Consider the following 57671-nt stretch of genomic DNA (forward strand, 5'->3'; position numbering starts at 1 on the left):
ACGAGACTTTCAGTATGGATGCTGTCTATCCGTACATTAAAACGTGACTGTTATCAAACATTGAACACGGCATTTATTTTACTCTGCGTAAAAATTATGAGGGTGCTAAGACACCCAACACCGGGAAGAATGTTATCCCCACCTTCAATGCCATATCAAAAATAAAAGTACTAGCACTATATACTCAGGAGCACTCTCAATTATGTTTAAAAACGCATTTGCAAACCTGCAAAAAGTAGGTAAGTCGCTCATGCTGCCGGTATCTGTACTGCCTATTGCAGGTATTCTGCTGGGCGTCGGATCGGCCAATTTTAGCTGGTTACCTGCGGTTGTCTCTAGTGTCATGGCACAAGCCGGTGATTCGGTATTTGCCAATATGCCACTGATTTTTGCTATTGGTGTCGCGCTGGGCTTCACCAATAACGACGGTGTTTCAGCACTGGCTTCAGTGGTTGCCTATGGCATCATGGTCAAAACCATGGCCGTTGTGGCACCATTGGTTCTGCATTTGCCAGCGACAGAAATCGCTGCCAAGCATTTGGCCGATACTGGGGTTCTGGGGGGGATTATTGCAGGCGCCATTGCGGCGTATATGTTTAATCGTTTCTACCGCATTCAGTTGCCGGAGTATCTGGGGTTCTTCGCTGGTAAACGGTTTGTACCGATTATTTCCGGACTGGCTGCCATTATCACAGGTCTGGTTCTGTCTTTCATTTGGCCACCAGTGGGAAGCGTTATCCAGACTTTCTCTCAGTGGGCGGCTTATCAGAACCCGGTAGTAGCCTTCTTTATCTACGGTCTTGTCGAACGTAGCCTGGTACCGTTTGGTTTACACCATATCTGGAACGTACCTTTCCAGATGCAGATTGGTGAGTTCACCAATGCGGCGGGTCAGGTATTTCATGGCGATATTCCTCGTTACATGGCGGGTGACCCGACTGCTGGCAAACTGTCTGGCGGTTTCCTGTTTAAAATGTACGGTCTGCCAGCTGCGGCTATTGCCATTTGGCATACAGCCAAACCGGAAAACCGCGCTAAAGTCGGTGGGATTATGATCTCAGCGGCATTGACCTCTTTCCTGACAGGGATCACTGAGCCGATTGAGTTCTCTTTCCTATTTGTGGCGCCAATTCTTTATGTAATTCACGCTATTCTGGCAGGTCTGGCATTCCCGATCTGTATCCTGCTGGGTATGCGAGATGGCACCAGTTTCTCCCATGGTCTGATCGACTTCATCGTATTAAGTGGCCACGGTAGCAGACTGTGGTTGTTCCCGATTGTGGGCCTTGGTTATGCGCTCGTTTATTACACTATTTTCCGTGTGCTGATTGTTAAACTGGACTTGAAAACACCTGGTCGTGAAGATTCCACTATCGAGCAGCTCTCACAGAACAGCACCGAAATGGCGGCTTCGTTGGTATCGGCATTCGGTGGTAAAGAAAACATCACTAATCTGGACGCTTGTATTACTCGTTTGCGTGTCAGCGTAAGCGATGTTGCCAAGGTGGATCAGGCTAGTCTGAAACAATTGGGTGCGGCCGGTGTTGTGGTTGCCGGCTCTGGTGTCCAGGCTATATTTGGTACCAAGTCTGATAACCTTAAAACCGATATGGATGACTATATCCGCAATCACTAAGCAGGTAGTGGGTTGCTATTGAAAGGAGGGTGCGAAAGCGCCCTCAGACCGTTGACAAACTTAGATATAGCGTCAGAACGGTGATAATGAGGAAGAGGAGTAAAGCATCCGCGCCAGGGATGGCGCGGCTTGAGCTTACAGGGAGGGACTTGCAGCGCCTTTACGATCTTCTCATTATCGCCGCTATATAGACGTTGTCATCAAACTCAGGGCGCGAAAGCGCCCTTTTTCATGCGTAAAAAACAGTCTGGACATGAAACCGATAATCGGTTCCCTCTCAGAGGATTTCAGCAGTAGGATAAAAGAACAACCGGTAGCAACATGATTAACCATACTTTGAAGGGAAGAGTGATGCAGATTTCAGCCGCCCAGTTAATACAGATTTCGCGTGAATTGTTACGAAAGGCAGGATGTGAGGAAGATGAAGCGTTATGTGTGTCCGATCATCTGGTGGCCGCCAACCTGAAAGGGCACGATAGCCATGGCGTCGGCATGTTACCGGACTATGTCAGCTTTATTGCCCAGGGCTTGATGCACCCGAATACACCTGCGCGTTTATTACGTGATGCTGGTGCTGTGCTACAGTTTGCCGGTGATCGTGGCTTCGGTCAGCGTACCGGAAAAGAGGCGATGCAAGCTGCTATTGAGCGAGTAAAAACAACCGGTGTCTGCCTGATGACATTATCATCGACTTGCCATCTTGGCCGAATTGGAACGTATGGAGAAATGGCGGCCGAGGCTGGCATGATAGCCATCCACTTTGTTAACGTTAATGACCTGCCGCCGTTGGTTGCACCTTTTGGTGGCAGCGAAGCGCGTTTCGGAACCAATCCGATTTGTATCGCTTTCCCTGGCACTCACGAGCACCCAGCGTTTATTCTTGATTTTGCTACCAGCATGGTCGCGTTGGGGAAAACACGGGTGGCTTATCTGGCTGGCAAAACATTTGATGACGATGTCATGCTGGACCAGAAAGGGCATCCGACCAACGATCCCCGTGTTATGTGGGAGGGCGAAAGTACCGGCGCGCTGAGGCCGATTGCCCTGCATAAAGGCGGTGGACTGATACTGGCGGCAGAGTTGCTGGCCGGTATTTTGTCTGGTGGGGGAACGGTTCAGCCAAACAACCAACGCCAGGGAGCGATTGTGAACAACATGACGACCATTGTGATCGATCCTTCTCAGTTGGTTGCCATGGAGTGGCTGCAACGGGAATATGATGACATGCTGGAGTATGTCCGTTCCTCAAAAGCCACGGATCCGAATACACCAATATTGATTGCGGGTGAGCCGGAGATACAGACACGGCAACAGCGTACCGCGGTCGGTGTAACGGTTTCAGATCAGGAATGGCAGAGAATTGTCGCTGCCGGGCATCAACTGGGAATGTCCGCTACAGCATTTTCTGTATAACCATAGGGCTAGTTTGCTTAAAGCGACAAAGAAAGTTGAAAATAACCAGATTCAACACGCATACTGCCAGCACACTGCTAACCAGTGCCGATTTTTAAAGGATATATATCATGGCTGAAGAAACTATTTTTAGTAAAATTATCCGCCGGGAGATTCCTGCCGATGTGGTCTACCAGGATGAATTGGTTACTGCTTTCCGTGACATCGCACCACGTACACCTACCCATATTCTGATTGTTCCGAATGTGTTGATTCCAACCGTTAACGACACCACCGCCGAGCATGAAGCCGCTTTAGGTCGCATGATTACGGTTGCCGGAAAAATTGCGCAGCAGGAAGGGATTGCTGATGATGGTTACCGCTTGATTATTAATTGCAATCGTCATGGCGGACAGGAAGTTTATCACGTACATATGCATCTTCTTGGCGGATGTGCGCTGGGGCCTTTGCTGGCTATTTAATTTATGCCTGTTATGTGCAGATCCATTGATACCCTGTCCGGTAACGGTGTCATTTTTCTGACAACATGCAGAACATTTTTCAATGCACAGTAGCTGAGATGTGAGACAGGCACGTTTTCAGCGCTTTCGGTACGGCGTGTTACGAGGATAAATATGAAAAAATATCTAGGACTATTGCTGTTGGCGTTGGTACTGGCTGGGTGTTCCAGCCGTCCACCCGAGTCTGGACAACCGCCTGCCAGCATTGAGCCGGTACAACCGGAAAAACCAACATTGCCGCCACAAAGTGAGCCCCTGCCTGTACCGCCTAAACTTCAGACATTTGACTGGGACGCGAGCATAACACCACTGATTGATCAGATGCTCAAGACGAGCGGCATCAACAAGGGCAGTATTCTGTTGGTGGATAACATGAAAAATAACACCAACGGTGCGCTGCAAACAGTCAACGCCACCACGTCTATTTATCATGCACTGGCAGCCAACACGGTGTTTACGGTGGTGTCACGGGAACAATTAGCCGTTGCCCGACAAACGTTGGGAATTTCTGCGGAAGATAGCCTGGGATCACGGACCAAAGCCATTGGTCTGGCGCGTTACATCGGCGCACAATATGCACTGTACAGCGATGTCAGTGGAGATGTGAATTCGCCCAATCTGGATATGCAACTGATGCTGGTACGAACCGGTGAAATCGTCTGGTCCGGCAGTGGCACGATACACCAGTAAAAATGAGTTGGTGGCACTCATCCGTCAGGTTATCCCGACGGTGGTAACCACCGGTTTTCATTTGGTGCCGATCAGCGGGCTGAGTTCGGAAAACTGGCGGATTTGCACGTCGCAAGGTGATTGGCTGGCGCGTCCCCAGTTATTGGCGGGATTACAGATTGGTACTGATCGTCAGCGTGAGTTTGTGGTATTGCGTCAGATGGCGGCGCATGGATTGTCGCCCCGACCGCTATGTTGGCAGAAAGGATGGCTGATTATTGAGTGGTTATCCGGCCATATCGCCACACAGGAGACATTCATTGATGCAGTTAATGATGGCAGTCTGGCTGTCAGTCTGGCGCGTTTGCATCAGCAACCTGGCTATGGTTTTCTGCTTGATCTGAAAACACGGTTTGCCCGCCACTGGCAGTTGATGGACCCTGGTCGTCGTTCGCCGGCATTATTAAAACGACATCAGATGTTTCAACATCGTCGCCTTCCTGAAGGTGGTATCTTCGCACCTCTGCATCTCGATATACATGCTGGCAATCTGCTGCAAAAACAGGATCAGTGGTGGTTTATTGACTGGGAGTATGCCGCTGATGGTGATATTGCGCTGGAAGTGGCTGGGCTATTTCGCGCCAATGATCTGAACGAGGCATCACAACAACGTTTTCTGGACGCGTATTGTCATCAGTGGCCGGGATTATGGCCTGATGTGCTCGGGCATCGGGTTTACCAGTGGTTACCCTGGGTCGACTTCATGATACTGATGTGGTACGAAGTGCGCTGGCAACAAACACACCAGAAATCATTTTTGCAGGCTGCTGACGCGATGCGGCTGAGATTGGGAATAACACCTTGAAACGGCAGGAGCCGTGACCTATACCATACCGAGCAGATAAATAAAGGGGTTTTTGTGGGGCCGTTAATGTTAGATGTTGCCAGCTATGAGCTGGATGCTGAAGATCGTGAAGTTTTACAACATCCGTTGGTCGGTGGCGTGATTCTATTCAGCCGAAATTTTCATGATGTCGCACAGTTGCGAGAACTGGTGCGGCAAATCCGCCAGGTTTCTGGGACGCGGCGAGTGATAGCGGTGGATCAGGAAGGTGGCCGGGTGCAACGGTTTCGTGAAGGTTTCACCACGTTGCCAGCAGCACAGGCATTTGCGGCACTCAACGATCTGTCCCGTGCCCAGCAGTTGGCGGAAGAGGCAGGGTGGTTGATGGCGGCGGAACTGGTGTCAATGGATATCGATATCAGTTTTGCCCCGGTATTGGACGTGGGTCATCAGTGTACCGCGATTGGCGAGCGTTCATTCCATGACCAACCGGAAATTGCATTGGCCGTGGCGGGTCGATTTATTGATGGTATGCACAGCGCGGGAATGAAAGTTACGGGTAAGCATTTCCCCGGACATGGTGCTGTTATTGCTGATTCGCATAAGGAAACCCCTCGAGACGACCGTCCGCTAGATCAAATTCGTACGCGCGACATGTGGATGTTTCGTGAGTTGATTTCACGTCAGCAGTTAGATGCCGTCATGCCTGCCCATGTAATTTATACTCATGCTGATCCGCATCCTGCCAGTGGTTCTCCTTACTGGTTAAAACAGGTACTCCGTCAGGAGCTGGGTTTTGGCGGCGTCATATTTTCTGATGATCTCTCAATGGAAGGTGCGGCTGTGTTGGGAAGTTATACGGCGCGTGCGCAGGCGGCGCTGGATGCCGGGTGTGATATGATTCTGGTGTGTAACCAACGTAAGGGCGCCGTTAGTGTACTGGATAATTTGTCTCCGGTTATGGCGGCAGGAATAAGCAATCTTTATCATCGGGGAACCTTTACCCGTCAGCAATTGCTAGACTCACCGCGTTGGAAACAGGCCAATCAAGCGTTGATTGCGTTGAATGAACAATGGCAGACGTACAAGACGGATAAGCTATAAACACCTATTCTATTAGGTAATAACCTGGTGTGTCAGTAAATGCAGTGGTGAGGATACAGATGATTATCTACTTACACGGTTTTGATTCAAGCAGTCCCGGCAACCATGAAAAAGTTCTGCAGTTGCAGTTCATTGACGACGATGTTCGTCTGGTTAGCTACAGCACATTACACCCCCGTCATGATATGCAACACCTACTGAAAGAAGTGGACAAACTGTTGCAGTTTAGTACTGATGATCGTCCACTTATCTGTGGTGTCGGGCTGGGGGGGTTTTGGGCAGAGCGCATTGGTTTTCTGTGTGATATTCGACAGGCTATCTTCAATCCTAATCTGTTTCCACAGGAAAACATGCTAGGGAAAATTGATCGTCCCGAAGAGTATGTGGATATAGCCACCAAATGCGTGGATAACTTTCGTGAAAAAAATCGTGATCGTTGTCTGGTAATGTTGTCCCGTCATGATGAAGTTCTTGATAGCCAGCATACTGCCCAAGTGCTGGATAACTACTACGAAATTATTTGGGATGAAACTGAAACCCATAAATTCAAGAATATCTCACCGCATTTGCAGAGAATGAAAGCGTTTAAAACGCTGGGATAATTCCTTTCAAATTTCTTTTTTCTTTACCTCATCAGGCTCAGCATGATACGGGCCTGATGCCCTTTTCTAAATGAACAAACCCACTCTAAATTATTGAACAATAGGTTAAAATAGCGGCTTCGTGGCCTATGTAACTAAAATAAATTGATATATATCAATTTTGGTGTGACCAAATAACCACGCATGCTATTCTGATGAAAATCACTCGATTTAATTTAAACATAACACTATGTAATATAATGTTATTCTCTATTTAACTTATTATTAACTATTGGTTCATTATTTTCTCAGGGGGTTATTTTGACATCAATGCCAATCAAAAAAATCGTGATTGTCGGCGGCGGTGCGGGCGGACTGGAACTGGCAACCAGTTTGGGTCATAAACTAGGACGCAAGGGCAACGCTGAAATCACGTTGATTGATCGCAACCATAGCCATCTCTGGAAGCCGTTATTGCATGAAGTCGCTACCGGTTCACTGGATGATAATATGGATGCGTTGAGCTATCTGGCGCATGCTCGCCATCACCATTTCCGATTTCAGTTGGGTACGTTGACGGATATTAATCGTGAAAAAAAAGTGGTTCAACTGGCGGAAATCCGTAACGAACAGAGTGAACTGCTGGTAGTGGAGCGTACCTTGCCATATGACATTCTGGTGATGGCGTTGGGTAGCATATCGAATGATTTCGGTACTTCTGGCGTTAAAGATCACTGCATTTTCCTGGATAACCCCAGACAAGCACACCGTTTTCACAATGAAATGCTGAATCTGTTCCTGAAATTTACAGCCCACCATGGCGAGAAGGATCGGGTGAATATCGCTATTGTTGGTGGTGGCGCTACTGGGGTTGAGCTGTCTGCTGAACTGTACAATGCGGTTAAACAACTACATAGTTACGGATTTGACGGATTAGATAATCAAGCGCTGAACGTGACGCTGGTAGAAGCGGGTGAACGTATTCTGCCGGCGCTGCCAGCACGAATCTCTGCCGCCGCGCATCAGGAGTTAACCAATATTGGTGTCCGGGTATTGACCAAAACCATGGTGACCAGTGCGCAATCGGACGGATTGAATACCCGGGATGGTGAATTTATCAATGCCGATCTGATGGTTTGGGCGGCGGGCATTAAAGCACCCGACGCGATAAAGGACATTGCGGGTTTGGAAACCAACCGTATCAACCAGTTGGTGGTTGGGCCAACGTTACAGACAACCCGTGATCCTGATATTTTTGCCCTTGGTGACTGCGCTTCCTGTCCGCAGCCAACTGGAGGCGTTGTGCCACCGCGTGCTCAGGCCGCGCACCAGATGGCGTCACACTGCTATAGCAATATTCTTGCGCTACTGAATGGTCAGTCACTGAAACCTTATATATACAAGGATCACGGCTCACTGGTTTCGCTGTCTAAATTCAGCACGGTTGGTAGTCTGATGGGCAACCTGATGCGAGGATCGGTGATGATTGAAGGCCGAATCGCCCGTATCGTTTATATTTCCTTGTATCGTATGCATCAGATAGCACTACATGGATATATTAAAACGGGATTGATGATGTTGGTAGGTGGTATCAACCGAGTGATCCGTCCGCGTCTGAAGCTGCATTGATCGTTTGTCCCTCCTGGTCTGCATTCGCAGGCCAGCTACATTATTGATACTCTTCTCTGGGCAGCAGAATATCCCGTCTTTTTGCGCACTCTCGTTAAGAAAATTCCCAATTGGGTTTTTATTGTCACCAATCTACTATTTTTAGTTAACAAATCCTATTGTGAGCGAGAAAGACATTGTGCAAACTCTCGCATGTTTACTGGCGGCGGCGGTGTATATGTCACTATCTCTGAAGGATGGTTATTTAGATGTAATCTCTGCGCTGCCGTGTAATGCATGTCGGGGCAGATGATGAACAATGTATAGTCATAGAGTCAGGAGGTTTCCTGTGAACAAATCAATGTTAGCGGGTATAAGTATCGGGATGGTTGCGGCATTGGGGCTGGCTGCAGCTGCCAGTTTGGATGTCTTTTCGTCCAAACCTCAGTTTGCGCAAGTGTTGACAGCAATCCCAATTAAAGAAACGGTGAAAACACCACGTAAGGAGTGCCGTAATGTGACGGTCACACATCGTCAACCGGTGCAGGATGAAAATCGTCTTGCCGGTTCGTTACTGGGGGCAGTTGCGGGTGGTGTACTTGGACATCAGATCGGTGGTGGTCGTGGTCAGGATGTGGCAACAGTTGCGGGTGCGCTGGCTGGTGGTTATGCCGGGAATCAAGTTCAGGGGAAAATGCAGAACAGCGATACCTATGTGACCTCCCAACAGCGTTGTAATACGGTCTATGATAAATCGCAGAAAGTGCTGGGCTATGACGTGACCTATAAAATTGGTGATCGGCAAGGCAAAGTCCGAATGGATCGCGATCCTGGCACCCAAATCCCACTGGACCGCAATGGTCAGTTAGTGCTTAATCCGCAGGTTTAAATTTGAGTATCAGATAAACAAAAACGGCGTTTTTACCGTAATGATTGTCGGTTATGAAACCCGGCTACAGAGGAAAACAACCACGTTAGGTATCTCTCTGGGAACCCAACGTGGTCTCTCTTCTTAAAACAGGGTTAAGTGAGCAGCATTAGGGTGTTGGTGGCTATTATTATAGCCAACGCTTTTTTCCATTTGGTATGTCTATTCAGTCATAAAGATTATCTGCCTGTACCGGGGCATGCATTTTACTCGGGCGAATGCGTTTAACCGAATCACGGATCACCAGCGTGCCATTCAATAGCAGATTACCCATTACTCTGTCCGGCTGCATAAGCTGGAGTTGTAGTAATCTGACGGCTTCTTTACCTAATTCGTCTCGCGGTACCTGCACCGACGTCAGGGGAATATCATGAATCGCTGCCAGATTAGCGCTATCCATACTCATGACGGAAACCTGCTGTGGTACTCGTAACTGGGCTTTATGCAATGCATTTACTACACCTGCCGCCATAAAATCACCGCCGACCAATATGGCTGTCGGCATCTGTTCTGGCGAACAACCGGCTAAAAATTCAGTGACTTTCTGTTCTGCTTCGGTCGTGCTAAATCCTTGAGTAGTCAAGAGACATCGCGCTTCGTCAAAGGATAAATTATGGCTTTGGTAGGCATCACGGATACCTGCCAGACGAAGCTCCATGGTGTAACGCCGCAGACATAAAAGAGTAAGTACCTCGCGGTGCCCTTGTTCAAATAAGTAGTTAGCTGAGAATTCGCCAATCAATTGATGTGCTGGCGAAACACCCGGTAGCTTCATTTTGCGATCAATACAGTTGATCAGAATGCAGGGTTTACCCAGGTCGGTTGCCAGCGCATGAACATACGGATCATCAATACCCACCAACATGGCGGCTTCTGTTTCAGGATCACGCATTTTTTCCAGAAACAGTGCCACATCACAATCATTCTCTTCCAGACCACAATAGCGCAGGCGCACATCATGCAATGACAGCGCCTCGATGATGCTTTGAATAACGTTGTGATAAAAAATGTCAGACCGCACATTGAATGCCCGGGATGGCGCGAAAATCATCAAACTCTTCAGCAATAAACGCCCCACGACCAAATCATCCAGTACGCCCTGCTGTCGGGCTGAATGAAGTATGCGTTCTCTGGCAGTGTTGCTGGTATTGGTTTTTCCCGACAACACACGAGAGACTGTACTGATCGAAAACCCCGTTTGTGCCGCGATTTCGCGTATTTTCAGGTTTCTTTTCATTTTGTGATCTCACTACATTTATCAAATGAAAAAATTTTCATGACAGATAAATAGCTTTCATACGGGTGTTTTCTGCCAGAAAGATGTTTCTCTGAACATAACATGAAAATAATTGCAAAAATTCGGGTATTCCCAGGTTTTCAATTCTTCTATCTTGACTCCGATAAATCAATTCAGTGCTGATCACTGGGTTCATTAACTATAAATGTTTTAAAAAACAAAAAGATAAACATATAACTCTGCACAGCTTGATGACTGGTGGGTTTGGCATATAGCAGAACGCTGTCAGTCAGTGCGGTCCTACAAGGAGATCATCATGAGTCTCGACATTAATCAGTCTTCATCAGTAATAAAAGAAAAACGTAAATTGAAAAATTTGCGCTGGTGGATGCTTGTCCTGTTCCTGCTTGGTGTAACGGTCAACTACATTACTCGCAACTCTCTGGGTATTCTGGCCCCGGAACTGAAAACCAGCCTCAATATCAGTACCGAACAATATTCATGGATTGTCGGCGCTTTCCAACTGGCCTATACCATTTTCCAGCCATTATGCGGTTGGTTGATAGATGTGATTGGCCTGAAAGTGGGCTTTATGGTCTGCGCCATTGTCTGGGCAATGATGAGCCTATTGCACGCAGGCGTCAGTGGCTGGTTACAGCTTGCTGTCCTGCGTTTCTTTATGGGCGGAGCGGAGGCAGCCGCTACTCCGGCCAATGCCAAAACCATTGGCGAATGGTTCCCCAAAAAAGAGCGCCCAATTGCGGCCGGTTGGGCCGGGGTCGGGTTTTCCATTGGTGCGATGTTGGCACCGCCGATTATTGTTCTGGCTCACGTGTCTTTTGGCTGGCAAGGTGCATTTTTGTTTTCCGGCCTGTTGGCAATGGTGTGGGTGGTACTCTGGGGGTTGTTTTACCATAGCCCGGAAACGCATCCCAATTTGAGTCGTGAAGAGCTGGCAATTATCAAGCAGGATAATGAACCGGCTCCGGTCAGGCAGCCTTTTTTCACTGCGCTGGCGACGGTGGCAAAGAATAAGCGTTTTTATGGTATCGCTATTCCAGCATTCATGGCAGAGCCGGCGTGGGCTGTGTTGAGCTTCTGGGTTCCACTGTATCTGGCCAAAGATCAGGGAATGGATTTGAAGCATATTGCCATGTTTGCCTGGTTGCCTTTTCTGGCGGCTGATTTTGGTAGTGTAATCAGTGGTTATCTGACCCGGTTATATGCCCGGTTGTTCGGTTGTTCCCGGATTAACTCCGTCGTCGCCAGCTCAGTAACCGGTGCCTTTCTGATGATATCGTTGGCGTTGGTCAGCATAACTAAAGACCCTTACGTCGCTATCATGTTGATTTCGATTGGTGGATTTGGTCATCAGGTGATCTCGTGCATGCTCAGTGCGCTGGTGGTGGAATCGTTTGACAAAGGGCAGATGGCCACTGTCAACGGTATGCGCGGGTCTTTCGCCTGGATTGCCAGCTTTCTATTCTCACTGTTGATCGGTGTGACTGCGGACAAGATTGGTTTTAACCCTTTGTTTATCGCCATGGGCTTTTTCGATCTGTTCGGTGCAGTGTTCCTGATCGCATTTATCGCTGAGCGTCGCTCACGAGTACATTAAATCTGCTATCGCCATAATGAAAAAGAGTTACGCATGAAAACACTAAAAAACTGGGTATTCCATCAGCAAACCGCTGATCGGATTGAGTTACTGGTTGATGATAGGCATATTTTCCAACTTTATGTTCTTGAACCCGGCCTATGTCGGGTATTAATTAAACAGGATGGAAAGTTACACCTGAACCGTACCTGGAGTATTGCGCCGCAGCAGGATGTGCCGTGGCAGGGGCGGTCGCGTGAAAGTACGGATGGATTTAGTCTGCCAGGATTCTCCTTGCGGCAACAGGATGGTGAATTGCAACTCAGTACTGATCGCCTGCGAATAACGATTCATCAGCCTTTGGGGCTGGAGTGGGAATATTGCGATTCGCAGGGCGAATGGCAGCCATTAGCCGCCGATCGGCCGACCGGTGCGTATCTGCTGAATCAACATGGTGATGGCGTTGAGCATTATCAACGCCGTTTCCCTGAAGATCATTACTATGGTTTGGGAGAGAAAAGCGGCGATCTCAATCGGACGGGCCGTCGGTTTGAATTCCGTAATCTGGATGCAATGGGATATAACGCGGCAACGACGGATCCGCTCTATAAACATCTTCCCTTTACCATTACTCACCGTAGAAACGTCAGCTTTGGTGTTTTTTATGACAATCTCAGCACGACATGGCTCGATTTGGGCAATGAAATCGACAATTACCATCAGCCATACCGACGCTATCAGGCGCAAGCCGGCGATCTGGATTACTATCTGTTTCTCGGCCCCCAAATTCTGGCGGTGACCAAAGCATTTGTCCGGCTGACCGGGAAAACCCTGTTCGGACCTAAATGGAGTCTGGGATACAGTGGCTCAACGATGCACTATACCGATGCGCCTGATGCGCAGCAGCAGCTAATGAAGTTTATCGCGCTGTGTCAACAACACGATATTCCCTGTGATTCGTTTCAACTCTCTTCCGGATATACTTCGATCGGTAGCAAGCGCTATGTTTTTCACTGGAACCGGGACAAAGTGCCGAGCCCGCAGATTATGTCGCAAGCCTTTCATGATGCGGGCATCAAACTTGCCGCTAATATCAAACCTTGCCTGTTACAGGATCATCCGCGGTATCAGGAGGTCGCCTCACAAGGGTTGTTCATCCGTGATGCAGATTGCGACTCTCCCGAACGTTCCAGCTTCTGGGATGATGAAGGTTCTCATCTCGACTTCACCAATCCGGCGACGGTGGCATGGTGGCAAGAGAACATCATGGTTCAACTGTTGGAAAATGGCATAGATTCGACCTGGAATGACAATAATGAATTTGAAGTCTGGGACAAAGAGGCTCGTTGTCACGGGTTTGGTGAAGAAATTGCCATCAAACATATCCGACCTGTTATGCCATTACTGATGATGCGGGCCTCACTGGAAGCTCAGCAACGTTTTTCCCCACAGTTACGTCCTTATCTGATTTCCCGCTCTGGCTGTGCCGGAATGCAACGTTATGTCCAGACCTGGAGTGGCGACAATCGTACCAGTTGGCAGACGCTGCGTTATAACACCCGTATGGGAATTGGAATGAGCCTGTCGGGGTTATATAACATCGGCCATGACGTTGGGGGATTCTCCGGGCATCAACCGGATGCGGAACTGTTTGTGCGTTGGGTACAAAATGGGATTATGCATCCACGCTTTACCATTCATTCGTGGCATGACGATGGTACGGTCAATGAGCCGTGGATGTATCCGGCGGTAACACCGATCATTCGTGATGCCATCATGCTGCGCTACCGATTGTTACCGTACTTTTATACGTTGTTGTGGCTGGCCAGCGCCGAAGATGAACCGATGCTGCGAGCGACCTTTCTCGATCATGAGCATGATCTACAGACGTTTGTCGAAACCGATGACTTCATGTTGGGACGGGATCTGCTGGTTGCCAGTGTGGTGGAACCGGGACAACGGCAACGTCAGGTTTATCTGCCGGATAATGAGACCGGCTGGTATGAATTTTATAGTGGCCAATGGTACAGCGGAGGGCAAACGATAACACTGGATGCGCCGTTGGAACGTTTACCGTTGATGGTAAGGGCCGGGGCTATGATTCCGATTGCTGCACGGACGCGCTTTGTTTGCCAGGCCGATGATGACCAGCGAGCGTTTTTGGTATTCCCACCACTTGCCGCAGGGCAACAGCGTGGCGTGTTGTTTGAGGATGATGGAGAAACCCATCACTGGCGGCAGGGGGATGCATTATGGCTGCACTGGGAAATGACCTGTGATAGCCAGCGTATTGATGTTTGTTTCACCCCAAAGGGCAATTTCCATCCGGCTTGGCAGCAAATTGCGCTGCAATTGCCACCGGGAGAAAAACGGCAACTGTACATTAACTCGCGTAAAACTGATTGTTATTCTCTCTGAGTAATAGTCCATTGTTGTAGAGAAGCGCGTTACGCTGGCATAGGTCAACGCGTTTCTTATTCCAATTGCAGTTGTAAAATAGAAAGTTGCAGGTTTATCAATATGATCGTCGGCGTTATTATCTGAGATAATGAGAGAGATTAACCGGCTTATCGAGGATGAAAAATGCTGGATAGCACACAATTACATTATTATCTCCAGAGAATTGGCGTTGATTCACTGCCCTCAGAACCATCATTGTTATTACGAACTTTGCATATCGCCCATCTCAGAAATATCCCGTTTGAAAATCTGGATGTGGTTTTTAAAAGAAAGATAACATTGAGTCAATCCGCCATTTATAAAAAGGTTATTGAAAATGGACGCGGCGGTTTCTGTTATGAACTGAATTATGGTTTCTATCTGTTATTAAAAACCCTGGGTTTCACTACGCAGTTGTTATCTGGCCGGGTATTTAATGTTGAAGGATATGGCGCTTATTTTGACCATCTGCTTTTACTGGTTGATCTGGATAACCAGACGCTCATCGCTGATGTAAGTTTTGGTGATTCATTTTGTATTCCGCTTTTACTGGATGGAACGGTTTCTCATGAAGATGCCGCGAGCTATAAAATTATTCCTTTTGATGATGGCTATCAGTTGTTACAAAAGAAACCGCATGCCGACTGGGCACCGTTGTATATTTTTGATTTGCATTCCTGGCAGTTGGATGATTTCGCGGTTATGGCCGATTATCACCAAACATCCCCTCAATCGTTGTTTACGAAAAAATCGATTTGCAGTCGGGTAACGGAAGATGGTCGAATAACGTTGTCGGATAATCAATTAATTATTACGCGGCAGGGCAACAGAACTGAAGACGTCATTACGGATTGTAGCCGTTATATTGAGTGCTTAAGCCACCATCTCGGAATCCGTTTGCCGGAAGATTATAACGTTCAGCACTGGTTCGATTCGTTAGCTTCTCCATTATGAAATAATTCACACCTGCAATTGGCAAAAAACTCAGTTCACGGTATAAGGCGTTCAGACTCCATAGCCTGAACGCCTGAGAGAATGACAGAAGCTGTAGTCGCCATTGGCGTTAGCCAGCTAGTTTGGTTCATGCTTCCCGGAACACAATTTCCGCCCAGCGGGCCAGGCCTGCGGTGACAGAACCGAAATCATCGCCACTGGCAATCGGGATGCCGGGCAGACACTGCTGTACGGCGTCGCGCAACAGCGGTGAACGGGCGCTGCCGCCGGTCAGGTAAATGACATCCGGTCGGGTCTGTCCGTCTTTCTGCACCAGCGCAATCTGCTGTTTGATATGTTCCAGCGGCTGGACAATCGCCTCTTTCAACTGACTAGTGGAGATCCGGGTTGTCAGATCGGGTGCAATGAAGGGCAAATCAGCCAGTGTGGTTTCACTCGCCGAAAGCGCAATCTTGTGCTCTTCAGCCACACGTACCAACCGATAACTCAGCTTTTGTTGCCAGACGGTCAATAATCGTTTTACCTGCTCAGGTTCGCGGGCGTCACGAATCAGGTCGCGCAGAAGCTTCCCACATGCCGCACTGTAAAATTCGCTTTGCGCCGGTACATCATTAATGGCAACGGCATTCCACCAAGGCAGAATCGGCAATGCTGTCCCTTTTTCCGTGCTGCCATTCATCCCGAGCAACGGGCAAAGTTGTTTGAAAGCCAGCATAATATCCAGATCGTTACCACCAACCCGGCAGCCGCTGTGCCCGAGCAAACTCTGCTGACGTTCGTGTTTCTGATGCCAGTTTGGTCCCATCAATAGCATTGAGCAATCGGTAGTACCGCCGCCGATATCCACTACCAGCACGCGTTTCTCTTCGTGCAGCGTGGCCTCAAAATCCAGCCCGGCGGCGACCGGTTCAAATTGAAACACCACATCCTGAAATCCGGCACGTTGTGCGGCCCGCGCCAGAATACCTTGTGCTTGCTGGTTGGATTCTTCGCCGCCAATACCTTGAAAATTAATCGGACGACCAATTACAGCACGATGAATGTTATCACCGAGCTGTAGTTCAGCCTGTAGGCGGATATGCAGCATCATGGCGCAGACCAGGTCTTCAAACAGAGCCACCTGTTGTGCTTTCAAGCCAATGGCGCCAAGAAAGGACTTAGGCGATTTAACAAACCAGACTTCTTGCGGGTCGTCCATATAGTGTGACAGTGAGGCTTGGCCAAACTGAACACTGCCGGAGTGAACGTGAATATCCTCTTCGCGGTTAAGGTTGATCGCCCGCTGTAATAATTGCGCATTTTCCCCGTCGGCAGGCACCTGATGGTGACGCCATAGCCATTCACTGACGGCTTCTCGCATTGGCGCACAAAGCATCGACGGCATATAGGGTGAACCGTTTTCCAATGGAAGTAGCCGTGGCGTACCCTGGTTCATTACCGCGACAGAGCAGTTTGCCGTGCCATAATCAAAACCTACAAACATTGTTATATCCCCATGCCATTAGAGAAGGGGCGGGAATTTACCGCTTTGAGGAGGCAGTTGTAAAGATGGATGACTGATAAATGTCTGTTTTGATAATAAGGTGTCAGAGGGTTGCACTTAGGATGTACGTTCACCGAGGCTTGTTTATCGTTGTAGCGTGTCTTCAATCTACGGTTTATCCAGCCATGTTTTTACTAATTCAGCAAAAGGCATGGGTATTGAAAACAGATAACCCTGTAGAAAATCAATTTTTCTGCTGGAAAGGAACTCAGCCTGAAATTCAGTTTCTACGCCTTCGGCGATAGTCACTAATCGCATTTTCTGTGCCATATCAATGACGCAGTTCACCAGTACGCTGGCTTGCGGGTCTTCTCGATTAATCATACTGACAAATGATTTATCAATTTTGATGATATTTACTTGTAGCTTTCTGAGATAGTCAAAATTTGAATATCCGGTACCAAAGTCATCCAGTGCGATCAAAATACCTGCTGCACTCAGCTTTTTGAAAAATGAAATGGTTTCCGGGGTGATATCAATTTTTTCACGTTCGGTAATTTCAACCATCAACCGAATTTTTTTATCACCGAGCGCGTCCATGAAATTCTGGCAATCGGTGATAAAACCATCGTATTGGCAATGCTGTGCGCTGATATTAATGCCAATGTGTAAGCCGTCGGGCAGTTTATCCAGATAAAGACTGAGATCCTGGATGACACGGTTCATTAGCGACTGCGTCAAAGGAATAATCAGACCACTTTGTTCGCACAATGGAATAAATACGTCCGGAGATATAATTCCTGTTCGGGGATGATTCCACCTGGCCAGCACCTCAAAACCATATATTTCGCGTGACTCGGTGGTTATCACCGGTTGATAGAAAGGAATGATTTCCTGATTTCGAATGGCCCTTTTTATTTCATCATAAGGTGATTTGCTTTGTGTTAAGTATTTATAAGTCAGACCCCCGGAACTGAGTGAAATCAGCAGAATAACCAGAAATGTCATTTTTTCCTGACGCCAGAAATCGTTAAGCGAATAGTCATCGGTGGAAGAGAATAAAACGGCAAAATGATATCGGTTGGAAGGGATGATAACAAAATTACGATGATTATCCGGATCGAATGACATCACTTTACCGTCAACGGAAATCCAGGTATAGCCAGCCTGCATATACAAGCTCCGCCGCTTACTGAGAAAATTAAGTACGCTGATGAGGGGAGGGACATGAATGCCTATTCCCACACTACCGTTGGCGGTGGTTTTCAGGTACATCAACAAAGGGGTATTTGGTGTAACCGTGTTGCCGGCTAATAACGCCAGTTGCCCTTTATAAAAACGTGCCAGCATCGCCGGGCGATGGTCTACACCAAATAACGAGGAACAATAAACCACATTGTCTTTAATCAGGCTTACGGTTCTCAGATGACTCTCTCTGGCCGCCATCATATTGAGCTTTCTGATGACGTCGGGGGTACAGGATCGCCCCAGCAAGGGGATGCTGAGTTCAGCCGTCTGTTGCGCTTCATTAATAACCGTTTCAATATTATTGACAGCTTTCTCGGCATTAGATACCGCTAATTTATAATCAGCCTGATAATCCTGATAATAAATAACCCCCACCCCGATGATTAGCATCGTTAAAAAGGTTAAAGAAGCAATTAGTTTATTCATCTATTCATGGCCTCTACTAACCTTCTTGTCTTGCTATATCGGCGTTTGTAACGCCGACTTGAATTGAACCATGATAGTTTTGATGAAAAACGTCATACTGCGCAAGTGTGTTGTGCCATATTCCCCAGAAGATTGTCGATAAATTCAAGACGTTGCTGGCGGGCAGTCAAATCCTTGATAAATTTTAACCGTGCAGGGCCATCCAGCCGATAAACCTTGGGTTCCCGTTGTAGTAAACCAATCAGGTGTGTGGGATCAACACAGTTATCTTGACTAAATTCGATAAAACCGCCTTTTTCGTTACTTTCAATTCGTTTAATTCCAAGCTTATGTGCCTGCTGGCGTAGCGCGGCAATCTGCAGCAGGCTGCGGGTGGCATCTGGCAGTTGTCCAAAGCGATCAATTAGCTCGACTTTTAGCTCATCCAGCTCGTTTGCTTGTTTGGCGCTGGCGATACGCTTATAGAACGAGAGCCGGGTATTTACATCCGGGATAAAGTCATCAGGCAAGAGCGCCGGCAAGCGTAGCTCCACATCGGTCTGACTGCTGATGAGATCTTCCAATGAGGGTTCGCGGCCTGCTTTGAGCGATTCGACGGCGCTTTCCAGCAGTTCCATATACAGTGAAAATCCGACACTTTCCATCTGGCCGCTCTGATCTTCCCCCAGCAATTCACCAGCACCACGAATTTCCAAATCGTGGGTGGCCAGCGCAAAACCGGCGCCCAAATCTTCCAACGAGGCAATGGCCTCGAGGCGTTTGTGTGCATCGACACTCATTGCTTTGGGATTCGGTGTCAGCAGATAGGCATATGCCTGATGGTGGGAGCGCCCCACGCGTCCGCGTAACTGGTGCAATTGTGCCAGACCAAAATGGTCGGCCCGCTCGATGATGATGGTATTGGCGCTGGGAATGTCGATACCGGTTTCAATAATAGTAGTACATACCAGCACATTGAAACGTTGATGATGGAAGTCATTCATGACGCGTTCCAGATCGCGTTCACGCATCTGACCATGCCCGATGGTGATGCGAGCTTCCGGCACCAGTTCATTCAGGCGTTGCGCCGCCTTTTCAATATTTTCGACATCGTTATAGAGGTAATACACCTGGCCACCACGCAGAATTTCACGCAGGATAGCTTCCTTCACTACCAGACTGTCATATTCACGCACGAAAGTTTTCACCGCCAGACGTCGCGCCGGCGGGGTGGCGATAATAGACAGATCACGCATACCACTCATTGCCATGTTTAGCGTGCGGGGAATTGGCGTGGCGGTCAGTGTCAGGATATCCACATCGGCACGCATAGCTTTAATGCGCTCTTTGTGTCGTACACCAAAGCGGTGCTCTTCATCTACGATCAACAGGCCGAGATCGTGCCAGTGCACATCACTCTGCAACAGCTTGTGGGTGCCGATCAGAATGTCGACTTTCCCGTCCAGTGTCTGTTCCAGTATCTTGGCTTGTTCACGTTGGCTGCGGAAACGTGAGAGCATCTCGATTTTTACCGGCCAGTTGGCAAAGCGATCGAGGAAATTGTCATAGTGCTGCTGAGCCAGCAGTGTCGTAGGTACCAGCACCGCAACTTGTTTATGGTTTTCTATGGCCAGAAACGCGGCACGCATAGCCACTTCGGTTTTACCGAATCCCACATCACCGCACACCAGACGGTCCATCGCCAGTGGACGGCACATATCACTCAATACCGCGTTGATGGCTTGTTCCTGATCGGGTGTGGTTTCAAACGGAAATCCCTGACAGAACAACTGATACTGCTGTTTATCATGCTTAAAGGCAAAACCGCTCTTGGCGGCGCGCTGTGCATAGATATCCAACAGCTCGGCCGCGACATCGCGTACTTTTTCTGCTGCTTTCTGTCGGGCGCGCACCCAGGCGTCGCCGCCCAGCTTGTGCAGTGGCGCACTGTCGTCGGCACCGCCAGCATAACGACTGATCAGATGCAGGGAGGATACCGGAACATAGAGCTTGTCTGCTCCGGCGTAATTCAGAATCAGATATTCAGCTTTGATGCCACCCGTTTCCAACGTAGTCAGACCAGCATAGCGTCCAACACCATGCTCCAGATGAACTACCGGCTGACCGGGACGTAACTCGGCCAGATTACGGATCAGTGTATCGGCATTGATGGTACGTCGATTATCTTGACGCCGACGGCTGACGCGTTCGCCCAGCATATCGCTTTCGCAGATCAGCGCTCGTTGACGTAGCGTGTCAATAAAACCGTGTTCGCTGGCTCCAATCAGTAGATAAGGGCCTTTGGTTTTAGCCTGTTCCAAACGGGTAATAGGAGAGGGTGCCAGCTTGATGCGGGACAGCAGTTCTTGCAAGGTTTCACGGCGGCCTTCGCTTTCTACGGAGAAGATAATCTGACCAGTAAACTGTTCCACAAAGCGGCGCAACGCATCCAGCGGAGCCTTGAGCTGATGCTGGACTGCGAGATCGGGCAGAGACTGGTAGCCCAGATTCACGTTAGCGGTTTTGTGTGGCAGTGTATCGGTACGCAGTTGTATGCGTGGCCAGTTTTTCAACTCCCCGAACAATGCGTCAACCGGTAGCCATAATACGTCGGGCGACAACAACGGACGCATGGGGTCAATGCGGCGGTTTTCAAAGCGCTGCTGGATATCCAGCCAGAAACGTTCCGCACTTTGTTGGATATCGCCACTGTTTACGATCAGCGAGTTATCCGGAAGATAGCTGAACAACGAGGGTAAAGGCTGGTTGAAAAACAGGGGTTGCCAGTACTCAATGCCCGCTGGCCAGCTATTTTTACTGACTTGCTGGTAGATATGTTCGGCATCACGGCGGACATCAAACTGTTCGCGCCACTGACTACGGAACAGCTCAATTGCTGTTTTGTCAGTCGGAAATTCATGTGCGGGCAGCAGGTTAATATGGTTGACTTCACTCAGTGTGCGCTGGGTATCGATATCAAACAGACGCAGACTATCGATTTCGTCGTCGAAAAAATCGATGCGGAAGGGTTCTTCACTTCCCATCGGAAACAAGTCCAGCAAGGCTCCCCGGGTGGCAAACTCACCATGTTCCATCACTTGGTCGACACTGCGATAACCCGCTTGCTCCAGTTGTGACCGTAACTTGTCCCGTGACAGGCGCTGTCCTTGTTTCAAGACCAGCGCATGACCATGCAGGAACGAATGCGGGCATACTTTCTGCATCAGGGTGTTGATCGGCAGAATCAGTACGCCGCGTTCCAATGTTGGTAACTGATACAGTGTGGATAAACGACTCGAGATAATTTCCTGATGAGGAGAGAAGCTATCGTAAGGAAGCGTTTCCCAGTCAGGCAGTGTGATGACCGGATGTTCGGTAAATTGCTGAACTTCATCCCGTAACCGCAAGGCATTTTGCATATCAGGGGCGATGAGCACGACCAACCCGGTATGGCGTTCAATGATTTCGGCACATTCTACGGCGCAGGCAGCGCCAGTCAGTTGTCCCAGCAGGCGTTGCTCACCCATTTTGCATGGCAACGTATAACGATATTGTTCAGGCATAATCTGATTATCAGGTCTCAGCCTCAGTATCCGTCAAGAAAAAGCCGGAGAGAGAGGTAGTTAGGGTTCCATAAAGCGGTGCTACCCTTTATTATCCTTGATCACTTTGCTTTAGCAACCTCATCCAGACGGATTTCATGTATCAACCTGTCGCTTTATTTATTGGCTTGCGCTACATGCGTGGGCGGGCCTCGGATCGTTTCGGGCGTTTTGTTTCCTGGCTGTCAGCTATTGGCATCACGCTGGGGGTAATGGCGTTAGTCACCGTGTTATCCGTTATGAACGGATTCGAGCGAGAGCTGGAGAACAATATCCTGGGGCTGATGCCGCAGGCGCTTATCACCACTCCCCAGGGGTCACTTGACCCGAAAACACTACCTGCTTCCTCGCTTGACAGTCTGAAGGGGATAAAACGTATTGCCCCTTTGACCACCGGTGAAGTGGTTTTGCAGAGTGCCCGCAGTGTGGCGGTCGGCGTGATGCTGGGTATTAATCCTGATGAACCGGACCCGTTGTCTTCTTATCTGGTTAATACCCGGCAGCAACAATTACAGCCAGGGAGTTATCAAGTGATTCTTGGCGAGAAGTTGGCGAGCCAACTAGGGGTGAAGCGAGGCGATCAACTGCGTCTGATGGTGACCAGCGCCAGCCAACTGACACCGATGGGGCGTATCCCGAGTCAGCGTTTGTTCACTGTCGCGGGTACCTTCGCCGCCAATAGTGAGGTAGATGGTTATGAACTGTTGGTTAATCAACAGGATGCTTCACGTCTGATGCGCTACCCGCTGGGCAATATTACCGGCTGGCGTCTGTGGCTTCAGCAACCATTGAGTGTCGATACGCTCAGTCGGCAGACACTGCCGCCTGGGACGGTGTGGAAAGATTGGCGGGAACGTAAGGGCGAATTATTTCAGGCGGTAGGAATGGAGAAAAACATGATGGGACTGTTGCTCAGCCTAATCATCGCCGTTGCCGCTTTTAATATCATTACTTCACTGGGGTTACTGGTGATGGAAAAACAGGGCGAGGTTGCCATCCTGCAAACGCAGGGGCTGACCCGAGGTCAGATTATGGCGGTATTTATGGTACAGGGTGGTAGTGCCGGGATTATTGGCTCACTATTGGGGGCGTTGTTAGGCATGTTGCTGGCCAGCCAGCTTAATGCATTGATGCCAATGTTGGGGTTGTTGATTGATGGTGGTGCACTGCCGGTCATGATCATGCCGGAACAGGTGGCGGTTATTGCGTTGATCTCAATGCTGATTGCGCTGCTTTCCACGCTTTATCCTTCCTGGCGCGCGGCCGCCGTACCTCCTGCTGAGGCTTTACGTTATGAATAATTCATTTTTATTGCAGTGTAACCGCCTGTGCAAACGCTATCAGGATGGAAAACTGTCTACCGATGTGCTGCGCGATGTCTCTTTTGAGATGCGCGGCGGGGAAATGATGGCTATCGTCGGCAGTTCTGGTTCTGGTAAAAGTACGCTGCTGCATTTGCTGGGAGGATTGGATTCTCCCACTTCGGGAGACGTTATTTTCAAGGGTAAAGCACTGGATAAACTCTCTTCTGCCGCCAAAGCTGGGCTTCGTAACCGGGAATTGGGATTTATTTATCAGTTTCATCACCTGTTGCCGGATTTTTCTGCGCTGGAGAATGTTGCCATGCCGTTACTAATCGGCAAGGTTGCCCCTGGGGAGGCGAAAGAAAAGGCCCTTGAAATGCTGGCAGCGGTAGGTCTGGAAAAACGGAGTCAACATCGTTCTTCCGAGCTTTCCGGTGGCGAACGCCAGCGGGTTGCCATTGCTCGTGCACTGGTTAACAACCCGTCGTTAGTGCTGGCAGATGAACCGACCGGCAACCTTGATCAGCATACTGCGGATACCATTTTTGAGTTATTGGGTGAACTGAATGTGCGTCAGGGGACGGCATTCCTGGTCGTGACCCATGACTTGCATCTTGCCGGTCGTCTGGGCCGTCAACTGGAGATGCGTGATGGTCAGTTGCAGTTGATGGGAGCGCAACAATGACGTTTCCTCCGCTCTCCCTGCTGGTTGGTTTGCGCTTTAGTCGTGGCAGACGGCGTAGCGGCATGGTGTCACTGATTTCGGTGATTTCCACCATCGGTATTGCTCTGGGGGTCGCCGTCCTGATAGTGGGGCTGAGTGCGATGAATGGCTTTGAGCGCGAATTGAACAATCGCGTTCTGGCAGTGGTGCCTCATGGGGAGATTGAGCCAGTTAATCCACCTTTTCTCGGGTGGCAGGCACTATTGCCGAAAATTGAGCAGGTGCCGGGGATTGTAGCTGCGGCACCTTACATCAATTTTACCGGTTTGCTGGAAAATGGCGCTAATTTGCGGGCCATTCAGATGAAAGGCGTCGATCCCCAGCAGGAAAAACGTCTCAGTGCGTTGCCGAATTTTGTCTTGAATAACGCCTGGTCACGGTTTCATTCCGGTGAACAGCAGGTCATCCTGGGTAAAGGCGTTGCTGATTCGCTACATGTTAAAGCGGGCGATTGGGTGACGGTCATGATTCCCAATAGCGATCCACAGATGAAGCTACTGCAACCCAAACGTATTCGTTTACACGTCAGTGGTATCCTGCAATTGAGTGGGCAGTTGGATCACAGCCTGGCGCTGGTGCCACTGGCAGACGCGCAACAGTATCTGGAGATGGGGGATAATGTTACTGGTATTGCGATTAAGGTCAAAGATGTGTTTGCCGCTAACAAGCTGGTGCGGGATGCTGGTAAAGCCACCAATGATTACGTCTATATTCGCAGTTGGATCGGTACCTATGGCTATATGTACCGTGATATTCAGATGATCCGCACTATTATGTATCTGGCGATGGTGCTGGTGATCGGTGTGGCCTGCTTTAACATCGTTTCAACGCTGGTCATGGCCGTGAAGGATAAAAGTAGTGATATCGCGGTGTTGCGTACGTTGGGTGCCGGAGATGGACTGATTCGTGCCATTTTCGTCTGGTATGGTTTGCTGGCGGGATTGCTGGGCAGTGTTGTCGGTGCGGTTATCGGCGTTATCGTCACGTTGCGGCTAACCGCGATTATCCGCGGTATTGAAGCATTGATCGGGCATCGTTTTTTATCTGGTGATATCTATTTTATTGATTTCTTGCCGTCTGAACTGCACATGACTGATGTGGTGAGTGTGCTGGTAACCGCGCTGCTTTTGAGCCTGATCGCCAGTTGGTATCCGGCTCGCCGGGCCAGCCGTATTGATCCTGCCCGGGTATTAAGCGGACAATAATCATCGCAGCAGCAGGCAACCGTGTTGGAGGGGGCAGTAATGTATTACGGTTTCGACATGGGTGGCACTAAAATAGAGATGGGCGTGTTTGATGCCAACTTGCAACGTCTATGGCAACGACGGGTGCCAACTCCGCGAGACAGTTATGAAGAACTGTTGCGGACGGTTATCACGCTGACGAAAGAAGCTGATGCTGAGATAGGCAGCCCCGGCAAGGTCGGCATCGGTGTGCCCGGTATTCAGGCTGGCGGAAACGGCGCGTTATTTACTGCCAATCTACCTGCCGCCATGGGGCGCCCGCTACAGGCTGACTTGAGTCAACGGTTGCAGCGTGATGTCAGAATCAGTAATGATGCCAACTGTTTTGTCCTCTCCGAAGCCTGGGATGAAGAGTTTCGGCGTTATCCGGTGGTGCTGGGTATTATTCTTGGCACGGGGATGGGGGGCGGACTGGTAATTAATGGCAGATTAGTTAATGGTTATAACGGTATCACGGGTGAGTTTGGCCATTTCCGCCTGCCATGTGATGCGCTGGATGTTCTTGGCGTTGACATCCCGCGCCAGCCCTGTGGTTGTGGGCAGACCGGATGCGTAGAGAATTATATCTCTGGCCGCGGTTTTGAGTGGCTATACGCGCATTTTTACCGGCAACCGCTGTCAGCCCCGGTGATTATCCAGAATTATCGCAACGGTGAGACTCAGGCGATGTCGCATGTGGCGCGCTTCATGAATCTACTGGCTATTTGTCTGGGCAACCTATTGACTATCTTCGACCCACATCTACTGGTGTTGGGTGGCGGATTATCCAATTTTGACGAGATTTACCGGCAATTGCCGGAGCAGCTTCCTTCCCACCTGATGCCGATAGCGCGTTTGCCACGGATTGAAAAGGCGCGCTACGGCGATGCCGGTGGGGTTCGCGGAGCAGCCTTGCTACACATAGTGGGGGAATAATGAAGGAGCTTTTATGCATACGCGTAAGCGATTAAACCGTTTTCATCAAGGGAAACGTATGCGCCAACAGCGTTTGCGTGCCCGTATTTTCCATATTGATTATCTGGCGAGTAATGATGTGAAAAAACCACGCGTTGTCGTGCTCACCGGCGCCGGGATCTCTGCCGAGTCAGGTATTCGCACTTTTCGCGCGGTGGATGGCCTATGGGAGAACCACCGGGTTGAGGATGTGGCGACACCGGAAGGTTTTCAGCGTGATCCGCAACAGGTTCAGAATTTTTATAATGAACGCCGGCGTCAGTTACAACAGCCGGAGGTGATGCCTAATGCGGCCCATCTGGCGCTGGCTAATCTGGAAGCCATGCTGGGTGATAACTTCCTGTTGGTGACGCAGAATATTGATAACCTGCATGAACGCGCTGGTAGTAAGCGGGTGATCCATATGCATGGTGAATTGCTTAAGGTGCGTTGCAGTCAAAGTGGTCAGGTCTTCGACTGGCCGGGTGATTTATCCGTCGAGGAGCGTTGCCACTGTTGTCAGTTTCCAGCACCACTACGTCCGCATGTGGTCTGGTTTGGCGAGATGCCGCTAGAAATGGACCATATCTATCACGCATTGGCGAAGGCTGACTATTTCGTCGCTATTGGCACGTCCGGACATGTTTATCCGGCAGCTGGCTTTGTGCATGAAGCCCACTCTCACGGTGCTTATACCATTGAAATGAATCTGGAACCCAGTCAGGTAGAAAGTCAGTTTGATGAGAAGATTTATGGTCCGGCCAGTCAGATAGTGCCGGAATTTGTCGGTGCCTGGCTCAGCCGGCGTAAGCGTATCGTATTCTGAGCTATCTCTATCTGTTCAAAATGGAACCCGAGGTTTAATGCTGGTCAGTGATGGCCTGTCGATAACCCGGGTTCCTTGTTTATATCCCGGTCCAGTAACAGAAAACAACATCGCGAGCCTTAACATCTCAGTGTTCGTTTTTGTCCGGTTGCTCAGGTAACTGCCGACATTCACAGGTCTGGTCAAAAGGAAGGTTACCCGCGTGATTGTAGAAGCAGAATTCGCATTCTCCACAGTCTGGCGTTTTCTTTACCATTGATGGCTTCGGCTCAGTTTTTCCCCGCAGGCGGCGGAAAGTTTGAATCAGAAATGTCAGCATAATGCGGCCTCACTGACTTTAGTCATCATACCCGAATAAGAGATCCGCTGATGGAGTCTCTCCCATACCAATAAGGGTAGCCGATATTTCAGGATGCCTACTGCATCCGCTATCAAATCAGGACAACAAGCGCCATTTTGAGGGCTGAAAGGAAAAAACTCCGCCTAATTGATGATGCAATATAGATGAGTTGCATGCCATTATCTTGATTCATATGTAGATATACGCATGATTACGGTAATACTCCTAATTTTTAGGGCCATAATAAATTATGCACTCCGCTGGCAGGTGTTATACCCAACTGAAACAGCAGCAACAGATTCGTGCTCGTTGGCAGATAGCCGGGCTGTTGTTGTTCATGTTGGTTGTGTTGATGGTGAGCTTGTGTGCGGGTGACCGGTGGATCTGGCCATCGCACTGGCTTGATGATGGGCAATCATTGTTTGTCTGGCAACTGCGGTTACCCCGCACGCTGGCCGTGATGCTCGTGGGCGCTAGTCTGGCGATGAGCGGTACGGTGATGCAGGCCATTTTTGACAATCCACTGGCGGAGCCCGGATTACTGGGTGTTTCTAACGGTGCTGGCGTGGCGTTAGTGCTAGCTGTGTTACTGGGGCAAGGTCAGTTACCCGTCTGGATACTTAGTCTGTGTGCAATAGCCGGCGCACTGCTGGTGACGTTTTTGTTGCTGAATTTTGCCAGAAAGCGGGTATCCAACGCTCGTTTGCTGTTGATCGGGGTGGCGCTGGGGATCATTTGCAGCGCTATCATGACCTGGGCGGTTTATTTCAGTACCAGCCTGGATTTGCGCCAGCTCATGTATTGGATGATGGGCGGGTTCAGTGGCATTGACTGGCGTTATGGCTGGTTGATGCTGGTGCTGGTACCGCCGATCATCTGGCTGGCGAGGCGTGGGATGGTGCTGAATCAATTGGCCTTGGGGGAGATTCAGGCCAGGCAGCTTGGTGTGTCTGTATATCGCTGGCGTAATGTTATGGTTCTGGTGATCGGCGCCCTGGTAGGACTCAGTGTCGCGTTGGCGGGGGTGATCGGGTTTATTGGTCTGGTGATTCCGCATATTTTGCGCTTGTGTGGTCTGACGGATCAGCGTTATTTATTGACCGGATGTGCATTGGCTGGTGGGAGTGTTCTGATGTTGTCGGACACGGTAGCCCGGGTTGTGCTCATCTCCGCTGAACTGCCCGTTGGGGTTGTGACGGCAACGCTCGGTGCACCGTGGTTTATCTGGTTGTTATTACGCAACAAGGCGTGATGGTTTTCAGCCCGTCAGTTAGAAACATTGGTTTAATAATACACCGGTATTAGCAATACACCGGTTCAACAATAAACAGGAATAGATAATGAGCAACGATTTATATTCGATTCCCCTGCGAACTATTGATGGTCGTGAGACGACGCTGGCAGATTGGCAAAACAGCGTGATTCTGGTGGTGAATGTGGCTTCCCAGTGTGGGTTGACGAAGCAGTATGAAGGACTGGAAGCGTTGTATGAAACCTATAAAGCCCGCGGATTTGTGGTGCTAGGTTTCCCTTCCAATGAATTCGCCGGGCAGGAGCCAGGCAGCGACGAAGAGATTCAGACGTTCTGCCGTGGCACCTTCGGCGTGCAATTTCCGATGTTCAGCAAGATTGAAGTCAATGGCATGGGACGTCATCCGTTATACCGTTTACTGATTGAGGCTCAGCCACAGGCCCTCCGGCCAGATGACAGTGAATTTTACGAACGACGTATAAGTCGGGGACAGGGGCCAGCGCATGCCGAGGATATTTTATGGAATTTCGAAAAATTTCTGATTAATCGACAAGGGCAGGTCATTCAGCGTTTTTCACCGGATATGACCCCGGACGATACCATGATCGTCAATGCCATCACTCGGGCGCTGGCAGAGTAACCATGTCAGTCACATCGTTGTTGCGGCTGGAACAAGCCGGTGTCAGGCAACGTTTGTTGCCGGTGGATGCGGAGTGCCACACAGGTGAATTGCTGCACATCATCGGCCCGAATGGCGCAGGGAAGAGTACCTTACTGGCGTTGATGGCCGGATTAATTGAAGGATGCGGCGAAGTGGTACTGGCAGACAAACCGCTGTCACACTGGTCTGGTCGCGATTTGGCACTGCTGCGTGCCTATTTGCCGCAACAGCATCCGCCAGTTGCGCTGATGCCGGTTTTTCAGTATCTCTGGCTGCATCAGCCGCCATTGAACAACATTGCCGGGATTGATGATGTGGTACAGATGCTGGCCGAACGATTGATGTTGGCAGATAAGCTACAGCGTTCACTAACACAGCTTTCCGGTGGTGAATGGCAGCGGGTGCGGCTGGCTGCGGTACTGTTGCAGGTTTGGCCGTCGGTTAATACCTCGGCGCGATTATTGCTGCTGGATGAACCAGACACCAGTCTGGATATCGCCCAGCGGGTTGTGTTGGATGAGCTTTTGTCTGAACTGTGTTACGCCGGTATTGGTGTGGTGGTGTCTACCCATGATTTGAATCATAGCCTCCATCACGCTGATCGTATCTGGTTGATGGCTGATGGAAAGCTGGTCGCACAAGGGAAAACCGAAAAGGTCATGCAGCCGGAGACATTGTCACCGGTTTTTGGTGTCATCTTCCAACGACATAGTGTTGACGGACATCACTGGATGATTACCCGCAGTGCCTGACCCAGGAGGTCTTATGCGTATAAAGGCGATAAAAAAACATCTGTTTCTTTGCCATTACGAACGCTAATAAATTGATATAGTTGACTATGGTTATAGCAGGCGATTTGTTCTGGCACCTAGTGCAGGCAAACCTTACGACTATTCGACAGACATGAGAGTAGACGCATGATCCTGATCCGCTGGAGATATTGTCTATTATTGGCAAGTTTAGCGCTGGTGGGCTGTAGCAGCCATGTGCCACAACAGAGCGCGCGTTTGAGTAATTCAGCGGAAGTCGTGATTCAACTGGATGATCAGTTGTCGCAATGGCAGGGAACGCCTTACCGGTATGGCGGTCTGGATCACCGAGGTATTGATTGCTCTGGTTTTGTCTATCTGACATTTCGTGATCGTTTTGGCCTGATATTACCGCGTTCCACCGAGGGGCAAACCGAGATCGGTACGCCAGTTGATCGTGATGATCTGCTTCCCGGCGATCTGATTTTTTTCAAAACCGGCAGTAGCGGTAGTGGGCTGCATGTAGGAATTTATGACACTGATGCTCAATTTATTCACGCTTCTACCAGCAGAGGCGTAATACGTTCTTCTCTCGATAATGTGTACTGGCAACGGGCTTACTGGCAGGCTCGTCGTATTTGATTGTGGTTATGGTCGGTTCTTTTTCTGCATGGAGTGGTTATGTCGTCGTTGCGTTTATTGCTCTCTACGTCGTTTGATCCCTGGTTTAATCTGGCGGTGGAAGAGTGTATTTTCAGGCAAATGCCATCAACGCAACGGGTCCTGTTTCTATGGCGTAACGCGGAAACGGTAGTGATTGGTCGGGCACAGAATCCGTGGAAAGAGTGCAATACCCGACGTATGGCAGAAGATGGGGTCAAACTGGCGCGGCGCAGCAGTGGTGGTGGGGCGGTCTTTCATGATTTAGGGAATACCTGTTTTACCTTTATGGCGGGCAAACCCGAATATGACAAGCGAGTGTCTACCCACATTATTTTGGATGCGCTGGTCATGCTGGGAATCGAAGCTACGGCGTCCGGGCGCAATGACCTGGTGGTGCCAACGGCTGAGGGGATTCGGAAAATTTCTGGTTCTGCTTATCGTGAAACTCGAGATCGGGGTTTTCATCATGGGACGCTATTGTTAAATGCCAATCTTTCCCGTCTGGCCGATTATCTCAATCCTGATGTAAAGAAACTGCAAGCAAAAGGTATTGCTTCTGTTCGTTCTCGCATTGTTAATTTGGTGGAATTGTTACCAGAGATCACTCATGAAAATGTTTGTCAGGCAATTACAGAAGCCTTTTTTCGTTACCATCAAGTTCGTTGTGAGCCGGAGTTGATCTCCCCGGCGGCATTACCCGATCTCCCAGGGCTGGAAGCGCAATTCATAAAGCAAAGTCGCTGGGAATGGAATTTCGGTCAGGCACCGGATTTTACTCATTCTCTGGATACCCGTTTCTCGTGGGGCGGAGTGGAACTGCATTTTGACATCGAGCGGGGTGTCATTAGCCGCTGTCAACTTTTTACCGACAGCCTTAATCCTGAACCACTGGAAACACTGGCCGGTAGATTAAAGGGGAAGGCATATCGTCCTGATGAACTAACGAAAATCGGTAGAGAAATGGCATTGCAATACCCACAGCATCAGAGTGAAGTTGTGCAGTTAATTGACTGGCTAAGTGAAAGTATTCGTTAAGAAATAGAAATGGTTATAGGCATTTTGTCAGATAAGCGAAAAAAAAATTGTGTTATTCTAAAATTGAACTATAAATTATTAGTGATTTTTTTTCGTAAAATGGGTATTCGCCGAAAAAGGAGCAAGGTTATTAATAATGTCTTTTCGCCTTTAATACGGCAGACGATGGAGCGACATCTTTTTCTAAAAGAATGATATGGTTAATAATCTTTAAATTTATATGGGAGTGGTTTTAGCGAATCGGACTAGGCTTAATATTAATTAGGTCTGCCTGTGTTGACAGGTTTCACTTAACTTTTGGCTATGACACTATGCGTATCCGGCTTGAGATTGATTATATCAGCAAGTATCTGTTTTCTCCTATTTATAGCTTAGCGTCAAAATTATATGCAGTAGAAATTATAGGTCGTTTTCATAGCGTATCAGGTAACCTGGCCATGCCACAGGAGATCCTGATGGGAATGTTGAACAGAAAACAGAAAGAAACACTGTTAACGGAACAGTTGTCGATTATTAAAAGTAAATCAGATTGGTTTAGGGATAATCAAATTCTTTTACTATTAAAAATAGACTACGGTCTGTCAGAGTTTCTGATTGGAAATGAGCAGATCAGGAATGAATTACAAGCGCTTACATTTGTACAACTTGAGATTAATGAGACTTTCCCTAACTTATCTCAGGGTAAAGAAAGTCGGAGTATCTCTGAATTAAGCGCATCCTTTGATTTGTGGCTGGATAATTTTGGTTCAGGTCAAAGCAATTTGAAACCACTTTATGATGGGCTGATGCATAATGTGAAGCTGAATCCTAATTTTGTCTGGAAATTATTATCCCGTCCGGTTTCTGTTTCTATGATGAATCCTTTATTAAATGTTATGAAAAAACATTGCCACTCATTAACTGTGGTTGCCAAAGGCATTGATAATATAGATTATCTGGAAAAGGCTTATCGCCTGGATATTAATGCGGTACAGGGTGACCTGTGGCCTGCTGTACCATTGGAGCAACTAGAGAATCAGCTATTACCTTCCGTTTGCTATGGTTAGTAGCGGGTTGCCGTATTTCATTTGCACCATAGCATTTATGGCAATATCCCTATTGTTAATCAGTGTTAATTTCCCCCGCGTAGTTTTACACTCTCGGTAATAACCATATGGCTCAGTTGATGAACTGAGATACCTGGAGTGATCATGGTGTGAAGTATCTATGATGTAAGGAACACCTCACACTATGTTTCCCCTATCATCAACGTATGTGGACCGTTTTACGGTCAGGGGGAATTATGCCGAACCATCCTCAGTTCAATAACCATTACCACCGCCAATTACCCGGGTTTTATACTGAATTGACACCAACGCCTCTGCGGGGCGCTCGGTTGATTTATCACAGTGAAGCACTGGCCAATGAGCTTGGTTTGTCTCCCGAATGGTTCTGTGGAGAAAACAGTAAGATCTGGTGCGGAGAACATCAACTACCAGGAATGATGCCGTTGGCCCAGGTTTACAGTGGTCACCAGTTCGGTGCCTGGGCAGGGCAACTGGGTGATGGTCGCGGTATTTTACTTGGCGAACAACAGCTCGACGGTGGCCGTTGCCTTGACTGGCATTTGAAAGGTGCTGGTCTGACACCTTATTCTCGTATGGGGGATGGTCGAGCAGTGTTGCGCTCGGTGGTACGGGAGTTTCTCGCCTCAGAGTCCTTGCATTATTTGGGAATACCCACAACGCGTGCATTGACGATTGCTACCAGTGATCAGCTTGTCCAGCGCGAACAGGAAGAACGAGGTGGAATGTTATTGCGGGTGGCAGAAAGCCACGTGCGTTTCGGCCATTTTGAACATTTCTACTATCAACGTGAGCCGGAAAAAGTACGGCAGTTGGTTGATTATGTGATAAGTCGCCACTGGCCACTGTGGCAACAGGAAAATGATCGTTACCAACTGTGGTTTACCGATGTGGTAGAACGTACGGCGCGGCTTATTGCTCAGTGGCAGACGGTGGGATTCACACATGGTGTTATGAATACCGATAATATGTCGATCCTCGGTATTACCATTGACTATGGGCCTTATGGGTTCATGGATGAATATAACCCTGGTTATGTCTGTAATCATTCAGATTACCAAGGACGTTATGCATTTGATAATCAACCGGCTGTTGCACTGTGGAATCTGCATCGTTTGGCTCAGTCACTATCAAAACTGATACCGGTTGAAACGCTACAGCGAGCTCTCGAACGTTATGAGCCCGTTTTAATGCAGGCTTTTGGGGAACGGATGCGGGCAAAGCTTGGCTTGTTCACCGTGCAGGCGGAAGATAATGACATTCTGGTAGGGTTATTGCGGTTAATGCAGCGGGAAAAGGCAGACTACACCCGAACATTCCGACTGTTATCGGCAACGGAACAGCAAAGTGTTCAATCTCCATTACGGGATGAATTTATCGACCGGCCTGTTTTTGATCAATGGTTTAATACATACCGAAGACGTCTGATGATAGAAGATTATGACGATAGCCACCGACAACAGGTAATGATGTCTGTTAATCCTAAGTATGTTCTGCGAAATTATCTGGCGCAGCAGGCGATTGAACGTGCGCAACAGGATGATGTCAGCGTTTTGGCACGATTACATCAGGCACTGAGTCACCCTTATCAGGAACAGCCGGAAATGAACGATCTGGCGGCGTTACCCCCGGAGTGGGGTAAACATCTTGCCATATCCTGCTCCAGTTAAAAGGTAGCTGGCTGTTACTCTTTTTCCTGGATGATAGAGAAGTTCCTGCATATCGCTAATGTTAAAAACACGCTATTGTGTGATGGTTATTTATGACACAAATGAATAGCCATCTATCAGGCTCGAAATTTATTCGTCTCCCGTTTCTCATGATGGCATCGTGAAACGCTATCGGATAATCAGTGAACATGGACTCAGTGTTAAATAAGTCTGTCAACTATAAAGCAAAATACATTTTCTGTTTATATACTAGCGAGTAAGGCAGGGGTCGTTTCTTCAAATGTGTGGGTGACCAGCCATATCCGCTTTATGCGATAAAAATATTGTCACCATCAACGTGGACACTTTTTTGCGGTATTGGAAGTTGGTTATTTTATTTCTATGGGTAGCAAGGTTTGTCCTGGAAAGTATGGTGGGTAATGAACAGGGGATATGGGATGTTGTTGACGAGACAGAAAACGCAGAGACTGTTTTGTAGTGCTATTAGTGCGTTATTGTTGGGAAGTGTGTTTTATCCATTTATAGTTCAAGCGGCATCACCGACCACGACTATCGGGAGAACCGCGGCACCAGTCGATATTTCTTCGCAGGCAAGGCGGATGGCGTTAATGTCAGCACTTCCGGCGAATATTTCACCTCACTATTTGTCTGAATTGACAACGCTTTATACCCGTCACGCTATGCAACCTATGTGGTCTGATCATCGCGCGGTTCGGGAGTTTCAGCAGCAATTGGCCGAAGTCGCTCTTTCCGGTGTACAACCGCAATTTACTACTTGGGTTAGATGGCTGACCGATGCCAGGCTCACCGGGTTTGCACGTGATGTTGTCCTTTCCGATGCCATGTTGGGATACATGCAGTTTGTGTCTGGCGTTGAAAAAAAAGGTAATGACTGGCTTTACAGTAAGGTTTCTTATCCGTTGGCAATGCCGCCGGCAGTAATGATAAATCAGTGGCAGCAGGCTATCTCGGCAGGCAGCGAGGCCCTTTATATTGCCACATTAATACCGCATCACTCGCAATACGCTAAAATGCATCAGGCATTGAAAAATATGTTATTGGATAATCGCCCGTGGCCGAAACTGGTCCTGTCGGGTACATTGCGACCTGGCGATTACAGTACTGATTTGCCCGCGCTGCGAGAAATATTACAGCGTACTGGGATGTTGACCTCTGTAACATCCTCAATATCGCACGACGAGTCCTCTTCCAGCGTTCAGCCGTCCGTTAATGTTTATGATGGAGAATTGGTTGAGGCAGTGAAGCGTTTTCAGCAGTGGCAAGGGTTGCAAGAGGACGGCGTAATTGGTAGACGTACACGTGACTGGCTTAACGTTTCATCCCAGATGCGAGCAAGGCTGTTGGCACTGAATATTCAACGTTTGCGTCTGGTCCCGGATAATGTCAACACGGGTATCATGGTGAATATCCCCAATTATTCTCTCATCTATTATCATAATGGGGCTGAAGTTCTGTCGTCACGGGTGATTGTCGGGCAGCCGAAGCGTAAAACGCCGCAGATGAGCAGTTTGCTAAATGATGTGGTGATGAATCCGCCGTGGAATGTTCCGACAAAGCTAGTGCGCCAAGATATTATTCCCAAAGTGATTCAGGACCCGGGCTATCTGCAACGCCATGACTATGTCGTACTTTCTGACTGGGGACGAGACGCTCAGATCATCGATCCAAGCATGATCGACTGGCCGTTGGTGTCGGCAATGAATTTTCCCTATCGGCTGCGTCAATCCCCAGGGGCGAAGAATTCCCTGGGACGCTATAAGTTTAATATGCCGAATTCAGATGCGATTTATCTGCATGATACACCGAATCATAACCTGTTCCAGAAGGATATTCGGGCGTTGAGTTCAGGCTGTGTCCGGATCAATAAAGCCTCTGAACTGGCTGCCTTGCTATTACAGGATGCCGGTTGGAATAATGCCAGAATCTCCTCAACAATTGATCGGGGGAACACCATCTACGTCCCGATCCGTCAACGTATACCGGTTAATCTCTATTATTTGACCGCCTGGGTAGCCGATAATGGTAAGCCTCAATTTCGTACAGATATTTACAATTATGATGGCATGGTGAGAACCAATGCTCAGGCCTTGCCAAACGTCGGGTCATTTTTGCAATAACTAGCGGTAATATCAGATATTGCTCGTTTTTTACGGCAATGGTGGTGAGCGATAAATCATTAGGATCCTCGGCAACCTTTCATATAAAGCAGGTTGACTCACTTTTCATCGGCAGTTAAGGTTCGGATGGCGCATTTTTTGTACCATTACATCGATTTTTTTAGCCATTTTTAGCCAGGGTAATACTGCTTTATGGAACATATTGACAATCATCGTCGTAAATGGTTGGCACTCGGGAGTGTGGCGTTGGGATTAGCCCTGCTTCCAGGTCGGTCTTTTGCCTCTTTTTCTACGTCCAGACCCCGCATTCTTACGCTGAATAACCTTCATACGGGCGAACATCTTAAAGTCGAGTTTTTTGATGGACACCGGTACAATAAAGAAGAGCTATCACGCTTAAATCATTTCTTTCGCGATTACCGGGCGAATAAGGTGAAAACCATCGATCCCAACCTGTTCGATCAGTTATATCGGTTGCAGGTTATGCTGGGTACCAACAAACCAGTACAGCTTATCTCCGGTTATCGTACTTATCGCACTAATGAGAATTTGCGATCTCACAGTCGAGGGGTTGCTAAGCACAGTTATCACACACAAGGTAAAGCGATGGATTTCCATATCGAAGGTGTGCAACTGGCTACTATTCACAAAGCCGCTCTGAAAATGCGTGCTGGCGGTGTAGGGTATTACCCGAAAAGTAATTTTGTACACATTGATACCGGAGCGGTTCGTACCTGGTAAGGCATAATAACTACATGACATGGGCGGATATAGCATGTCATGGGATAGTGGGGTAAAAACGGAACTGTATGAAATACCAGATTATTCCTGTTACGGCGTTCAGTCAGAATTGCACTTTATTGTGGTGTGAAGAAACCAAAGAAGCCGCTATTGTTGATCCCGGTGGTGAGAAGGAAAAAATCACGCAAGCCGTAACACGGGCTGGCGTTACCGTTAAGCAGATTCTCTTGACGCACGGGCATCTCGATCATGTTGGCGCGGCTGCATCATTGGCTGAGCATTATCAGGTACCTATTTTAGGCCCACAACGTGAAGACGCGTTCTGGCTGAATGGTTTGCCAGCGCAAAGCCGCATGTTTGGGCTGGAAGACTGTCCGGCGTTAACACCTTCCCGTTGGCTTGAAGAAGGCGATTCGGTGACAGTAGGGACAATTTTGTTATCGGTATTACATTGCCCCGGCCATACACCAGGGCATATCGTCTTTTTCGACGCAGCATCGCGTTTGGCATTAGTTGGTGATGTGATTTTCAGAGGTGGTGTCGGGCGTAGCGATTTTCCTCAAGGCGACCATGAGGTATTGATTGCCTCTATCCGGAATAAGCTTTTTCCATTGGGTGATGATGTCGCTTTTATCCCGGGACATGGCCCAATGTCGACGTTTGGTGAAGAGCGGAGAACTAACCCGTTTGTCCGTAATGATACTGCATTTGGTTAATCTGCAATTAATCGTTACCAAGATAGATCAGATAAGATCATTATTGCCAGAGTGACGATTAATCATCAAAACGATATGGTTATAACAGGATTTTTCCCCAAACGCTGAATACATTACTGCCTGTCTTATCAACAAATATCATCTATCTTTCGCAACAAACCCGCTAGCTGTCACGATAGCGGGTTTGTCGTGTTGATATCAGAGTACGGCGACAATGGCTTCACACAACGGAGACATATTCTCCGGTGTCATCCCAGCGACGTTGATACGGCCAGAATTCACGGCATATACGCCAAATTCACTGCGCAGACGTAGTACCTGGTCTTTATTAAGCCCACTGAAAGAGAACATCCCATTTTGCTTGATAATAAAGGAAAAGTCTTGTTGTGCGCCTTTTTCTTGCAGGGTGCTAACAAACAGCTGGCGCATCCGCTGAATGCGTTCTCGCATCGCGGTCAACTCTTGCTCCCAGATGGCGCGTAGCACGTCATTTGACAGAATAGTTGCTACGATTGCGGCACCATGAGCCGGCGGATTGGAATAGTTGGCGCGAATAGTGGCTTTTACTTGGCTGAATGCAGTGTCGGCTGTGGCAGAATCAGCAGCAACAAACGTACAGGCACCGACACGTTCATTATATAGGCCAAAATTCTTGGAGTATGAACTGGCAATAATCAGTTCTTGATGTTTGGCCGCAAAAGCACGCAAACCTTGTGCATCCTCATTCAGACCTTTTGCAAAACCCTGATAGGCAAAATCAAACAGCGGTAACCAGCCTTTCTCTAATGCCAAATCGGCTAATGTAGCCCACTGTTCCGGGGTAGGGTCGATGCCGGTGGGATTATGGCAGCAGCCATGGAACAACACTACATCGCCAGCCTGAGCCGCATTCAGGCTGCTGAGCATGCCTTCAAAGTCGAGTGTGTGATGGGCCGCATCATAGTAGGTGTAATCACAGACCTCCAGACCTGCAGCTGAAAAGACATTTTTATGGTTAGGCCAGCTAGGATTACTTACCCAGATACGCTTGGCACTGGTTTTGTTGGCGATGAAGTCAGCGGCTACTCGTAAACCACCCGTGCCGCCTGGAGTTTGCGCGGTGCGTGCGCGTTTATTGGCAATAATGTCGCTCTGTTCACCGAATAACAATGCCTGCGTGCAACGGGCAAACTCAGGCAGACCATCAATACCCAGATAGTTTTTGGTGGTTTCGTTTTCCAGTAAAAACTGTTCTGCTTTTTTAACACTGGTCAGAACCGGCGTTTTACCGGTTTCGTCTTTATAAACACCAATACCCAGATTGATTTTATGTGGACGCTCATCAGCGCGGAAAAGATCGGTCAAGCCAAGAATTGGGTCGGCGGGTGCAGCAGAGATATTCTCAAACATTGCGAGATAGTTCCATAACAGAATAAGGAAGAAATAGCAGGTTACCGCTAGCTTATGGCTTTGCCAACCGTTTGCATCAAAAGAAATGGAAATAATCACCACGGCAGGGAAGGCAAAATAAAAGCCTGGGCGAGAGGAAAAGATCAGCAGCTAAAAACAAAAAGACAAGGCGGTTAGGCCTTGTCTGAGTTTGAGATGATTTTACGAAAGTGAAATCAACTTTAGAACTGATAAACCATACCAACAGCTACAGTGTCATCGGTACCTTTACCATACTTATCGTCAGCCGTTTTAATCAAGTTGATGTCATATTCAGTGTAGACAGACATGTTCTTGTTAAAGGCGTAAGTAGCACCCAGGCTGACATATTTGGTGATATAAGCGCTGGTTTTGGTTGCGCTGGTGTCATTATCAGCTTTGGCAGAAACATAACCCAGAGACGGTGTTAAACCGAAGTCAAAGTTATACTGAGCAACCGCTTCAAATACTTTGGTTTTGTCAGCATAAGCAGTGCCTGTTGACGTTGAACCAATATAAGTCAGGTTATGGTATTCACCGTAAGTAGCCGCTACATAAATACTATTTGCATCATATTTTAGACCAGTCGCCCATGCATCGGCCTTGGCACCTTCGCCGCCAGCTTTCTGAGCACTAGTACGATTATAAGTGGCATAAGAACCGATTACAGCAATGCCGATTGGCGAAGTGTAAGAAGTTGAAAAACCATAACCATCGCCATTTTGTTTCTTGAGCTCACGAGAGCCTTCGTTTTTACCCAGGTACTGCATACCGAAGTCCCAGCCATCAACCAGGCCGAAGAAGTTCTTGTTACGGTAGGTTGCAACACCGCTGGTACGATTGGTCAGATTATCGGTGTAGCCGGAGTCGCCACCGAATTCAGGCAGAACGTCAGTATAAGAGATACCGTCGTGAGCGATGCCCCGGTTACGACCGTAGTCGAAAGAGCCAAAATCAGCAAATTTCAAACCGGCATAAGCATAACGGGTTTTACCAGCACTACCGTTGGTCGTTTCTGGATTGCTGGCATCGAATTGATATTCGAAGCGGCCATAACCAGTCAGTTGATCATTAATCTGCGTTTCGCCTTTAAAACCCAGACGAGCGTAGCTGTGGTCACCGTCAGAGTTCTGGCTCTTATCTTTTGCAAAATAATGCAAGCCATCGAGTTTGCCATACAGGTCCAACTTGTTGCCGTCTTTATTATAGATCTCAGCAGCGTGTGCTGTGCTTGCCATCAGTAATGCCGGGATGATTACGGCCAGAATATTACGCTTCATCATTATCAATACCCTCATTGTGTTATATGGCACCTGTTCGTTTACAGATAAAGCTTAAGGAACTTCTGCAAGACGCCGGTGTCGTTCTGTGTTCGCAGGCAGTGTTCCATCCACAATGCAGGGGATCTACAATTAAAATGATACTAAATGATTGTTATAGAAACAAATTGTATTAATATGTTTCTAAATATTTTACATTTCTTTATTTTTACCGGTTTATGAATTTTTTAATAAACTATTTGTTATTTTTTATATATTTTTCATTAAATAAAGCGGTATTTTTGATACTTAAAATAGTTTAATGTTTTATAAAAATCCATAATATTCATGGTATTGAAATATGTTTCTACTATTTCTGTCACAAATAATGTGTAATATTGTCGAAAGCAATAGAAGTGTGACTTTCCTTGTTCTTTTACATTATGCGTAAACTTTAAGACCGAGACCGAGACCGAGACCGAGACCGAGACCGAGACCGAGACCGAGACCGAGACCGAGACCGAGACCGAGACCGAGACCGAGACCGAGACCGAGATGTACAAGCTGTGCTTTGTTAACGCGGCTATGACCAGGTTTTAGTCAGGTAAAGTATTTTGGTACTGAAGAACTAAAGATGTGTGTTGAAGACGTGCGGAGCAAGGAGCAAGGAGCAAGGAGTAGAACAGGCATTGGATGCAAGATGGGGGGCAAGGGAAATGGGCAAAAAATAGAGAACGCCAGTCAGCAGGGCCAACTGGCATTAAAATTACCCAATCAGACTGATATCACCATCAGCTGATAGATAATTAGAACTGATAAACCATACCAACAGCTACAGTGTCATCGGTACCTTTACCATATTTATCGTCAGCAGTCTTAATCAAGTTGATGTCATATTCAGTGTAAACAGACATGTTCTTGTTAAAGGCATAAGTAGCGCCAAGGCTGACATATTTGGTGATATAAGCGCTGGTTTTGGTTGCGCTAGTGTCATCATCAGCTTTGGCGGAAACATAACCCAGAGACGGTGTTAAACCGAAGTCAAAGTTATACTGAGCAACCGCTTCAAATACTTTGGTTTTGTCAGCATAAGCAGTGCCCGTTGCCGTTGAACCAATATAAGTCAGGTTATGGTATTCACCGTAAGTAGCCGCTACATAAATACTATTTGCATCATATTTCAGACCAGTCGCCCATGCATCGGCCTTGGCACCTTCGCCGCCAGCTTTCTGAGCACTAGTACGATCATAAGCGGCATAAGAACCGATTACAGCAATGCCGATTGGCGAAGTGTAAGACGTTGAAAAACCGTAACCATCGCCATTTTGTTTTTTGAGTTCACGAGAGCCTTCGTTTTTGCCCAGGTACTGCATACCGAAGTCCCAGCCATCAACCAGGCCGAAGAAGTTTTTGTTACGGTAAGTTGCAACACCGCTAGAACGACCGGTCAGGTTATCGGTGTAGGAGGAGTCGCCACCGAATTCAGGCAGAACGTCAGTATAAGAGATACCATCGTGAGCGATGCCTTGGTTACGACCGTAGTCGAAAGAACCAAAATCAGCGAATTTCAAACCGGCATAACCATAACGGGTGTGACCAGCACTACCGTTGGTAGTTTCTGGCTCACTGGCGCTGAACTCATATTCGAAATGACCATAACCGGTCAGTTGATCAGTGATCTGCGTTTCGCCGTTAAAACCCAGACGAGCGTAGCTGTGGTCACCGTCAGAATTCTGGCTATTATCTTTTGCAAAATAATGCAAGCCATCGAGTTTGCCGTACAGGTCCAACTTGTTACCGTCTTTGTTATACACTTCAGCTGCATTTGCTGCGCCAGCAGCTAACAGAGCCGGGATTACCACTGCAAGAATATTGCGCTTCATCATTATTACCCTCATTGGTGTTATACAGACACCTATTGCAACCATTGAAAATTCCGTGTGGAACTTTTTCCAGAAGCTTGGTGTCTTCCTGTGTCTGCACGCAGTTTTCCATTCACCAGTCCGTTAATCTACCGCGAAAATGATACTAACTGCCTAACTGAGTAACAAATAGAAACTATGTGTTTCAAAATGTAAAAACTACGGAACTTTTGTCGACTACGTCACAAATAAAAACGGAGGTTCGGATTTACCGACCCTCCATTTTCTAGTTATTTGTTTTGCTTATAGTAATTTTTACTTAGAAGCTGGCATTGCGTGGTGAGCGTGGGAAAGGGATAACATCGCGTATGTTTTGTACACCGGTAACATAAGCGATCAGTCGTTCAAAACCGAGGCCAAACCCTGAATGAGGAACGGTACCGTAACGACGCAGATCGCGATACCACCAATAGTCTTCTTTTTTGAGTCCCATCGCTTCCAATCGGATATCCAGTTGTTCCAGTCGTTCTTCACGCTGGGAGCCACCGATAATTTCGCCAATGCCGGGGGCCAGAACGTCCATGGCGGCAACAGTTTTACCGTCGTTGTTCATCCGCATATAGAAGGCTTTGATGTCTTTGGGATAATTTTTCACGACGACCGGCGCTTTGAAATGTTTTTCCGCCAGAAAACGTTCATGTTCAGACGAAAGGTCAACGCCCCAGTAAACTGGGTTTTCAAACGTCTGACCACAGTTTTGTAGAATAGTGACGGCATCAGTGTAATCCACCTGAGCAAAGTCCGAATGGACAAAGCCTTCAAGCCGACTGATGGCCTCTTTGTCGACACGTTCGGCAAAGAACTTCATATCATCAGCACGTTCTTCCAGCACGGCGTTGAAGACGTACTTAAGCAGATCCTCCGCCAGTTTGGCGATATCGTCCAGTGTCGCAAAGGCCACTTCTGGTTCAATCATCCAGAATTCAGCCAGATGACGGCTGGTATTGGAGTTTTCCGCCCGGAAAGTGGGGCCGAAAGTGTAGACTTTGGATAGGGCACACGCGTACGTTTCGCCGTTGAGTTGGCCGGATACCGTGAGGAATGCTTCCTTACCGAAGAAGTCTTCGCTGAAATCCACTTTGCCCTGTTCAGTCCGCGGCAGATTTTCCAGGTCAAGCGTGGATACCCGGAACATCTCACCGGCGCCCTCGGTATCAGAAGCGGTAATCAACGGTGTTGATACCCAGTAATAACCGTTTTCGTGAAAGAACCGGTGAATAGCCTGGGCCAGTGTGTGCCGTACGCGAGCGACAGCGCCAATCAGATTGGTACGTGGGCGTAAATGCGCGACCTCACGCAAGTATTCAATGCTGTGGCGCTTGGCCGCCATTGGATAGGTGTCCGGGTCATCAACCCAGCCGATCACATTGATATTTGTGGTCTGCAATTCAAAGCTCTGCCCTTCACCCGGTGAAGCAACTACGCGACCAGTCACTTCCACGGAGCAACCGGTGGTCAGGCGTAGGACGTCGCTCTGGTAATTAGGGAGATTATTATTGACAACAGCCTGTAGTGAATCAAAGCAGGAACCGTCATAGACGGCAACAAAGGAAATACCGGCTTTAGAGTCTCTCCGGGTACGTACCCAGCCGCGCACGGTGACTTCGTTGTCAACGGCGACACGGCCTTGCAGTACGTCGACTACAGGCACTACGCTCATAACATTCTCTCTTTAATTAAAATTTGTTTGGAAACAGTGAGTGACCCAGATAAAAGGGCGCTTCGCTATGTTACTTGTCGCCTGTCAGGACACAAGCAGAAATCACCGGAATGCAATAAGTTTTGTGCAATTCCGGCGCTGCTGGATTAAACATTAGTCAATACGATGACAGACCAACAAATTTCATGAAGCTTTTTTGACCAATGGCAAGTCAAATGCTTTACGTAGAGCGCTGACAAACGCTGGATCCCGACAGATGGTTTTACCAGGGCTGTCAGACAGTTTGGCGACGGGTTTACCGTTACACTCCACCAGTTTAATCACGATATTCAGCGGAGTTACGCCGGGAATATCACAGGTGAGGTGGGTTCCGATACCAAAAATCAGATTGATGCGTTGCCAGAAGTGGCAGTAAATTTTTAGCGCTTTATCAAGATTCAGACTGTCAGAAAACACCAGTGTTTTAGTTAGTGGGTCGATACCCAATCTTTGATAATGGGCAATCGCTTTTTCTCCCCAGGCGATTGGATCACCAGAATCATGACGCAGTCCCTGATAACGTTGGGCAAAGGTGCCATCAAAATCTCGCAGGAATGCATCCATGGTAATGCAATCGGTCAGCGCAATGCCTAGCTGGTCGGGGTATTCCTGAAGCCAGGCTTGCAGTGCTGCACGCTGACTATTTTCCAGCGTTGGGCTAATTTGCTGATGTGCCTGGAACCATTCATGGGCTTGTGTGCCGACGGGGTTCAGTGCTAGCCGACGTGCCAAATCATAATTGCTGGTACCAATCAGATAAGGAAATTCTGCCTGCAGAGTAGTTACTATCTGTTGCTGTATCTTGCGGGAGAAGCGACGACGGGTACCGAAGTCCATCAGTTTGAAATGGCTAAGATCGATATCTGTACTGCTAGCACGAAAATGCGCCAGAGTATGATGTAACTGCTTGAGTGCGGCATCGACAGTAACAGCCGGTGAACGGATACGGTGAACCACTTCACTGATCACTGCCAACAGTGGCACTTCCCAGAGAATCACTTCACGCCAGGGGCCGGTAATACGGATATCTAATTTGCCGTGATGGTTTTTTACACGGATCTGTTGCGGGTTAAAACGAAAGGTTTTCAGCCAATTTAGGTAGTCGGATTTGAAAAATGGCAGAGAGGAAAGATAGTTGAATTCTTCCTCGCTTAGCGCCAGCTGGCTCATCAACTCAACTTGAGCGATGATTTCATCTGCATAGACCCCCAGTAACTCATCGCCACGACAGCGAAATTCAGCCGTCACATCCACATCAAAATAGTGGTGATATACCGCCTGCTGCATATGTAGTTTATAAGCATCGGTATCAAGCAATGAGGTCAATATCGGGGAAGTGTGTAAAGTCATAATGCGTTACAGCATCCTCGTTAGACGCGTATTTACCGTCATGATAATCATCAGCTCCAGAAAGACCTTGATCATCCATTTACTATTTAATGGCGCTATCACATCATAATGGGGACTTTAACGCGAGATTCAAATGTGCGATTGTGACAAAAAAGTGTCTGATTTTATGTTATATTTAACATTAGTGATTGAAATTAAATGTTTTTTATACTAAACAAAAAACTAAGAAAAGTTCGCCAAATACGATGAACACACTCGAGCATCATGTTGGATTATATTCTGGCAGAGACTTTCCGTTAACAAGGCGAAGCCTTGTTTGAGTATCGGAATTGCACATAAAACAGATGGATAGTGAAAGTATATGGGGCAGATAAAGCATCACACTATACAATAATCTATTGCGCCTGCTGCTCCGGTATTTGTTTACTGTTGTTTACCCCGGTTTACTGAATCGGTCCTGGCACAGGCATTGATGCCTTGCCACCGGATATCAGCACATGGCGGTTGATGATGAACGCATCTGATGTCTCAAGCAGGTCAGAAACCGAACATACCCGTCATTATTACTGCATGTCATAAGGTAAAGATTTATGAGCCAACAACCACAAGTAAAACACCGGCATGATTATCGTGCGCCGGATTATACCATCACTGATATCGCACTGGATTTCGATCTGCATCCGGAAAAGACACGGGTGATTGCTGTCAGTCAGGTGGTGTTACAGGGTAAAAAAGGGGTGCCATTAACACTGGATGGTGAAGGGTTGCAACTGGTTAGTGTCCATGTCAATGATCAGCAGTGGTCTGATTACTGTTTGCTGGATAACGGCCTGGAACTGAGCCAGCTACCAGAAAGTTTCACCCTGCGGATTGAAACTGAAATTGCCCCTGTAGCCAACAGTGCGCTGGAAGGGTTGTATCAGTCCGGGGAGGCATTGTGTACACAGTGCGAAGCGGAAGGTTTCCGTCATATCACTTACTACCTCGATCGTCCGGATGTGCTGGCTCGTTTTACTACCCGCATCAGTGCTGATAAGACGCGCTATCCTTATTTGCTCTCTAATGGTAACCGTATCGCACAGGGTGATCTGGATAATGGTCGTCACTGGATCAAGTGGCAGGATCCGTTCCCGAAACCGTGCTACCTGTTTGCCCTGGTCGCTGGTGACTTCGATGTCCTACAGGATCGCTTCATTACTCGTTCAGGAAAATCAGTGGCGCTGGAACTGTATGTTGATCGCGGCAACCTTGATCGTGCTGGTTGGGCCATGACCTCACTGCAAAATGCCATGAAATGGGATGAAACCCGGTTCAGTCTGGAGTATGACCTCGATATTTATATGATTGTGGCGGTAGATTTCTTCAATATGGGCGCGATGGAGAATAAAGGACTTAACATCTTCAACTCCAAATATGTATTGGCAAAGGCGGAAACGGCTACCGACAAGGATTATCTCAATATTGAAGCGGTGATTGGCCATGAATATTTCCATAACTGGACGGGTAACCGCGTTACCTGTAGGGACTGGTTCCAGCTCAGTTTGAAAGAAGGGCTGACGGTGTTTCGCGATCAGGAGTTCAGTTCCGATCGGGGTTCACGCGCGACCAACCGTATTGATAATGTACGGGTGATGCGAGGTGCTCAGTTTGCCGAAGACGCCAGCCCAATGTCCCATCCAATTCGTCCGGACCAGGTGATTGAAATGAATAATTTCTATACCCTGACTGTGTATGAAAAAGGGGCTGAAGTGATCCGAATGATGCATACATTGCTCGGTGAGGCGAATTTTCAGGCTGGTATGCAACTTTACTTTGAGCGGCACGATGGTAGCGCAGCGACCTGTGATGATTTTGTACAGGCGATGGAAGATGCTTCGAATGTTGATCTTTCCCAGTTCCGTCGTTGGTACAGTCAGTCGGGAACGCCGATTCTGACTATTCGGGACGAATATGATGCTGGCAGCGAAAAATATCAGTTGCATGTTAGCCAGATGACGCCAGTCGGTGTGGATAAACAGCCAAAGCTGCCGTTGCATATTCCGCTGGATATTGAGCTGTACGGCCCGGCAGGGCAGGTTATCCCTCTATTGCAAAACGGACAGCCAGTGGCTTCGGTGCTGAACGTAACACAGGCGGAGCAGACATTTGTCTTTGATGGTGTGTCCAGTCAGCCGTTCCCCTCTTTATTAAGAGAGTTTTCGGCACCGGTCAAACTGAACTATGCCTGGCGTGATGAACAACTGACATTCTTGATGCGTCACGCCAACAATGCATTTTCCCGCTGGGATGCGGCACAAAGTCTGCTGACCAACTACATTCGCCTGAATGTGGCTCGCTATCAGCAACATCAGGTGCTTTCCCTGCCGATGCATGTGGTTGACGCTTTCCGGGGGGTTTTGCTGGATGACAAACTGGATCCGATGTTGGCATCGCAGATCCTGACTCTGCCCAGCGAAAATGAAATGGCTGAGTTGTTTGACATTATTGATCCAGAAGCGATTGCCGCCGTTCGTCATGCCATGATTCAGGCGCTGGCGCAGGAAATGGCAGATGAGTGCCTGGCAGTGTACCGGGCTAACAATATGCCAGAATACCGTGTAGAACAGGCGGATATGGGCAAACGGGCATTGCGTAATGTGTGTCTGCACTATCTGGCGTTTACGGATCGAGCACAAGCAGATCACCTGGTTACGGCTCAATTTGAGCAGGCGGATAATATGACAGACTCGTTGGCGGCGTTGTCTGCGGCGGTAACCGCTCAATTGCCGGGGCAAGGGGCGTTGCTGGCGGCGTTTGATGAACGTTGGCACCAGGATGGTCTGGTGATGGATAAGTGGTTCACACTGCAAGCAACCAGTCCGGATGCAGATGTTTTGAGTCGAGTGCGTGAATTACTCAATCATCGTTCATTCAGCTTGAATAACCCGAATCGGTTACGTGCGCTGGTCGGCTCCTTCTGTTCCGGCAATCCATCGGCTTTTCATGCGGCTGATGGTAGTGGTTATCGTTTCCTGACGGAGATGGTGTCTGATCTCAATACCCGTAACCCACAAGTGGCGTCGCGCTTAATCGAGCCATTAATCCGGTTGAAACGTTATGACGTTTCTCGTCAGGCATTGATGCGTCAGGCACTGGAAGAGTTGAAAGCGCTGAAGAATCTGTCTGGGGATTTGTTCGAGAAAATTAACAAGGCACTGGAAGCGTAAGCATTATCTTACATGACCGAAATAGTGTGTAGACCCACCGCCGATGGCGGTGGGTCTTTGCTTTGGGTTGCATGAGTAATGTTTGCAGAAATTCACGGGTGCTCATTGCCATATAGCCGATGCTGGAACTAGCCAAAATGGTTTCTGCTACGATCAATGTTAGTCACATCAACCCAAGTACAACGCGACGCCTGTCATGATTGATGGCAGGGTTCCGGGAAGAACCATCTGTCAGAAAAGGCTGAACCCGGATCGTCTGTAGCTATGAGCCATGTTAAGCGATCCACGCTCCAGATCACGGGGATACGATACTAAGTATTCAAATAGGCCGGAAACAGCGTACCCAGAGCAACCAGAAAAACCCTGGTGCGCTGGCTAATGCCAAACCCTAGGATCTCCTGTGGGATCCTGGTCCGGCATGTTATGCGACATCGGTATTGTGGTAACAATGCATTTGTTGTTAGAGAGTGGCTTATTTTTAAAATGATCTATTATGGAATTTAAAGTCAAAAATAGCATAAGGAAGGGGATGTCCTCCTGGAAAAGGAAAACGGTTGCGTTGTTTCAGTCCTTTTTGCCTCAGGTCAATTCCCTTTCCGAATTGGATAGCTGATAATCTGCCCCCGGTTTGCTACTGGGAATTCAGGAGAGTTCATGTACCCCCTCATTCGTAATGTGTTATTTCAGTTCGATCCAGAACGAGTTCATGAGTTTACCATCCAACTATTGCATCGTATCGCCCACACGCCACTGGAGCTTTTAGTCCGTCAGTCTGTTCCCACCAAACCCGTTACCTGTATGGGATTGTCTTTTAATAATCCGCTGGGGCTGGCTGCCGGTCTGGATAAGGATGGTGAGTGTATTGATACACTCGGTGCTATGGGATTTGGTCATATCGAAGTAGGTACCGTGACACCACGCCCGCAGCCGGGCAATGATAAGCCTCGTCTGTTTCGGGTAGTGGAAGCGGAAGGCTTAATCAACCGTATGGGGTTTAATAACCGTGGCGTTGATTACCTGGTCGAGAACGTAAAAAAAGCTCGCTTTGGTGGTGTATTAGGCATCAATATCGGGAAGAATAAAGATACGCCGGTAGAGCAAGGGAAAGAAGATTATTTGATCTGCATGGATAAGGTTTATTCTCATGCCGGTTATATTGCTATCAATATTTCTTCTCCCAATACACCGGGATTACGAACGCTGCAATACGGCGATGCATTGGATGATCTGTTACAGTCTGTAAAAAATAAGCAGTCGGAATTAGAACAACGTCATCAAAAATATGTTCCTGTGGCGGTAAAAATTGCGCCGGATCTTTCTGATGATGAATTGATCCAGATTGCAGACAGTTTGGTTCGGCATAATATAGATGGCGTAATTGCGACGAATACGACATTGGATCGTCAATTGATCCAGGGGCTGAATCATTGTGGTCAGACGGGAGGATTAAGCGGTCTCCCCCTTCAGTCTCGCAGTACGGAAGTTATCCGACGTTTGTCGCTGGAATTAAATGGACGATTACCAATAATCGGTGTGGGAGGAATTGATTCATTGATTTCAGCCCGTGAAAAAATGGTGGCGGGCGCAACACTGATTCAGATCTATAGTGGTTTTATTTTTCACGGACCACGTTTGATTAAAGATATCGTTACTTATATCTGATTTTTATCCTTTCATTATTGCCGGGGGGGTTTATTTATTCTCCCGGCTAGTCTATATTTTATTTGCTTGTATAAAAATACGTCAGAACCTTGCCTGATTGATTATTCTGGAAGCAGTAATTATTCAGCAGATAGTGGTGAGGATAAATTAAAGGTAATCCGATGAAATTCACACCTGACGATAATTGGCGCTGGTATTTTGATACTGAACATGAGCGGTTAATGCTTGATCTTGCCAATGGCATAATATTCCGCTCTCGTTTTCCAGCCAGCATGCTGACACCTGATGCGTTTAATGAAAGCGCTTTTTGTGTGGATGATGCGGCATTATTTTTTACTTATCACGAAAAGTGCCAGTGTATGAATATCAGCCACGAAGCAAAAGCCGAACTGGTATTGAACGCGCTGGTGGCAAACCGTTTCCTGAAGCCACTGATGCCAAAAAGCTGGTACTTTGCCCAACAGGAGATGAAAAGCTATTGTCCACAAACGGGCGATCTGGTTCAGGTTGTGCTTAATGACAACCACGAACAGGCCAGTTTTATGATCGTTGAGGCGGGAGATAAAGCCAGCTTGTGCCTGCTGGTACAAGCACAGGTCGCGTTAAGTGGCAAAACCATGATGATGGGAGATGCAATAAAAATCATGCATGACCGGTTGTCACCAGTAGATGAGGAAACCGTGGCTATGTCATCCCCATCAACGGGTTATGCTCGTGCTGTTTAGAGTTCTCCCAACTGGATATTGCTTTGCGGAATACAACTGCAGGACAGGATGGTTCCATCAGGTCCGATAGCGCTATCTTTCAGCGCTGAAACTTCACCATTCTGTAAGGTGAGACGACAACACCCACACAACCCGGCACGGCAGGAGTAAGGAACACGAATTCCATGTTGCTCCAACTGATCCAGTAGAATTTGCTGGTTGTTCCCTTGAAATTTTTGTCCTTGATAATCAATGATTATTGTCTGTGTATTTTGTTGAGGTATCGACAAATGCGCTGCGATGTCCCCGGCCCCATAGGGTTTTGGTGGTCTGGTTGCCAGTACTTCTATTTCATCACCTGCACGAATAATGCCATGGGAACGGGCAATCAGATTCTGACCGAAGTCGACATCGCCATTTTCGGCGGTACGATATTTTTGCAGTGTGGCGAGCGGTTCACCCGCCGGGTGTTTACGTCCGCGCTCTATACTAACGGTAGTGAGTACGCAGCGGCTACAGGGCTTTACGACATCGAAAATAACGTCACCAATGCGGAGGGTTTGCCAACTGTCTTCAGCAAAAGGTGCCGCGCCGGTAATAACTAAGTTGGGACGAAACTGCTCAATTTTAATACCTGCCGGACAACGCTGGCGCAAATCGTCAAAAGAGGCTTCATTGATTAAAAGAAACGGGTAGCCGTCGGCAAATGTCAGTGGAATTTCCGGATGACGTTTCACTCGTCGGGAGAGATCGCGCCCCAACCAGCGTAGTTGCACTGGGCGTTGCAGATACGCGCTGAGCCACTGATTAACGTGTTCGGGCGCAATGAGCGCCTGAAAATGGTTACCCCATACTTCGGTGGGGTGCGGGGCATGGGTGAAATCATCAAACCGGATATCGATACTCTGTCCATCTGTTGCGGCCATGACGATGCCATCCTGCATCAGTGCCGGAGTAAACAATACCAGTTGAGGAAACTGGCGGGCGGTAATAAATGTTCCATCGGTTTCTGTGATCATGAAAATGCGGTCGTACGCCAGGCCGCTGTCAGAAACCATACTGTGCGAAAGCTGGATGCCCCGCATGGACTTTACCGGGTGAATAAAGAGCCGAGTTAAATTGATCACGGAATATTCCTTGCCGAGATAAAGCGGCAACTTTATGACAACCCGCGGGGATTAGCTATAATGCGCCTCAATTTTCTTTAAAGTGATAGCGTCGATATGAACTCTCTGTTTGCCAGCACTGCGCGTGGGCTGGAAGAATTGTTAAAAAGCGAACTTGAGGCGCTGGGCGCCCAGGCCTGTAGTGTGGTGCAAGGAGGAGTGCATTTTCAAGGTGACGATCACCTGCTTTACCAAAGCTTGATGTGGAGCCGTCTGGCATCGCGCATTCTGCTGCCGCTGAATGAATTTAAGGTTTACAGCGATCTTGATCTTTATTTGGGCGTTCAGGCGGTGGACTGGTCATCCATTTTCAGTGTCGATAAAACCTTTGCAGTGCATTTTACCGGCACTAATGATGAGATTCGTAATAGCCAATACGGTGCGTTAAAAGTCAAAGACGCCATCGTTGATAGTTTTACTCGTAAGAGTGGGCTACGTCCGGATGTGGCCAGGCAGCAACCGGATATTCGTATTAACGTCTTTCTGCAGCGTGAAACGGCTAACGTGGCTTTGGATTTGAGCGGTGATGGTCTGCATATGCGCGGCTATCGTGAAATGGCCGGGCAGGCTCCGCTGAAAGAAAATCTGGCGGCGGCAATTGTGCTGCGTTCCGGTTGGGAACAGGGTATGCCGATGGTGGATCCTCTGTGCGGATCCGGCACGTTGTTGATTGAGGCTGCCATGATGGCGGCGGATCGTGCGCCGGGTTTGCACCGTCAACACTGGGGCTTTTTGGCCTGGCAGAAACACGATGCCTTATTGTGGAAGGATGTGACAACGGCCGCACAAAATCGTGCCTGGCAAGGGCTACAAGCCACTACTTCCCGGTTTTTTGGCTCGGATAGTGATCGCCGGGTGATTGAGATAGCGCGAGCGAATGCTCGGCGGGCTGGTGTCAGCGAATTGATCACTTTTGAGGTGAAAGACGCGGCACAGTTACAGAATCCGTTGCCGCAAGGACCGAAAGGTGTAGTGCTCAGTAATCCGCCATACGGTGAACGTTTAGACAGTGAACCGGCACTGATTGCCCTGCATAATATGCTGGGCCGTAAGATGAAAAGTGAATTTGGTGGTTGGCAGCTTTCCTTATTCAGTGCATCGCCGGAGTTATTGAGCTGTCTGCAACTGCGGGCCGACCGCCAGTTTAAGGCTAAAAACGGTCCGCTGGATTGTGTGCAGAAAAACTATCAGTTGGCCGAAAGTTCAGGTGTTTCTGTTGCGACGATGGCGGAGGATTTTGCCAACCGGCTGAAAAAAAATCTGCGCAAACTGGATAAGTGGGTAAAACAGCAAGGTATCGAATGTTATCGCATTTATGATGCCGATCTGCCGGAGTACAATGTGGCGGTGGATCGCTATGGCAGTTGGGTAGTCGTACAGGAATATGCACCACCCAAAAGCATTGATGCACAAAAAGCCCGTCAACGTCTTTTTGATGTGATAAATGCGACCCTGAGTGTGCTGGATGTGCCTGCCAATCAGTTGGTGCTGAAAACCCGTGAGCGCCAAAAAGGTAAAAACCAGTATGGCAAACTGGCGCAGAAAGGAGAATTCTTGCTGGTACAGGAGTACAACGCCAAGCTGTGGGTGAACCTGACGGATTATCTGGATACCGGCCTGTTTCTCGATCATCGTATCGCCCGCAAGATGCTGGGTGAGATGAGCAAAGACAAGGATTTTTTAAATCTGTTTGCCTATACCGGCAGTGCCAGCGTGCATGCCGGGCTGGGTGGCGCACGCACCACCACTACGGTGGATATGTCTCGAACCTATCTGGAATGGGCAGAGAAGAATCTGCGTGCCAATGGCTTGACCGGACGTCAGCACCGTTTGGTACACGCAGATTGTCTGACATGGCTGCACCAAAGCCACGAACAGTTTGACGTGATATTTATTGATCCACCTACATTCTCTAATTCTAAACGTATGGAAGATACATTTGACGTACAACGCGACCACCTGGTGCTGATGCGGGATTTGAAACGTCTGCTGCGCCGTGGTGGCACGATCATGTTTTCTAACAATAAGCGTGGTTTTCAGATGGATGTGGCGGGGCTGGCCGCCGCGGGATTGGTCGCAAAAGAGATTACTGATCGCACGTTATCACAGGATTTTGCTCGTAATCGTCAGATTCACAACTGCTGGCTGCTACAACATGCCGGAGAGGAAAAGTAACCACAATGTCATTAATCAGTTTATCGGGCGCATGGCTGTCGTTCAGTGATGCCCCGTTGTTGGATAACACCGAACTTCATATTGAAGAAAATGAGCGTGTTTGCCTGGTCGGGCGTAATGGTGCCGGTAAATCGACACTGTTGAAGATTTTAGCCAAGGAAGTTCCACTGGATGATGGCCGTCTGGTGTATGAGCAGGATGTGATTGTGGCGCGTCTACAACAAGACCCACCGCGCGATGTGGAGGGTACTGTGTTTGATTTCGTGGCGGAAGGCGTCGCAGAGCAGGCCGGATACCTGAAAGAGTATCACACCGTTTTACGGTTGATCAGTACCGATCCCAGTGAAAAGAATCTCAACCAGTTGGCGAAAATTCAGGATGTACTGGAACATCAAGGGTTGTGGCAGTTGGAAGATCGCATCAACGAAATTTTGGAGCAACTGGGGCTGTCGGCAGATATGCCGTTGTCGGCACTGTCCGGCGGCTGGCTGCGTAAAGCCGCATTAGGACGGGCATTGGTTAGCTCACCGAAAGTGCTGTTATTGGATGAACCCACTAACCATTTGGATATTGAAACCATTGACTGGTTGGAAAGTTTCCTCAAGACATTTCAGGGCAGCATTGTGTTCATTTCACATGACCGATCGTTTATTCGCAACATGGCGACCCGGATTGTTGACCTGGATCGCGGCAAGCTGGTGTCCTGGCCAGGAGATTATGATAAGTATCTGCTGGGCAAAGAAGAAGCGTTGCGGGTTGAAGATCTGCAGAATGCGGAGTTTGACCGTAAGTTAGCTCAGGAAGAAGTCTGGATTCGTCAAGGCATCAAAGCGCGGCGTACTCGTAATGAAGGTCGGGTTAGAGCATTGAAAACGATGCGTCAAGAGCGGGCCGGGCGTCGTGAAGTGATGGGCTCTGCTAAAATGCAGGTTGAAGAGGCGGCCCGTTCCGGCAAAATTGTGATTGAGCTGGAAAATGTGCACTATCAGGTAGACGGGAAGGTACTGGTAACCGATTTTTCGGCGCAGGTACAGCGTGGTGATAAGATCGCGTTGGTGGGGCCAAACGGCTGTGGCAAAACTACGCTGTTGAAACTGATGCTGGGCCAGTTACAGGCCACTCGTGGACGAATTCATTGCGGTACCAAGCTGGAAGTCGCCTATTTCGACCAGCATCGTGCGGAATTAGACCCGGAACGTACGGTAATGGACAATCTGGCGGAAGGTAAGCAGGAAGTGATGGTTAATGGCCGCTCACGTCACGTATTAGGCTATTTGCAGGACTTCCTGTTCCATCCCAAACGTGCTATGACGCCAGTGAAAGCGTTATCTGGCGGAGAACGCAACCGGCTGCTGTTAGCCCGCCTGTTTTTAAAACCCAGCAACCTGTTGATTCTAGATGAACCTACCAACGACCTGGATGTGGAAACGCTGGAATTGTTGGAAGAGCTGATTGAAGGTTATCAGGGTACGGTCTTGCTGGTCAGTCATGATCGACAGTTTGTGGATAATTCGGTGACCGAGTGCTGGATCTTTGAAGGTAACGGCGTTATAGGTCGTTATGTCGGTGGTTATTATGATGCACAACAGCAACGTGCTGAAACTATACCGCTACGTAACCCGGCTATTGTGCCTGCTGCCGCTGCCTCGGTAAGCGACGCGCCAACCAGCGCCGCACAACCCGCCAAACGGTATTCTGGTAAATTGAGTTATAACCAACAGCGCGAGTTAGCGCTGTTGCCGCAGCAGATTGAGGAACTTGAGCAGGAAATCAGTTCATTACAGCGACAAATGAGTGATTCTGGCTTCTTCAGTCGTTCGTATGACGAAACCCAGCAGGTTCTGCACGCGCTGGCGAAGGCAGAGCAGAGCCTTGAAACCTGTTTTGAACGCTGGGAATCACTTGAAGCGCAAAAGAACGGCTAATCTTTAGCAGCAGATGGCCTGGCGTCGCCTCTGTGTCAGGTCTATCCGAAGGAGGCTGTTAATGTGTACCCAGGTTCACGATAGTGATCGTCACATGCTATGCCCACATTGTGATCTGTTAGTTGATCTCCCGCTGGTACACGACGGTCAGCGTGCGGTGTGTCCCCGCTGCAAAACGGTATTAATCAGTCGTTGTTCCGAGCCGCGCCGGCGTCCTGCCAGCTATGCTTTCAGTGCGGTGATGATGTTGGTGTTGTCTACCTTGTTTCCCTTTGTCTCAATGCAGATAGCGGGTATTACCAACGAAATTACCTTGTTGGAAATTCCCCAAGTGATGGTGGATGACGATTATGCCAGTGTCGCAACCTTGTTTATGTGTTTTGTGCAACTGGTTCCGGCATTTTGCATGGTGGCCATTGTCCTACTGTGCATACGTGCGCCTTTGCCTTATGACCTGAAGCGAAACATAACCAAAATTCTGTTTCGATTGAAAAGCTGGGGAATGGCAGAAATTTTTCTGGCCGGCGTACTGGTCAGTTTTGTCAAGCTGATGGCGTATGGCGATATCGGTATTGGTGCCAGTTTTATTCCTTACGTCTTATTTTGTCTGCTGCAATTACTGGCGTTTCAGAATCTGGATCGCCGCTGGTTGTGGGATGATGTAGCGGCTCCACCGAGTCTGCCTGTTGACTTGCAGGTTGGTCGTAGTGGATTGCTGCAAGGGGTCCGCTCGTGTTCTTGCTGCACGGCGATTCTGCCAGCCGATCAACAAATTTGTCCACGTTGTCACACGCATGGACATGCTCGGCGTAGACATAGCCTGCAATGGACGCTAGCGTTGCTGATCACGTCGGCGCTGCTTTATATTCCGGCTAATATCATGCCGAT

General features: G+C 48.4%; 43 protein-coding genes and 1 pseudogene (1 of these 44 cut by a window edge). 33 read left to right on the top strand and 11 right to left on the bottom strand.

What is annotated here, in order from left to right; all coding sequences use genetic code 11:
- Positions 1 to 202 precede the first annotated feature (202 nt).
- From ptsG to CWC46_RS11860, 9 genes are all read left to right on the top strand, one after another.
- Positions 203 to 1636: a PTS glucose transporter subunit IIBC gene (gene ptsG, locus CWC46_RS11820; RefSeq protein WP_021016370.1), complete on the top strand. Its 1434-nt coding sequence runs from the start codon at positions 203 to 205 to the stop codon at positions 1634 to 1636.
- A gap of 351 nt (positions 1637 to 1987) precedes the next feature.
- Entirely contained in the window at positions 1988 to 3049 is a 1062-nt protein-coding gene (locus CWC46_RS11825; RefSeq protein ID WP_021016369.1) for a malate/lactate/ureidoglycolate dehydrogenase, read from the top strand.
- Between the two features lie 110 nt (positions 3050 to 3159).
- Complete coding sequence (gene hinT / locus CWC46_RS11830) at positions 3160 to 3510, top strand: purine nucleoside phosphoramidase (protein WP_021016368.1); 351 nt, start codon at positions 3160 to 3162, stop codon at positions 3508 to 3510.
- Between the two features lie 153 nt (positions 3511 to 3663).
- Positions 3664 to 4239: a penicillin-binding protein activator LpoB gene (lpoB, locus tag CWC46_RS11835; RefSeq protein ID WP_021016367.1), complete on the top strand. Its 576-nt coding sequence runs from the start codon at positions 3664 to 3666 to the stop codon at positions 4237 to 4239.
- The gene (locus CWC46_RS11840) at positions 4199 to 5083 is read left to right on the top strand and encodes a phosphotransferase (RefSeq protein ID WP_021016366.1); all 885 of its coding nucleotides are present in this window, start codon (positions 4199 to 4201) and stop codon (positions 5081 to 5083) included. Before lpoB ends, CWC46_RS11840 begins: the two co-directional genes overlap by 41 nt.
- Positions 5084 to 5137: 54 nt before the next feature.
- Positions 5138 to 6166, top strand: a complete 1029-nt coding sequence (gene nagZ, locus CWC46_RS11845) for a beta-N-acetylhexosaminidase (protein WP_021016365.1) — start codon at positions 5138 to 5140, stop codon at positions 6164 to 6166.
- Between the two features lie 59 nt (positions 6167 to 6225).
- Complete coding sequence (ycfP, locus tag CWC46_RS11850) at positions 6226 to 6768, top strand: alpha/beta hydrolase YcfP (RefSeq protein ID WP_021016364.1); 543 nt, start codon at positions 6226 to 6228, stop codon at positions 6766 to 6768.
- Between the two features lie 309 nt (positions 6769 to 7077).
- Complete coding sequence (locus CWC46_RS11855; protein ID WP_021016363.1) at positions 7078 to 8376, top strand: NAD(P)/FAD-dependent oxidoreductase; 1299 nt, start codon at positions 7078 to 7080, stop codon at positions 8374 to 8376.
- A 328-nt stretch (positions 8377 to 8704) separates the two neighbouring features.
- Positions 8705 to 9244: a glycine zipper 2TM domain-containing protein gene (locus CWC46_RS11860; RefSeq protein ID WP_021016362.1), complete on the top strand. Its 540-nt coding sequence runs from the start codon at positions 8705 to 8707 to the stop codon at positions 9242 to 9244.
- Between the two features lie 205 nt (positions 9245 to 9449).
- Here the strand turns inward: CWC46_RS11860 and CWC46_RS11865 are convergent, their stop codons facing one another.
- Entirely contained in the window at positions 9450 to 10520 is a 1071-nt protein-coding gene (locus CWC46_RS11865) for a LacI family DNA-binding transcriptional regulator (RefSeq protein ID WP_021016361.1), read from the bottom strand.
- A gap of 316 nt (positions 10521 to 10836) precedes the next feature.
- Between CWC46_RS11865 and CWC46_RS11870 the strand changes: the two genes are divergently transcribed.
- The 3 genes from CWC46_RS11870 to CWC46_RS11880 all read left to right on the top strand — a co-directional run bounded on the left by CWC46_RS11870 (position 10837) and on the right by CWC46_RS11880 (position 15510).
- Positions 10837 to 12138: an MFS transporter gene (locus tag CWC46_RS11870; protein WP_021016360.1), complete on the top strand. Its 1302-nt coding sequence runs from the start codon at positions 10837 to 10839 to the stop codon at positions 12136 to 12138.
- 33 nt (positions 12139 to 12171) lie between these two features.
- The gene (locus CWC46_RS11875; RefSeq protein WP_021016359.1) at positions 12172 to 14535 is read left to right on the top strand and encodes a glycoside hydrolase family 31 protein; all 2364 of its coding nucleotides are present in this window, start codon (positions 12172 to 12174) and stop codon (positions 14533 to 14535) included.
- Positions 14536 to 14700: 165 nt separating this feature from the next.
- Positions 14701 to 15510 (top strand): arylamine N-acetyltransferase family protein, encoded by an 810-nt coding sequence (locus CWC46_RS11880; protein ID WP_021016358.1) that lies wholly within the window; start codon positions 14701 to 14703, stop codon positions 15508 to 15510.
- Positions 15511 to 15637: 127 nt separating this feature from the next.
- On the opposite strand, the gene yegD is transcribed toward CWC46_RS11880, so the two are convergent.
- From yegD to mfd, 3 genes are all read right to left on the bottom strand, one after another.
- Positions 15638 to 16993 carry a molecular chaperone gene (yegD, locus tag CWC46_RS11885; protein WP_021016357.1) on the bottom strand — a complete coding sequence of 452 codons (1356 nt, stop codon included), beginning with the start codon at positions 16991 to 16993 and terminating at the stop codon, positions 15638 to 15640.
- 168 nt (positions 16994 to 17161) lie between these two features.
- A complete protein-coding gene (locus CWC46_RS11890; protein WP_021016356.1) occupies positions 17162 to 18667 on the bottom strand; it encodes an EAL domain-containing protein in 1506 nt (501 codons plus the stop codon).
- 92 nt (positions 18668 to 18759) lie between these two features.
- Positions 18760 to 22209 (bottom strand): transcription-repair coupling factor, encoded by a 3450-nt coding sequence (gene mfd / locus CWC46_RS11895; protein WP_021016355.1) that lies wholly within the window; start codon positions 22207 to 22209, stop codon positions 18760 to 18762.
- A gap of 137 nt (positions 22210 to 22346) precedes the next feature.
- Between mfd and lolC the strand changes: the two genes are divergently transcribed.
- The 15 genes from lolC to CWC46_RS11970 all read left to right on the top strand — a co-directional run bounded on the left by lolC (position 22347) and on the right by CWC46_RS11970 (position 38308).
- A complete protein-coding gene (gene lolC / locus CWC46_RS11900; protein ID WP_021016354.1) occupies positions 22347 to 23549 on the top strand; it encodes a lipoprotein-releasing ABC transporter permease subunit LolC in 1203 nt (400 codons plus the stop codon).
- Positions 23542 to 24237: a lipoprotein-releasing ABC transporter ATP-binding protein LolD gene (gene lolD / locus CWC46_RS11905; RefSeq protein ID WP_021016353.1), complete on the top strand. Its 696-nt coding sequence runs from the start codon at positions 23542 to 23544 to the stop codon at positions 24235 to 24237. The genes lolC and lolD overlap by 8 nt, the downstream gene beginning before the upstream one ends.
- Positions 24234 to 25481, top strand: coding sequence for a lipoprotein-releasing ABC transporter permease subunit LolE (gene lolE, locus CWC46_RS11910; protein WP_021016352.1), 1248 nt, complete (start codon positions 24234 to 24236; stop codon positions 25479 to 25481). Before lolD ends, lolE begins: the two co-directional genes overlap by 4 nt.
- 39 nt (positions 25482 to 25520) lie before the next feature.
- Entirely contained in the window at positions 25521 to 26435 is a 915-nt protein-coding gene (gene nagK / locus CWC46_RS11915; RefSeq protein WP_021016351.1) for an N-acetylglucosamine kinase, read from the top strand.
- A gap of 13 nt (positions 26436 to 26448) precedes the next feature.
- Positions 26449 to 27279 (top strand): Sir2 family NAD+-dependent deacetylase, encoded by an 831-nt coding sequence (cobB, locus tag CWC46_RS11920; protein WP_021016350.1) that lies wholly within the window; start codon positions 26449 to 26451, stop codon positions 27277 to 27279.
- 590 nt (positions 27280 to 27869) lie between these two features.
- Positions 27870 to 28871 carry a vitamin B12 ABC transporter permease BtuC gene (gene btuC, locus CWC46_RS11925; RefSeq protein ID WP_021016348.1) on the top strand — a complete coding sequence of 334 codons (1002 nt, stop codon included), beginning with the start codon at positions 27870 to 27872 and terminating at the stop codon, positions 28869 to 28871.
- Between the two features lie 88 nt (positions 28872 to 28959).
- Positions 28960 to 29511 carry a glutathione peroxidase gene (locus CWC46_RS11930; RefSeq protein ID WP_021016347.1) on the top strand — a complete coding sequence of 184 codons (552 nt, stop codon included), beginning with the start codon at positions 28960 to 28962 and terminating at the stop codon, positions 29509 to 29511.
- Between the two features lie 2 nt (positions 29512 to 29513).
- On the top strand, positions 29514 to 30284 hold the full coding sequence (gene btuD, locus CWC46_RS11935) for a vitamin B12 ABC transporter ATP-binding protein BtuD (RefSeq protein ID WP_021016346.1): 771 nt from the start codon (positions 29514 to 29516) through the stop codon (positions 30282 to 30284).
- A gap of 165 nt (positions 30285 to 30449) precedes the next feature.
- Positions 30450 to 30923: an NlpC/P60 family protein gene (locus tag CWC46_RS11940; RefSeq protein ID WP_021016345.1), complete on the top strand. Its 474-nt coding sequence runs from the start codon at positions 30450 to 30452 to the stop codon at positions 30921 to 30923.
- Positions 30924 to 30962: 39 nt separating this feature from the next.
- Positions 30963 to 31979 (top strand): lipoate--protein ligase, encoded by a 1017-nt coding sequence (locus CWC46_RS11945; RefSeq protein WP_021016344.1) that lies wholly within the window; start codon positions 30963 to 30965, stop codon positions 31977 to 31979.
- 311 nt (positions 31980 to 32290) lie between these two features.
- Positions 32291 to 33025, top strand: coding sequence for an EAL domain-containing protein (locus CWC46_RS11950; protein WP_021016343.1), 735 nt, complete (start codon positions 32291 to 32293; stop codon positions 33023 to 33025).
- Positions 33026 to 33261: 236 nt separating this feature from the next.
- On the top strand, positions 33262 to 34713 hold the full coding sequence (locus CWC46_RS11955; RefSeq protein ID WP_021016342.1) for a protein adenylyltransferase SelO: 1452 nt from the start codon (positions 33262 to 33264) through the stop codon (positions 34711 to 34713).
- A 437-nt stretch (positions 34714 to 35150) separates the two neighbouring features.
- Positions 35151 to 36851 (top strand): L,D-transpeptidase, encoded by a 1701-nt coding sequence (gene ldtD / locus CWC46_RS11960; protein WP_021016341.1) that lies wholly within the window; start codon positions 35151 to 35153, stop codon positions 36849 to 36851.
- Between the two features lie 192 nt (positions 36852 to 37043).
- Complete coding sequence (locus CWC46_RS11965; protein ID WP_021016340.1) at positions 37044 to 37592, top strand: peptidoglycan L,D-endopeptidase MepK; 549 nt, start codon at positions 37044 to 37046, stop codon at positions 37590 to 37592.
- Positions 37593 to 37660: 68 nt separating this feature from the next.
- A complete protein-coding gene (locus CWC46_RS11970) occupies positions 37661 to 38308 on the top strand; it encodes an MBL fold metallo-hydrolase (RefSeq protein ID WP_021016338.1) in 648 nt (215 codons plus the stop codon).
- A gap of 198 nt (positions 38309 to 38506) precedes the next feature.
- Here the strand turns inward: CWC46_RS11970 and CWC46_RS11975 are convergent, their stop codons facing one another.
- The 5 genes from CWC46_RS11975 to pncB form a co-directional block, all read right to left on the bottom strand.
- Positions 38507 to 39697: an amino acid aminotransferase gene (locus tag CWC46_RS11975; protein ID WP_021016337.1), complete on the bottom strand. Its 1191-nt coding sequence runs from the start codon at positions 39695 to 39697 to the stop codon at positions 38507 to 38509.
- Positions 39698 to 39918: 221 nt separating this feature from the next.
- The gene (locus tag CWC46_RS11980; protein ID WP_021016336.1) at positions 39919 to 40998 is read right to left on the bottom strand and encodes a porin; all 1080 of its coding nucleotides are present in this window, start codon (positions 40996 to 40998) and stop codon (positions 39919 to 39921) included.
- 782 nt (positions 40999 to 41780) lie between these two features.
- The gene (locus CWC46_RS11985) at positions 41781 to 42860 is read right to left on the bottom strand and encodes a porin (protein WP_021016335.1); all 1080 of its coding nucleotides are present in this window, start codon (positions 42858 to 42860) and stop codon (positions 41781 to 41783) included.
- A 295-nt stretch (positions 42861 to 43155) separates the two neighbouring features.
- A complete protein-coding gene (gene asnS / locus CWC46_RS11990) occupies positions 43156 to 44556 on the bottom strand; it encodes an asparagine--tRNA ligase (RefSeq protein WP_021016334.1) in 1401 nt (466 codons plus the stop codon).
- Positions 44557 to 44739: 183 nt separating this feature from the next.
- Positions 44740 to 45945 (bottom strand): nicotinate phosphoribosyltransferase, encoded by a 1206-nt coding sequence (gene pncB / locus CWC46_RS11995; RefSeq protein WP_021016333.1) that lies wholly within the window; start codon positions 45943 to 45945, stop codon positions 44740 to 44742.
- A 590-nt stretch (positions 45946 to 46535) separates the two neighbouring features.
- Between pncB and pepN the strand changes: the two genes are divergently transcribed.
- Positions 46536 to 49151 (top strand): aminopeptidase N, encoded by a 2616-nt coding sequence (gene pepN / locus CWC46_RS12000; RefSeq protein ID WP_021016332.1) that lies wholly within the window; start codon positions 46536 to 46538, stop codon positions 49149 to 49151.
- Between the two features lie 79 nt (positions 49152 to 49230).
- On the opposite strand, the pseudogene CWC46_RS23645 reads toward pepN, so the two are convergent.
- Positions 49231 to 49558, bottom strand: a pseudogene (locus CWC46_RS23645) (ABC transporter permease subunit); the annotation flags it as partial.
- A 247-nt stretch (positions 49559 to 49805) separates the two neighbouring features.
- Between CWC46_RS23645 and pyrD the strand changes: the two are divergent.
- A complete protein-coding gene (gene pyrD / locus CWC46_RS12005) occupies positions 49806 to 50813 on the top strand; it encodes a quinone-dependent dihydroorotate dehydrogenase (RefSeq protein ID WP_021016331.1) in 1008 nt (335 codons plus the stop codon).
- A 161-nt stretch (positions 50814 to 50974) separates the two neighbouring features.
- The gene (locus CWC46_RS12010; protein WP_021016330.1) at positions 50975 to 51538 is read left to right on the top strand and encodes a cell division protein ZapC; all 564 of its coding nucleotides are present in this window, start codon (positions 50975 to 50977) and stop codon (positions 51536 to 51538) included.
- Here the strand turns inward: CWC46_RS12010 and CWC46_RS12015 are convergent.
- A complete protein-coding gene (locus CWC46_RS12015; RefSeq protein ID WP_021016329.1) occupies positions 51535 to 52644 on the bottom strand; it encodes a YcbX family protein in 1110 nt (369 codons plus the stop codon). The genes CWC46_RS12010 and CWC46_RS12015 overlap by 4 nt on opposite strands.
- 96 nt (positions 52645 to 52740) lie before the next feature.
- On the opposite strand from CWC46_RS12015, the gene rlmKL reads away from it, so the two are divergent.
- The 3 genes from rlmKL to pqiA all read left to right on the top strand — a co-directional run.
- Positions 52741 to 54858: a bifunctional 23S rRNA (guanine(2069)-N(7))-methyltransferase RlmK/23S rRNA (guanine(2445)-N(2))-methyltransferase RlmL gene (gene rlmKL / locus CWC46_RS12020; protein ID WP_021016328.1), complete on the top strand. Its 2118-nt coding sequence runs from the start codon at positions 52741 to 52743 to the stop codon at positions 54856 to 54858.
- 5 nt (positions 54859 to 54863) lie between these two features.
- Positions 54864 to 56783: an ABC transporter ATP-binding protein gene (locus tag CWC46_RS12025; protein ID WP_021016327.1), complete on the top strand. Its 1920-nt coding sequence runs from the start codon at positions 54864 to 54866 to the stop codon at positions 56781 to 56783.
- A 61-nt stretch (positions 56784 to 56844) separates the two neighbouring features.
- Positions 56845 to 57671 carry the 5' portion of a membrane integrity-associated transporter subunit PqiA gene (gene pqiA, locus CWC46_RS12030; RefSeq protein ID WP_021016326.1) on the top strand. Its footprint extends 442 nt past the window's final position, so the window shows 827 of its 1269 coding nt (coding positions 1-827); the start codon lies at positions 56845 to 56847; its stop codon lies beyond the right edge, outside the window.

Source organism: Prodigiosinella confusarubida, assembly GCF_002847015.1.
GTDB classification, from domain to species: domain Bacteria; phylum Pseudomonadota; class Gammaproteobacteria; order Enterobacterales; family Enterobacteriaceae; genus Prodigiosinella; species Prodigiosinella aquatilis.

Coding starts and splice junctions, on each gene's coding strand:
- CWC46_RS12010 (WP_021016330.1), top strand. CDS start 50,975: ATGAAATTCACACCTGACGATAATTGGCGCTGGTATTTTGATACTGAA.
- btuC (WP_021016348.1), top strand. CDS start 27,870: ATGCACTCCGCTGGCAGGTGTTATACCCAACTGAAACAGCAGCAACAG.
- ldtD (WP_021016341.1), top strand. CDS start 35,151: ATGTTGTTGACGAGACAGAAAACGCAGAGACTGTTTTGTAGTGCTATT.
- CWC46_RS11940 (WP_021016345.1), top strand. CDS start 30,450: ATGATCCTGATCCGCTGGAGATATTGTCTATTATTGGCAAGTTTAGCG.
- CWC46_RS11865 (WP_021016361.1), bottom strand. CDS start 10,520: ATGAAAAGAAACCTGAAAATACGCGAAATCGCGGCACAAACGGGGTTT.
- CWC46_RS11875 (WP_021016359.1), top strand. CDS start 12,172: ATGAAAACACTAAAAAACTGGGTATTCCATCAGCAAACCGCTGATCGG.
- CWC46_RS11945 (WP_021016344.1), top strand. CDS start 30,963: ATGTCGTCGTTGCGTTTATTGCTCTCTACGTCGTTTGATCCCTGGTTT.
- yegD (WP_021016357.1), bottom strand. CDS start 16,993: ATGTTTGTAGGTTTTGATTATGGCACGGCAAACTGCTCTGTCGCGGTA.
- lolC (WP_021016354.1), top strand. CDS start 22,347: ATGTATCAACCTGTCGCTTTATTTATTGGCTTGCGCTACATGCGTGGG.
- cobB (WP_021016350.1), top strand. CDS start 26,449: ATGCATACGCGTAAGCGATTAAACCGTTTTCATCAAGGGAAACGTATG.
- hinT (WP_021016368.1), top strand. CDS start 3,160: ATGGCTGAAGAAACTATTTTTAGTAAAATTATCCGCCGGGAGATTCCT.
- mfd (WP_021016355.1), bottom strand. CDS start 22,209: ATGCCTGAACAATATCGTTATACGTTGCCATGCAAAATGGGTGAGCAA.
- CWC46_RS11870 (WP_021016360.1), top strand. CDS start 10,837: ATGAGTCTCGACATTAATCAGTCTTCATCAGTAATAAAAGAAAAACGT.
- lolD (WP_021016353.1), top strand. CDS start 23,542: ATGAATAATTCATTTTTATTGCAGTGTAACCGCCTGTGCAAACGCTAT.
- CWC46_RS11890 (WP_021016356.1), bottom strand. CDS start 18,667: ATGAATAAACTAATTGCTTCTTTAACCTTTTTAACGATGCTAATCATC.
- CWC46_RS11880 (WP_021016358.1), top strand. CDS start 14,701: ATGCTGGATAGCACACAATTACATTATTATCTCCAGAGAATTGGCGTT.
- CWC46_RS11825 (WP_021016369.1), top strand. CDS start 1,988: ATGCAGATTTCAGCCGCCCAGTTAATACAGATTTCGCGTGAATTGTTA.
- CWC46_RS11970 (WP_021016338.1), top strand. CDS start 37,661: ATGAAATACCAGATTATTCCTGTTACGGCGTTCAGTCAGAATTGCACT.
- CWC46_RS11975 (WP_021016337.1), bottom strand. CDS start 39,697: ATGTTTGAGAATATCTCTGCTGCACCCGCCGACCCAATTCTTGGCTTG.
- ycfP (WP_021016364.1), top strand. CDS start 6,226: ATGATTATCTACTTACACGGTTTTGATTCAAGCAGTCCCGGCAACCAT.
- nagK (WP_021016351.1), top strand. CDS start 25,521: ATGTATTACGGTTTCGACATGGGTGGCACTAAAATAGAGATGGGCGTG.
- CWC46_RS11980 (WP_021016336.1), bottom strand. CDS start 40,998: ATGATGAAGCGTAATATTCTGGCCGTAATCATCCCGGCATTACTGATG.
- rlmKL (WP_021016328.1), top strand. CDS start 52,741: ATGAACTCTCTGTTTGCCAGCACTGCGCGTGGGCTGGAAGAATTGTTA.
- CWC46_RS11855 (WP_021016363.1), top strand. CDS start 7,078: ATGCCAATCAAAAAAATCGTGATTGTCGGCGGCGGTGCGGGCGGACTG.
- CWC46_RS11930 (WP_021016347.1), top strand. CDS start 28,960: ATGAGCAACGATTTATATTCGATTCCCCTGCGAACTATTGATGGTCGT.
- CWC46_RS11950 (WP_021016343.1), top strand. CDS start 32,291: ATGCGTATCCGGCTTGAGATTGATTATATCAGCAAGTATCTGTTTTCT.
- pyrD (WP_021016331.1), top strand. CDS start 49,806: ATGTACCCCCTCATTCGTAATGTGTTATTTCAGTTCGATCCAGAACGA.
- lpoB (WP_021016367.1), top strand. CDS start 3,664: ATGAAAAAATATCTAGGACTATTGCTGTTGGCGTTGGTACTGGCTGGG.
- CWC46_RS12025 (WP_021016327.1), top strand. CDS start 54,864: ATGTCATTAATCAGTTTATCGGGCGCATGGCTGTCGTTCAGTGATGCC.
- lolE (WP_021016352.1), top strand. CDS start 24,234: ATGACGTTTCCTCCGCTCTCCCTGCTGGTTGGTTTGCGCTTTAGTCGT.
- btuD (WP_021016346.1), top strand. CDS start 29,514: ATGTCAGTCACATCGTTGTTGCGGCTGGAACAAGCCGGTGTCAGGCAA.
- CWC46_RS11955 (WP_021016342.1), top strand. CDS start 33,262: ATGCCGAACCATCCTCAGTTCAATAACCATTACCACCGCCAATTACCC.
- pncB (WP_021016333.1), bottom strand. CDS start 45,945: ATGACTTTACACACTTCCCCGATATTGACCTCATTGCTTGATACCGAT.
- CWC46_RS11985 (WP_021016335.1), bottom strand. CDS start 42,860: ATGATGAAGCGCAATATTCTTGCAGTGGTAATCCCGGCTCTGTTAGCT.
- pepN (WP_021016332.1), top strand. CDS start 46,536: ATGAGCCAACAACCACAAGTAAAACACCGGCATGATTATCGTGCGCCG.
- ptsG (WP_021016370.1), top strand. CDS start 203: ATGTTTAAAAACGCATTTGCAAACCTGCAAAAAGTAGGTAAGTCGCTC.
- asnS (WP_021016334.1), bottom strand. CDS start 44,556: ATGAGCGTAGTGCCTGTAGTCGACGTACTGCAAGGCCGTGTCGCCGTT.
- CWC46_RS11965 (WP_021016340.1), top strand. CDS start 37,044: ATGGAACATATTGACAATCATCGTCGTAAATGGTTGGCACTCGGGAGT.